Below are 54,115 nucleotides of genomic sequence, written 5' to 3'. Positions count from 1 at the left end.
TGTGTCGTGCACGGATACGGGCTCCGCGCCCAGGGCGGCGGCCAGCCCCTGCGGCGGGTTCTCGGGGGTCAGCGGCGCGGTGGGGAAGTCGAGTGAGATCGATCCGTCCGGGGCCGTGATCGAGGTCAGCACCCCGCACCGCGCGGCGAAGCGCACCGTTCCGCTCGCGATCGACGCGGAGTGCAGGACGTGGGCCGTGGCAAGCGTGGCGTGACCGCACATGTCGACCTCGGTGGCCGGGGTGAACCAGCGCAGCGCCCAGTCCGCGGCGCCGCCCGGTGGCAGCGGGTGGGCGAACGCGGTCTCGGAGAGGTTCAGCTCCGTGGCGATCTGCTGAAGTCGGCTGTCATCGGGGAACCCCTCCGTGCCCAGGAGGAGGACACCTGCGGGGTTGCCGGAGAAGGGGCGGTCGGTGAACGCGTCGACGATTCGAATCCTCATGGTCCGACAGTAGGGGCCCGGCAAAGCCGCAGGCCAAGGCCAATTCCGGGTCGGCGGCTCGGATGTCCTGTGCCGGCGAACCTGGACCGCGTGCCACGGAGTGTGGACCGAAGGCGCTTTGTGACAGTGAAGATGGACCGCCGCAGGTCAGTCATCCTGGCGTAGGAGCGAAAGCCGCTGCTGGGCCTCGTCGCGGACCCCTGTATCCGTATCCGCCGCCAGCACCCGAAGCTGCCGGATGAGTTCCGCCGCGCCGTCACCGGTCATCCAGCGAGGGTCACCGTTCAGCTCCGCGCCGAGCTCGTCGGCAGTCCACTGGTCGGTAGCGTCAGCTCGGGCCGCGAGCACGGCGCGCAGACCGGCCAGGTCCCCACGTGCCAACAGGGCCTCGGCTGTCCCCGAGGTCACGGCGGTGTCTTGGACATCGAGCAAGAGGCGGTGAAGGACATCGGCGACGGCCTCGATCCGAGGAGCCGCCGCCAGCCGACGTCCCGCAGCGGCCCTGACGCTCCACGAGGGAGAGTCCGCAGCAGCGAGCAGATCAACCAGCTCTTGATCTTGGAAGTCGTTCATGGCACCAGCGTGCCAGGAGAGGTCTCAGCTGCGGCCGTCCATCTTCACTGTCACAAAGCGCCTTCGGCCCACACTCCGTGGCACGTGGTCCAGGGTCGCTGACACAAGTCATCGGAAACTCGACGAAGGGGTTTGCTAAGCGACTGTTACCGATATATCGTTGAGCCATCGCGACAGTACAGCGATAGACCAACGATCATTACGAGAAGGAGTACGGTCATGCGTTCACATGGACATGAGCACGGACACGGTCACGGACGTGGGCGAGGCCCCTACGGGCCCGGTCAGCAGGAGCGGGGCGACTTCGAGGGGCGTCGGGAGGCCTTCGGCCAGTTCGGTCCGCCCTTCGGCGGCGGCCCATTCGGCGGCGGCCCCTTCGGTGGCGGACGAGGCCGGGGCGGCGGTCGGGGACGGGCGCGCCGCGGTGACGTGCGTGCGTCGATCCTCGCGCTGCTGAAGGACCGGCCGATGCACGGTTACGAGATGATTCAGGAGATCGGCGAGCGCAGCGGCGGGGCCTGGCGGCCCAGTCCGGGCTCGGTCTATCCGACCCTTCAGTTGCTGGAGGACGAGGGTCTGATCGTCAGTGAGAGCGAGGGCGGCAAGAAGCTCTTCACGCTCACCGACGCAGGCCGCACCGAGGCGGAGTCGGGGCCCGACGCGCCCTGGGAGGAAGCCGGCCGCGGCGTCGACTGGGAGAGCGTGAACGAGATCCGGCAGGCCGGCTTCGGCCTGATGGAGGCGTTCGGGCAGGTCTGGAAGACCGGGTCGGCCGATCAGCGCGAGAAGGCGCTGGCGGTTGTCAACGACGCCCGCAAGAAGCTCTACCTCATCCTCGCCGACGAGCACTGAGCCGACGGTGGGAGAAGTGGGCAGGTATGGCGAAGGGCCTCGCGGCGGTGCTGCGGGGTCCTTCGCCATGTCTCCGGCGCGCTGTCGCCGATCTCCGGGTGGTCAGGCGATGATCAGTCCGTCCAGTTTGCGCAGCGACTCGATGAGGGCCGCCGTGGCGGAGTCCTTCAGTTTGCCGGCCATCAGGGAGACCGCTGCGCCGGTGAACTCGCCGTCGATGCGGATCGTGGTGGCTTCACCGTCCGGCGTCAGTACGTAACTCATCTTCAGGTTGACGCCCATCGGCCCCTTACCCGTGGTCGTCAGCAGGCGTCCGCTCTCCAGCTCCGACACCGTCCAGGTCACCTCGGCGGGGAACCCCATGAGTTTCAGGTTCTCCTCATAGGTGCCCGCGAGTTCGAGCGTGGCCGGGCCCCCCTTGGGGAAGCTTGAGTGGGTGGCGTTCCACTCCCCGTACGTGCTGAAGTCGGTCAGCTGGGCCCAGACCTTGCCGGCCGGTGCTTCGATGCGCGCCTCTGCACTGACTTCGGCCATGCGACCACCCCTTCTCGACGGGTTACGGTGTCGCGGAACGTAGCCGCAGCGGCGAGAACATTCAATACTGATGAAGCGTCAGATCTCCTGGGCCGGTCCGGTCCGCCAGATCAGGGCCGCGTCGAACCGGTCGCAGGCGCGGGGGTGCGGTCCGTCGTCGTGGCAGTGGAACGCCGCCCAGAAGAGATCCGCGCGCAGGGCGTCGGACGGTGCGTGGACCCGGTAGACGTAGTCGTACCCGTCGAGCGCAGGCAGCGAGACGAGCCAGCTCACCTCCGGCACCCCCTCCCGCCGCCGTGACAGTGCTCCAGCCTGTGGGACGTGTGCGGGGAGGCTTTCGGTTGCTCAGGGGGCGCGAGGCAAGGCGGCGCGCGCCGATAGCGGGAAATAGTTCCTGGCGTGGCGCGATCTCATCCGTAAGGAGGAGGCCTCGCTTCTCGGTGCCCGACTCGGGTGGGATGCGGCAATGGCACTCTCCGGGGACGCCCGGGCCCGTCTCGGCTGATGGGGTGGAAGGGTGCAGAACCGGACGCCGCGGATCCCTCAGCAGCCCGCACCGAACCATCGTGCTGAGTTCGACGCCGGCCTCACCGCGGAGCTGGCCGCCGTGGTGACGGGCGCGCGCAGGCGCGCTCTGCGGGACGGTGACCGGCACATCGACACGGCCCATCTGCTGCACTCCCTCATCGAGTCGGACCCCGAGGTCCGCACCGCCTTCGACGGCGGCCCGCAGCTGGCCAGGGTGCTCGGCTACCTCGTCCAGCGAAGCATCGGATACGGGCTCCGCTGGCAGGGGACGGTTGAGAACTCGGGCGCCCTCCCGGTGGTGGCGGACGCGGGTGCCGAGGGCTGGTCGCCCTCCGCGGCGTCCGCGATGGTGGGTGCGTACCGTCGCGCGCGGTCGCTCGGGCGCGAAAGAGCCGGCGGCGTCGACCTGCTCGTGGCGCTGACCGGGGACCGGGAGTGCCGGGCCGTCGAGGTGCTGGAGCGGGCGGGCGTCGACGCGGCACTGGTCGAGGGCCGGATCGTGGAGGCGTTCCCCCAGGGGTGACTTCCGGATTCGGCCCGATCGCTGTGCGAGCGCGTCGAGAGCCGGGCGGAGCAGGGCGGCGACGCGGTCGGCGGGGGTGTCCCGGAGCGGGCGAGGCCGAGCAGCTGATGGTCGATGGTGACGCCCACCATCGTGGTGACGATCAGTGCTGCGCGCAGTTCCGCTTCCCCGTCGCCCCGTCTGCCGCCAGTGATCACACGCGTACGCGACTACATGGACGCCCTGGCCGTCGCCCGTGCGGCAGTGGCGGCGGCCGGGGAGCCCGGCGCGTAGAGGGCCACCCGGTCCCGGGCGGGCGGTGCGGGTCAGAGTCCAGCCGTCTATGTCAGGGGCGTCAATGACATCGGAGTGTTACCCGCGTCAGGCGTCACAGGGATGACGCTCCTGACGTCAGCTGTCATGATGTGCCGATGCACGCGTCTCAGGGGAGAAACGCCGGCCTGGGACTCGCCCTCGCCTCGGCCTTCGCATTCGGTGGTTCCGGAGTGGCGGCAAAGCCGCTCATCGAGGCGGGGCTCGACCCGCTCCATGTGGTGTGGCTCCGGGTGGCGGGCGCCGCGCTCGTCATGCTGCCGGTGGCCTGGCGCCACCGGGACCTGGTCCGCAGCCGCCCCGTGCTGCTGCTGGGATTCGGACTCCTTGCCGTCGCGGGCGTCCAGGCCTGCTACTTCGCCGCCATCTCCCGGATCCCGGTGGGCGTGGCGCTGCTCGTCGAGTACCTGGCGCCGGCACTCGTCCTCGGCTGGGTGCGCTTCGTCCAGCGCCGGCCGGTGACCAGGGCGGCCGCTGTCGGCGTCGTCCTCGCGGTGGGTGGTCTGGCCTGTGTCGTCGAGGTGTGGGCCGGGCTGAGTTTCGATGCTGTCGGGCTGCTGCTCGCCCTCGGTGCCGCCTGCTGCCAGGTCGGCTACTTCGTCCTCTCCGACCAGGGCAGCGTCGACTCGGCCGAGGGCGCCGAGCCCCCGCATCCGGTCGGTGTCATCGCCTACGGCCTGCTGATCGGGGCCGCCGTGCTCACCGTCGTGGCGCGGCCGTGGGGCATGGACTGGTCCGTGCTCGGCGGCGACACCGCCATGAACGGCTCGGATGTGCCCGCCTGGCTGCTCCTCGTCTGGATCGTGCTGCTCGCCACCGTCATCGCGTACGTGACAGGCGTCATCTCGGTGCGGCTGCTTTCGCCCGCGGTGGCGGGAGTCGTCGCCTGTCTGGAAGCCGTCATCGCCACCGTGCTGGCGTGGGTGCTGCTCGGGGAGCATCTGGCCGCCCCGCAACTCATCGGCGGTGCGCTCGTGCTGACCGGCGCCTTCATCGCGCAGTCGTCAACGCCCAAGGCGCCCTCCGGCCCCATTGCCTCAGGGGCGAACGAGAAGCGGACGGCGTCCGAGGCGGAGTTGCCTGCCGGTCGCGCCGCCTCCTAGGGTGGCGATCATGCATTTGACCGTACTTCCGCCGCCTGTCGCCTAGCGCGGGCAGCCACACCTGACGAAGACCGGGCTCGGGCAGTCCCCGAGCGGTTCGTCGCTGCCCGCGTGCGGAGCCGAGCGACCACCTTCCTGTCTTCCTCTGGAGAAGTCACGTGTCGAATCCTGCTTCCGGCCTGTCCGTCGGGCGGAGCCTGTGCTATCTGATCATCGCCGGAGTGGCCTGGGGCACGGCCGGCGCCGCCGCCTCGCTGCTCTTCGAGTCCAGCGATCTCGGCCCCCTCGGCCTGTCGTTCTGGCGCTGCGCGGGCGGCCTCGTGCTCCTGCTCGGCGCGCTCGTGCTGCGGCCCGGCCGCGCAGCCGCCGTCATCGAGTCCCGGCGCCGGCGCCTGCTGCGCATTCTCGGTACCGGCATCGGTCTCGCCGTGTTCCAGACCGCTTACTTCGCAGCCGTCCAGGCCACCGGCCTCGCGGTCGGCACCGTGGTGACACTCGGCGCGGGCCCGGTCCTCATCGCCGTCGGAGCCCGGCTGACGATGGGGGAGCGGCTCGGGCTCGGCGGACTCGCCGCGGTCGCCGGAGCACTGACCGGTCTCGCCGTACTGGTGCTCGGAGGCGACGCGGGGACGGTGCGGCCCGCCGGGATCGCGCTGGCCCTGCTCTCCGCGGCCGGATACGCCGCGATCACGCTGCTCACCCGTTGGCTCGGCCGTGACGGCGGTGGCGCGGACCCGCTCGCCACCAGCGCCTGGGCGTTCGGAATCGCGGGGGCCCTCCTGCTGCCGATGGCGGCCGGTGAGGGACTCGTCGCGCACACGGAGCACCCGGCGCAGGTGGTGACGCTGCTCGTGTACGTCGCGGCGATCCCGACCGCGCTCGCCTACGCGCTCTACTTCGCGGGCGCCGCGGTGGTGCGGGCCGCCACCGTGTCGGTGATCATGCTGCTCGAACCGGTCAGCGCGGCGGTCATCGCTGTCGTCGTGCTGCACGAGCGGCTCACACCGGCGACAGTCGCCGGGACGCTGCTGCTGCTCACGGCGGTGGTGGGGCTGGCCGCCGCGGAGACACGCGGCGCCGCGAACGCCCGCCGGGAGGCGGTCGTCCCCGTGTGACCGGCAGGGATGGCGGGGCAGTGGCCGTAGCGCTGCCCCGCCATACCGGGCCGTTTCAGAGCGCCTTCAGGTACTCCGGGACGGCGATCGAAGGATCGAGGTCATCCGCAGGAACCGGTGTGGCATAGCCGGGCGCGAGGGGGACGACGCCCGCCCAGTGGGGCAGTGCGAGGTCGCGTTCGTCGTCGTTCGGGCCACCGGTGCGGATCTTGGCGGAGACCTCCCGCAGGTCCAGCCGGATCACGGCGGTGGCGGCCAGCTCCTTCTCGTCGGCAGGCCGGGAGTCCTTGGAGCGCCCGGGCACGACCTGCTCCACGATCGCGTCGAGGGCGACGCGCCGCTCCTCGGGGTCGGTCACCGTCCGCGCCACGCCGTGAACGACCACGGAACGGTAGTTGAGGGAGTGGTGGAAGGCGGAACGCGCCAGCACCAGCCCGTCGACATGCGTCACTGTCAGACACACGGCCAGTCCCTCGTCGCTTCCGCCCGCCGCCCGCAGCGGCCGGGAGCCGGTCGAGCCGTGTACGTAGAGCCGCTCGCCGACCCGGCCGAAGAGCGTGGGAAGGACGACGGGCGCGCCGTCCCGGACGAAGCCGAGGTGGCAGACGTACGCCTCGTCGAGTATCGAGTGGACCTGTTCCCGGTCGTACGAGGCCCGTTCGCGGGAGCGGGTCGGAACCGTGCGCCCGGTCGGGTCGTAGGCGGTTGCGGCTTCGAGGTCCGGGGCCGTGGTCTGCTGGGGTTCGGTCTCCGGCATTGCCTACTCCATTGCACTAGTGCATACTGTTCTTTGTGCTAGGAGAGTATCGGATCAGTGGGCGGCGTGCATCGGAAATTGCCGCGAGTGTGGAGCGGGCAGTCGGTTCGGGTGAGCTGGCACCCGGACAAGCTCTGCCTCCCATGCGGGAGTTGGCGAGTCAGCTGAAGGTGAATCCCAATACGGTGGCGGCCGCCTATCGCACCCTGCGGGAGCGGGGCGTGATCGAGACGGCGGGGCGCAGGGGCAGCAGGGTCCGGCCGCGACCGGCGAGCACCGCGCGCGGGTCGGTGTGGGTGGAGGCGCCGCCAGGTGTGCGGGACCTGGGGGACGGCAACCCCGACCCGGCGCTGTTGCCCGCGCTGGGTGAAGCCTTCGCCGCCGTCACCGAGGCGTACGCACGGGCGCCGGGGATGTATGCGCAGGTGTCCGTGGACCCCGAGTTCGCCGCGCTGGCCCGCGCCGGGTTCGACGCGGACGGTGTTCCGGCCGGGCCGGTGATCGCCACCTCGGGCTCGCTGGACGCGATCGAAAGGGTGCTGGTCGCCCATCTCAGACCCGGTGACGCGGTCGCGGTGGAGGACCCCGGCTGGGGAGGTCTGCTGGATCTCGTCCCGGCACTGGGCATGCGCCCGGTCCCCGTCGCCGTCGACGACGACGGGCCGCTGCCGGACGCCCTCGACGCCGCGCTCGGGGCGGGTGCGCGGGCGGCCGTCATCACCGACCGGGCACAGAATCCGACCGGAGCCGCGATCGGGGCAGGGCGCGCGGCCGAACTGAGGGCGGTCCTCGCCGGATACCGGGGCGTACTGCTGATCGAGGACGACCACGGGCACGCCATCGTCGACCTGCCGCTGCACCCCCTGGCCGGCGCCACGGACCGCTGGGCGTTCGTGCGGTCCGTCGCCAAGGCGTACGGGCCGGATCTGCGGGTCGCCGTGCTGACCGGGGACGCCGTCACCGCCGACCGGGTCTCGGGCCGGCAGCGGCTTGGGCCCGGCTGGGTCAGCCGGCTGCTGCAACGGGCGGTGGTGCACCTGTGGACGACGGGCGCGGTCGACTCCCGCGAGGTGGCCCGGGCGTACGCGCGCCGCCGGGATGCACTTGTCCGGGCGCTGGAGGACCGGGGCGTCGAGGCGCACGGACGCAGCGGGATGAACGTGTGGGTTCCGGTGAGCGACGAGACAGGGGCCGTGGCGAGGCTGCTGCACGCTGGCTGGGCGGTGGCGCCCGGAGCCCGCTTCCGGATGACCGCTCCTCAGGGGATCCGGATCACGGTGTCGCCGCTCACCGACGCCGACATCGGGCCGCTCGCCGACGCGGTGGCGGCAGCGGCGGGACCCGCGAACCCGTTGAGCTACGGATGAGCTACGACGGCTTCCTGAGCCGCCGTCCAGGTGCGGGCTCCAGCGGGGCGGGCACTTCGGCGGCGCGGGGCCTGCTCTGGGTCAGCGCGGCACCCGCCAGGACGACGAGGGCGCCGACCGGGGTGTTCCAGCTCGGCTGCTCGCCGAGCACGGCGACTCCGGCGGCGGTGGCGATCACGGGGATGAAATAGGTGACCATCTGCGCGGTCGTCGGGCCGACCTCGGCGACCAGGCCGTACTGGAGCAGTACGGCGAGGCCCGTTCCCAGGGCCCCCAGAGCGACGACGGCCAGGGTGGGCCACAGCGGGAATCCGTCGGGTGCCGACGTGAACAGCGGCGTCACCAGGGCGATCTGCACCGTACCGAGGAAGAGCTGGCTGCCGGTGAGGGAGAGGACCGACGAACCGGTGCCCGCAAGGGTCCGGCGGACGTAGATCCAGCCGATCGGATAGCTGAGGGAGGCCAGGAGCGCCATCGCCGTACCGCTGAAGTCCAGGCCGGAGAAGCCCTGCCAGGCGCCCAGCACGGTGAGTACGCCGAGGAAGCCGAGCCCTAGTCCGGCGACGCGGCGGCGCGTCGGGCGGTCCTCGGAGAGCGCGACGAGGGACAGCGCCATGCCCCACAGGGGTGAGGTCGCGTTGCAGATGCCGGCCAGGGTCGACGGGATGGTCAGTTCCGCGTAGGCGAACAGGGAGAACGGCAGGGCGTTGAGGAAGAAGGCGGCCACGGCCAGATGGCCCCAGGTGCGGGCGGTTCGCGGCAGTCGTTCACGCTTGACCGCCATGGCCACGCCCAGGACCGCGGTCCCCGACAACAGCCGGCCGAGCGTGACCTGGAACGGTGCGTAACCATCCGTTCCGACCTTGATCAGCAGAAAGCTGAAGCCCCAGATGAGTGAGAGCGCCGCGAAGCGCAGCCGCCAGTCCAGCGCCGGGCGGCCGGCGCCGCCGGAGTCGCCGGAGCGGCCGGCGGGATCGGCGAGGGGAGACGTCGGGGCGGCGTGCTTGACTCCCGGGGACGCGGTGGCCATGGACGTCTGCTCGGCCCTCGGTGCGGGGGTGGTCTCGGCGGCCGGGCTTCTCGGTGCGGGTGGTGCGCTCATGAGGTCAACGATGACTAATACAATCTCGTAGCACAAGTGAGACTTTGTGCTGGAGTCCGCGTAGCATTGCTTACATGTTGAACCTGGAGCGCCTGCGAACCCTGGATGCCCTGGCCCGGCTCGGTTCGGTCAGTGGCGCCGCGGAGGGGCTGCACGTCACCACGTCCGCCGTCTCTCAGCAGATGGCGAAACTGGAGCGGGAGGTCGGCCAGCAGCTACTGGCCAGGAACGGCCGCGGGATCCGGCTCACCGACGCGGGGCAACTGCTCGCCGACCATGCGGCCCGGATCCTCTCGCAGGTCGAGCTGGCCCAGTCCGACATCGAGGCCCAACGGGGCGAGGTGGTGGGCGAGATCCGGCTGGGCGCGTTCCCCACCGCGGCGCGCGGGCTCTTCCCGGCCACGCTCCTCGCCCTGCGCGCCGACCATCCCGAACTCCGGGTGCGTACGCAGGAACTGGAGCCCGAGGACGGAATCCGGGCGGTACTCAGAGGCGACCTCGATCTCGCCGTGGTGCTGGACTGGAGCAACAAGCGGCTGCCGGTCCCGGGCGGTCTGGCCCGTGCGCAACTGCTCGACGACGCACCGGACATCGCCATGCCGGCCGGTCATCCGCTCGCGGAGCGGGACCAGGTCGACCTGGAGGACTTCGCCGACGACGAATGGGTGTCCTGGCCCGAGGGCGAATTCTGTTACGACTGGCTGATGTTCACCCTCCGCTCCAAGGGGATCGAACCGCGCATTGCCCACCTCGCCGGCGAGCACCACACCCAACTCGCTCTGATCGCTGCGGGGATGGGCGTCTGTGTGGCGCCCCGGCTGGGCCGCGGGCCGGTGCCCGACGGGGTGCGGCTGGTGCCGGTGCGGCAGAAGATGCGGCGGCACGTGCACGCGGTGTGGCGGGCGGACGCGGACCGGCGTCCGTCGATCAGGGCGGCGGTCGCGGCGCTCCGGGAGTCGGGGCGGGAGCTGGACGATCCGCTAGGGGATTCCTGAAGCGTGTTCTCAGTTCGCCTCTGTGCCGGCACTGGTGCATGCAGGGTTGACGGACGGCTTGGTCCGCGGCGATGCCGGGCACCAGGAGCAGATCCGGGCCTGGTTCGGCCGGCCGCTGTGGGGCTTGGAACCCGCCGATGCCGATGCCGATGCGTACTTCGACCGGTGCAGCTCGGCTCGCCCCGTGGCATTCGCCTGCCCGCTCGCAGACGTTGAGCAAGTGCTTCCTGTTCCTGGAGTTGCGCGACAGGGTCAACTCCAGCAGCTGACCGGCCGGATGGTCGAGTGCTCGATCTCTTGCACGCATGCCTCTGGGTGAGGCCGCAGAGCAGTCGTCGCAGTGAAACCCGCTCGCCCCGGCTATCTCCTTGAAGAGACACTATGGGCATGGAGTTCCTCTGCTACCACCGTGACCGGCCCGGATCCTTGCTGCTGCGCGACGAGCTGCTGGAAGAGCATTGGTCCTACATGGACCGGTACGCGAAGGAAATGATCGCCCGGGGCCCGACCCTCGTCGGCGACGTACCCACCGGCAGCGTGCACATCGTCGACCTCCCGGATCCCGCCGCCGCCCGCACGTTCGCCTTCGACGAGCCCGGCTACCAGGCCGGTGTGTACCGGGACGTGCTGCTGCGGCGGTGGCGCAACGTCCTGGGACGCACCATGTGGGACTTCCCCGGTGGCCCGACCGGTGGCAACCGGTACCTGGTGCTCGGCCTCGGTTCAGGGCAGGCCGCCGACCTCGCAGTGCCGCCCGGCCGGGACGAGCTGATCGCCTACGGACCGCTGTTGTCCGACGACGGCGCCACCTGGCTGGGCACGGCGGCGCTGGTCCGGGCGCCGGACTCGGAGACGGCACGCTCCGTCCTGACCTCGGACCGGTACGCCGGCATCGAGGTGCACAACTGGCAGTTCGGCGGGCGGTCGTAAGGACCCGAGGACATCCGACCGGCATGGCCGCCGAAGCTCTTCGAATGGCTCGGCATCCTGGTCTCTCACCCGAAACCATGGATGCGCCGGCCCGACGCAGACAGTGGGGCGGGAGCGCCTTGATCGAGAGGACCCCGCTCCCCGTCCGCGGAGCGAGGCCTCGGCTACAAAGTGACCCGAGTTGCTGCCGGACGGGCGTAGAGCCAGGAAGGTGCACCGAGAGGCCCGTCGGCGGGCAGCGGTAGTGGCAGCCGATGCCGTACGGCTGGACAGTCGAGGCGAGGGTGTGGATCAGCTCGGGGTCGTGGCGCCGGCGCCCAACTGCCGCTCGATCTCCGCAGCCGGGAACGGTGTCTGCTTGCTCTCGGTGAGCAGACGGCGGAAGAAGGAGTCCACGACGACGGCAGGGCGTGCGTGCCGGTCGATGATGGCCGTGATCTCGGGCGGAACGTTGCCAGGTCGCCGGCCCGCGATCCAGTCGTGCAGGAAGACTTCACGTTCCGTGTCACCGCGCACGCCGTCGAGCAAGTGGTAGCGGAGCAGGTGGCTCGCGGTGTAGCAGTGGTCGTACGCGAGGTGGTCCGAGAGGAAGCCGGACTCGTCCGCCGAAAGGTCGAAGCGGGAGCTCAGGGCCAGTCCGAAGTCAGTGAAGTAGAGCTGGCGGCCATCGGTCAGGATGTTGGCGAAGTGAGCATCGAAGTGGACAAGTCCGCGAGAACTCATGAAGGCAGCTCCGCTCATCAGAGCTTCCTCCACCCAGCGGAAGGGCGAGCCGCCCCCGCCTTCCGGCACGGCGGTCTCACGGTGGCGGGCCAGCCATCCGGCGAGTGTGTGCGGCACGTGCTCCAGGAACACCACCAGGCTGCACGAGGACTGACCGATGGCCTCCAGCCGGTCACGAACGGCGGGTGATCCCTCCCAGTGCGCGACGGCGCCCTCCAGGCCCCCGAACTCGTAGGTGAATCCTTCGGGAGGGGAGTCAGGCAGAACCCGCCAGTGGTACATCAGGGGGAACCCCGCATACTCGTCGCCCAGAACCCAGTTGGTGGTCATGGTGTGCACGGCAAGCTCCCGCCAGGCACCGAACCCGGCCGAGCCCACCCCGTACTGGTAGAACATCGGCAGTTCGAAGACGTTCGCCGTCGACCGCGCGTTCTCCGGGCTCAATTCGGTTTCCGTCAAAGGGATCCGCTTGACGAAGACGCGCGTTCCGTCGATGTCCAGCTCTGCCGACCTGCCGCCGATGCCCGACCCGAGCGGGGCAGCAGCTGCCACGACCTCCCCGAGCCGGTGGTCGCTCAGCAAGGAGAGCTGAGTACTCACGGTCCCGTAACCAGCCAGCCGCGCGGCGCGCACAGAATCCTGGTCCGGCATCGACGGCTCCTCGGTGCCCGAACCAGGGCTTCGGCAATCCCGCGTACGGCACCGACCTTACGCCGAGAGGGTCATTCACTCTCACGAACGATCCTTTCCCGGAGCGAGATCGGAAATGGTCGGCGGAAGAGGTCCGGATCGTGGATGCACTGTCCCGACTCGGTCTCACTCAAAAGCGAGACCGAGGACGTTCCGGGAAATGTCTGTGTCAGTGTCCGGGGTCATGACGGCCCACAGGCGGTGCTCGCGTCCGAAGCGGACGACGTCGAACGTCCCCCTTGACCCCGGCCGCTTCACCGAGGTGCCCCGGCTCGCGAAACTCCTGCTCGTGCCCACCCCCGCCGACCGCGGCCCCGGCCAGCCGTGGCGGCCTGGCCAAGTCGGCTCCGGGCCGCCTCTTGGGGACGCGTGGGAGCCGGGCTGCCCTTCGGCCCCCGGGGTTCAGGCGTCGGCCGGGCCGGTCGGCTGAGGGCTCAGGTGCCGGCCGGGCCGGTCAGTTTGCCGAAGTCCCAGGATGTGAAGGTGTCGGGGGTGAGTCGCATCCAGGCATGCCGGCCGTCGTGCGGCATCACCTCCATGCCGAAGTACTTCGCGGCGAACAGCCGCTCGGGAACGGTGAGTTCCGGGCAGGGCTCACCTGTGCGCGGGGCTTCGCCGACGAAGACGGCGTCGCCCGAGAGCTCGATGCCGCGCAACTCCCCGTACTCCACCCCGTCGTCGACGACCACGGAGATCCTCGGGTCGTGGTCCAGCTGTGACCACCGCAGGCTCCGGGTGATGGAGTAGAGCCACAGTGACGTTCCGTCCCAGCAGAACCAGAGCGCGCCGACATGCGGGCGGCCGTCCGTGCCGACAGTGGCGACCCGGCAGGTGCGCTGTCCGGCGAGGTAGGTGTCGCGTTCCTCGTCCGTCATCATGATCCGGCGGCCCCGCCGTTGACTGACGGCCATGGGAAGCCCCTTCCTGTTAGCTGACGATGTGTCAGGAATCATGAGGCCTCTTCCTTCATCGCGCAATGGACGTTAGCCTCGCGCGCCCGATCCGTCATCGAGAGGGGCAGCCGTGCCGTCCAGGGAACAGCTAGCCGAGCAGACCGATCCGGCCACCACCGTCCTGCTGACGGTGGAGTGCCAGCAGGGTGTGGTGGGACCCGGCAGCGCGCTGCCCGAACTTGCGAAGGAGGCCAGGTCGTCCGGGGCCCTGCACAACGTCGCGCGGTTGGTGTCCGCCGCTCACGAGGCAGGTGTGCAGGTACTGCACGCGGTGGCCGAACGCCGCCCGGACGGCCGCGGCGCCAACAGCAACGCCCGCCTCTTCCGGGCCGCGGGGCGGCTTCCCGTACAGCAGCATTCCGGCACCACGGCGGTACGGATCGCCGAGCCCATCGAGGTGGCGGACGAGGACCTCGTCGTCCGGCGGCTGCACGGGCTGTCGCCGATAGCGGGTACGGACGTGGACGCCCTGCTCCGCAACCTCGGCTGCCGCACCCTCGTCGTCACCGGCGTATCGGCGAACGTGGCCATCCCCAACGCGGTCTTCGACGCGGTGAACCTCGGGTACACCGCGGTGGTGCCGTCCGATGCCATCGCAGGGGTGCCGGCCGACTACACCCCCGCGATGATCCGCAACACTCTGGCCCTGGTCGCCACGGTGACCACGACAGACGAGCTGCTCGGCTGCTGGATGAACGGGCGGACCGGGCAGAGGGGGTGAAGTCGCGGCCCGGGGACGGCCGTGAGGCCTGCTACGACGCGAGGCCTGCTACGACGCGAGGCTGATCGCGTCGCCCTCGACCGTGATCGCGGCGGCCGGCAGCGGTGTGGTGGCCGGACCTGTGGTGACCGCGCCCGTCGCCACGTCGAACTTGCTTCCGTGACAAGGGCAGTTGATGGCGCCGTCCGAGACGCTGGACACCGCGCAACCCGCGTGGGTGCACTTCGACGAGAACGCCTTGAACTCACCGGCCGCGGGCTGCGTCACGACGACCCCCTGCTCCGCGAAGACCTTGCCGCCGCCCTCAGGAATGTCGGCGGTCCTCGCGAGGACCGGGCCTCCGCCGCCGTCCCCGCCGTCATCGGCCTGCTTGACGACACCGGAACCGGCCGACTCGTTCGAACTGCCGCACGCGGTCAGTACGGCCGCCACGGAGACGGCGCCGGCCGCTGTGACGACGGTCCGGCGTCCGATGCGGACCTCGTGGTCCTGCGATGCGCTCATGCTGGCATTTCCTTCCACGGTGTTCTCGGCTCCGACGCTTCGTCCAGAGGTACGCGCAGCCGGCGATCTGTGTTCAACGTCCCAGGGACTTCCGCAGGAAATCCCGTTCCAGCAGCAACAGATTGCTCGCGGTCTGCTCCTGGCCGACCAGATGTCCGGCCCCCGACAGCGGCAGCACCGTGTGCGGCCTGCCTGCCGCGAGCAGTGCTGCGGAGAGCCGCAGCGTGTGCGCCACGGCCACATTGTCATCGGCAAGACCGTGCACGAGCATGAGCGGCCGGGTCAGCGCCCCCGCCTCGTCCAGGAGCGAATTGCGGGTGTAGTTCTCGGGCTGCACGTCCGGGTGACCCAGGAAGCGTTCCTCCCAATGGGTGTCGTAGAGCCGTCGGTCGGCGGGGGCCGCGCCTGCCACCGCCGCGTGGAAGACCTCCGGGTGCCGCAGGACGGCTGCCGCCGCCAGATACCCGCTGAACGACCAGCCGCGCATCGCCACCCGGGTCGGGTCGAGCTCGGGGTGGCGGTCCGCTGCCGCGTGCAGCGCGTCGATCTGGTCCTCCAGGACGGCCGTGAGGCGGTCGCCGTGCACCGACTTCTCCCATGCCTCGCCACGCCCCGGAGTGCCCCGTCCGTCGGTGACCAGCACCGCGAACCCCTGCTCGGCGAACCACTGGGCGACCGCGACCCACCAGGTCCGCACCTCCAGGACGACCTGCATGCCGTGGCCGGCGTAGGGGCTGAGCAGCACCGGCAGCGGAGCGTCGCCCGGCCGGTGCCAGGAGGGCAGGTAGAGCCTGCTGCGCAGTTCCCGCTTGCCCAGGCTCAGGGACAGCGGCCGCGGGGTGACGAGCGGTTCCTCGGCCAGAACCGCGATGCTGCCCGTCGGGGCGCCGGTGCGCAGCACCGTCACCGTGTGGCCGCCCGGCGTCCTGCTGTCGAGGACCACCGTCGGGCCGCCGACCGCGGCGGTGTGCACGCCGGGTGCGCTGCTGACCCGTACGAGACCGCGTACGTGACCCCGTACGGAACCCCGGTTGGGATCATCGGAGGCGTATGACCAGACGTGGACCTCGGTCGGCTCCTCGCCCGCCGCGAAGTACACCCGCCCGTCCGCCGCGCCGATCACCTCGCGTACCTCCAGGCCGGGCGGTGTCGTGGCGCCGCCGATGTCCAGCCCCTGGGTGTCGCCGCCCGGCCGCGCGGGGACGACGAGCGCTCCGGAGTCGAGGCGCAGCGGTGTGCCCGGACGCAGGGCGACCCAGGCGGGGTCGTGGGTCCGGTGCAGGGTGCGGGTCGCACCCGAGGCATCGTCCACCTCCAGGACGTGGACCGACCGCTGGTCGCGTGTCTGTACGGAGACGAGCGGCCGTGTCCACCCGGGCGACCAGGAGCGCATCGCTCCGAGGGGACCACCAGTAGCCGCGCGAGCGCCCGATCGACTCCTGCGAGACGTAGTCGGAGAGCCCGTACGTGATGTGCTCGCCGTCCGGTTCGGCGACCGGCCGGTCATCCGTCCCGTCGGCGCGTACGGACCGCAGCGCGCCCCCGGACACGTACGCGATCACGGAGCCGTCGGGGGAGGGGCGCGGATCGACGACCGGTCCGGCCGTGGTGATCCGGCGCGGGGCGCCGCCGTCGGTGCGGAGCACCCAGAGGACGCCCTGGAGTGGGAAGGCGACCAGACGCGCAGCAGCGTCGGTGGCGTAGGACACCACGCCGGACGAGGTCTCGCGGGCCCGCTCGCGTCGGGCCAGTTCCTCGGGCGGCACCTCGCCGGCGGCGTCGTCCGCGAAGCCGGGACCGAGGGGATCGGCCAGCAGCCGCTCCGCACCGTCCTCGTACAGCCAGAGCCTGCTCACCGTGTCCGTGCCCGAGGTGCTCCGGACGAACAGCACCCGCTCGCCGTCGGGGGAGACGGTGAACTGCCGGGGCACGCCGAGCGAGAAGCGCCGGGTGCGGGCGAACTGGAGGGGGAAGCGCTCCACGGCGGCCGTGTGGGCGTCGGGGTGGGCGTCGGCGGGTGCGTTGAAGGGGGGAGTCATGGCGACACCATGACAGGTGGAAATCCGCTCGATCCATCCCGGTCCGCCCCCATATGCTGCCGGGCTCCGCTCCGGCGGGACGGTATCGGTGCAGCGAGTGTCGAGAATGTCTGTGCTATGAACTGGTGTGGCATTCAAGATTGAGCGAACTGACGCGCGCACGTGGCCGGATGAGCAGCTGAAGGAGCTTTTCAGCGAGGGCTTTCCGGAGTTCATCACCGCTGACCGGCTGGTGAAGGAGTACATAGGCAGGGTCGGTGAGTGGTTCGCCGCTCTGGACCTCACGCTGGTGGATGAGCGGGAGACGCCGGTCGCATCGGGCTGGGGTGTGCCGATCCACTGGGACGGCCTGACCGAGACGCTTCCCACCGGGTATACGCAGGCCCTTGTCCGTGCGGTCGAAGGTCGTGAGCAGGAGACCGAAGCCAACACCCTGGTCATCTGCGGAGCTGTCGTCACCCCGTCGCTCAAGGGACGCGGGCTTGCGGGAGAGACCCTCAAGGCTCTGCGGCGGACTGCTGAGGAAGCCGGCTTGGTCCACGTCATCGCGCCGGTCCGCCCGACGACGAAGGCCCGGTATCCGCTCACACCCATCGAGACCTTCATGCGGTGGACCCGAGAGGACGGGATGGCCCTCGACCCATGGATACGGACCCATCAGCGCCTCGGTGCCGAGATCCTTTCGGCGGCTCCCGCCTCGCAGACGATGACGGGCACGGTTGCCGAGTGGGAACACTGGACGGGAATGGCCTTCCCCGACTCGGGCGACTACGTGATCCCAGGAGGATTGAGCCTGCTTCGAGTGGACCGATCCGCCGGTCATGGCGTGTATCGAGAGCCCAACATCTGGATGCGGCACGGCTGAACAAGGGCAGCACGCGTGCCGGAGCATGGCCCGCCGCCGGTGAGGTGTCGGAAGGCCGGACGCTGTTCGTGTTCTCGTGTCCGGCGAGCAGTTCGGAGCCCCGCGCCCACACGCGACAGGCGTGTGCGATGCGGGGCTCCGTGACTCAGTGACCTAGGGATCGGTCGCCCAGCGATCAGTGACCCAGCGATCAGTGCGTAGCGGCGGCGGAGGACTTCGCCGCCGCGGCGCTCTCCTCCGCGAGTCGCTCCATGCCGCTCTGCGTCTTGAGCGGCTTCTCCTTGATGAACAGCACCGCGATCAGGGCGAGGAACGCGAAGGGGGCGCCGATCAGGAAGACATCCGCGGTCGCGACACCGTAGGCGTGCTCGACCACCTGCCGGGCCGGTTCGGGGAGGGTGCTGAGGTCGGGAACACCGTGCCCGGCACCCCCGTTGCCCGCCGCCCCGCCGAAGCCCTTCTCCATCTCCTGGGCCACCCGGTGACCGAGTACCGCGCCCAGGGCGCTCGTACCGATCGCACCACCGAGGCTGCGGAAGAACGAGAGCACCGAGGTCGCCGCACCGAGCTCCGACGCGGGCAGACGCCTTCGTACCCGACTACCGCGTCATCGAGTACAACAAGGTCGTGGACGGTTCCCTGGCCGCCGAGTCGGGGCTGGCCAACCCCGCCTACCGGCTGCCCTTCTCGGCCGCGTTCCCGCTCGGCATCACCGCCGCCGTCATCGGCATCTGCGAGGGCGCGCTCGCCCACCACCTCGACTACCAGCGCTCCCGGGTGCAGATCACCGGCCAGGCCGTGAAGGACGACCCGTACGTCCTGTACGCCATCAGCGACGCGGCGGCCGAGATCGCGGCCTCCCGCGCGGCGCTGCTGGACAACATCTGCCGGATCTACGACGCCGTCGCCGCCGGCCAGGAGGTCGGCTTCGAGCGGCGGGCCGTCGGCCGGCGCGCCCAGGCAGCGGCCGCCTGGCGGGCCGTCCGCGCGGTCGACGAGATCGTCGCCCGCTCCGGCGGCAACGCGATGCGGCTCGACAATCCGATCCAGCGCTTCTGGCGTGATGCGCACGTGGGCCTCACGCACGCCATCCATGTGCCGGGATCCGTCTTCCACGCCTCGGCCCTCACCGAGATCGGTGTCGAGCCGCCGCACGGCCCGATGCGCTCGATGATCTGAGGCCTTCGTCCGCAGCAGGTTGGTTTCAGAGAGGACCCTCCATGACACAGACGCAGATCCGCGGACTCGGATATCTCCGGGTCCAGTCCCGTGACGTCGCCCGCTGGCGCGAACTCACCGTGGAAGCCCTCGGTTTCGCCGAGGGCTCCGGGCCCGACCCGGAAGGCCTGTACCTGCGTATGGACGAGCGCCGCGCCCGGCTCGTCGTCCTGCCCGGCGACAGCGACCGGGTGCTGTCGGTCGGCTGGGAGGTACGGGACCAGTTCGCGCTCGCCGCGGTCGGCCGGGCCGTCGAGGCGTCCGGCACGGCGGTGAAACCGCTCGGCCGCGAGGAGGCCGACGACCGGGGCGTCGAGGAGGGCATCACCTTCGACGACCCGGCCGGAGTGCCCGTCGAGGTGTTCTTCGCCCCGATCCTCGATCACAGTCCCGTGCGGACCGCTCTCGCCCAGCGATTCGTCACCGGCGGTCAGGGAATGGGACACGTAGTGCTGCCCACCACCTGCCCGGACGAGACGGTGGCCTTCTACACCGAGGTGCTCGGCTTCCTGCCGCGCGGCGCCATGCGGGTCGGCGACCGGTCGTCCGAAGCCCCGCCCCGCCGCGTGCGCTTCATGGGTGTCAACGAACGCCACCACAGCCTCGCCGTCTGCGGCGCACCGCACGGCGAGGCGCCCGGCCTCGTCCACCTGATGGTCGAGGTGGACAGCCTGGACGCGGTCGGCCGCGCCCTCGACGACGTGACCAGGCAGGGCTTCTCGCTCTCCTCCACCCTGGGGCGGCACACCAACGACAAGATGGTGTCGTTCTACGTGCGCGCACCCGGCGGCTGGGACCTCGAGTACGGCTACGACGGGATGCGCGTCGACGAAGCGCACTACACAGCCGAGGAGATCACCGCCGACAGCTACTGGGGTCACGACTGGTCCGGATCCGAACCTCTCGCAGCCTTCACCCCGCCCGGGACAGCCACATGAGAACCACCCGGCCGGTGACGCCGGTCCCGGCCGGGACCGGCGGCCACTACGACGGGGAGACCGACGTACTGGTCGTCGGCTACGGATGCGCCGGAGCCGCCGCCGCGTACGAGGCCGCCGCGGCGGGCGCCGACGTCCTCGTCCTGGAGCGGGCCGGCGGACCCGGCGGGTCATCCGCCCTGTCCGGCGGCGAACTGTATCTCGGCGGCGGCACCCCGGTGCAGCGCGCCTGCGGCTTCGAGGACAGCGCGGACGACATGTTCGCCTACCTCGATGCCGCGCTCGGGCCGCACACCGACCAGGAGAAGCTGCGCCTGTACTGCGACGGCAGCACCGAGCACTTCCAGTGGTTCGTGGACCGCGGGCTGACCTTCGAGCCGAGCCTGTGGGACGCACCGACCTGGATGCCGACCACCAAGGACGGGCTGATGTGGCTGGGCGAGAACGCCTGGCCGTACAACGAGATCGCCCGTCCCGCGCCGCGTGGCCACCGCTGCGCCACCGACGCGTTCGGCGGCTGGCTGGTCATGGAGAACTGGTCGCCGCCGCCGAGGAGGCCGGGGCCGCCGTACACGCCGACACCCTGGCCACCGCTCTCATCGTCGACGACAGCGGCCGGGTCGTCGGGGTCACCGCACGCCGGCACGGCCAGGATCTCGCCTTCCGGGCCCGCAAGGGCGTGGTGCTGACCACCGGCGGGTTCGCCGACAACGAGGAGATGCTGGCCGACCATGCCCCGCACCTCATCGGCCACGGCAAGGTCAGCGACGGACTGGACGACGGCAGCGGCATCAGGATGGCCGCCGCGATGGGCGCCGCCACCCGGCGGATGAGCGTGGTGGAACTGGCGCTGACCGCGCTGCCCGCGATGGTCACCCGGGGCATGCTGGTCAACGCCCACGGCCGGCGCTTCATCAACGAGGACGTCTATCCCGGCCTCTTCAGCGTGGCCGCCGTGCTGACCCAGCCCGCCCCCTACTGGGTGATCATCGACGAGGAGGGATACGAGTCGATACCCGAGCAGGAACGCTGGGGTGTGGTTCCCCGGTTCGTCACGGAGACCCTGGCGGAGCTGGAGGCCGAACTCGGGATGCCGCAGGGCGCCCTGGAGTCCACGGTCGGCACGTACAACACGCACGCGGCGAACGGTCAGGACCCGTACTTCCACAAGGACCCCCGCTGGCTCAGGCCGTTGACGGGGCCGTTCGCGGCCGTCGACCCGCGGGCCGGCTTCCACCGGGGCGCGCGGCCCGGTGCGGGCGGGACGGGGGCCGCGGGGTTCACGCTGGGCGGGCTGCACACGACGGTCGACGGTGCGGTCCTGGACGTGTCCGGGGATCCCGTCCCCGGGCTGTTCGCCGCGGGGCGGGCCGCCTCCGGCATCCACGGGGAGGGGTACGTCAGCGGCACCTCCCTCGGTGACGGAACGTTCTTCGGACGGCGGGCCGGCAGCGCGGCGGCGGTCGGGGGCTGAGCACGGACCGGGGTTCCGCACGGTTGGCTCAGCGCCGTGCGGCTGCCCGAGGCCTGCCCAGGGCCCGCCGCGGCGGAAGGACCGAGGCGGGCCCTGGGCAGCGCGGGCGATCAGTCGGCGACGGCGGCCAGCGCGCCCGGTGTGTAGGCGCCGCCCTGGTTATTGAGGATCACGCCGAGCCGGTTGGTCGCGTTGATCATGGCGATCAGTGAGACCAGCGCGATGGTCTGGTCGTCGTCGTAGTGCTTGCGGACCCGGGCCCAGGTCTCGTCCGAGACCCCCTCGTAGCCGTCGATGATGCGGGTGCCCTCCTCGGTGAGCGCCAGCGCGGCCTGCTCGGCCTCGCTGAACACCGTGGAGTGGCGCCAGGCGGCGACGAGGTTCAGCCGGGCCGCGCTCTCGCCTGCGGCCGCCGCGTCCTTGCCGTGGATGTCGATGCAGAAGCCGCAGCCGTTGATCTGGCTGGCGCGCAACTGCACCAGCTCCTGGGTGGACCCCGCCAGCGTCGACGCCTGGATCACCTGGCTGACGGCGAAGATCCGCTTGCCGATCCTGGCGCCGGTCTCGTTCTCGAACAGGTTCATACGGGGTTCCATCTCAACGTCCTCACTCGTGGGATCGTGTGCCGCGCGGATCGTCCGTGCGGCGTCCTGATGCCCATGAGTCGCCGCCCGCCCCGGCCCCGTGACAGGACGGCGATGTGACGTAGGCCACCAGGACTTCCTGTCACAGGAGCGGGTGGAGCGGCGACTTGTGCGTGACACGGACGAGGACGCGACAGACAGGAGACGACGATGGACGAGGGCACCGAGCGGGCGGCCGACGCGAGCGGGAGCGGGAGCGGCCCACGAGCGGCGAGTACGGACGCGGCCACCGAGGCGTTCGTCGCCCACCGCAACCTGCTTTTCACCGTCGCCTACGAGATGCTCGGCTCGGCCGCCGACGCCGAGGACGTCCTGCAGGAGACCTGGCTGCGCTGGGCGGGCGTCGACCAGACAACGGTGCGGGACCCGCGCGCCTTTCTGGTCCGCGTCACCACGCGCCAGGCGTTGACCCGGTTGCGTACGCTGCGCCGGCGCAAGGAGTCCTACGTCGGCCCCTGGCTGCCCGAACCCCTGCTCACCGCGCCCGATGTCGCCGAGGACATCGAGCTGGCGGACAGCGTGTCCATGGCGATGCTGCTGGTACTGGAGACGCTCGCGCCGACCGAACGGGCGGTGTTCGTCCTGCGAGAGGTCTTCGATCTCGGCTACGACGAGATCGCGCAGGCCGTCGACAAGTCGGCTGCCGCGGTCCGGCAGATCGCCCACCGCTCACGGGCCCATGTCGCGGCACGCCGGCCGCGCGAGGTCGTCTCGCCGGCCCAGACACGCGGTGTGCTCGCGGCCTTCCAGCAGGCGGTCGCCACGGGCGACCTGCAGCGTCTGCTCGACATGATCGCCCCCGACGTCGTGCTGCTGACCGACGGCGGTGGAGTCGTCCGGGCCGCCCTGGAGCCCGTCGTGGGTGCACACCTGGTGGCCGACGTACTCCGCAGGATCGGCACGGCGACCTTGCGGCCGGCCCAGGTCAACGGCCACCCGGCGTTGATCGTGCTGACGGGCGGTGCGATCGACACCGTCCTGGCGGTACGCCTGGAAGGCGGCCTCATCGCCGGGCTCTACGCCGTACGCAACCCCGAGAAGCTGTCCCGCATCGACAGGGAGACCGCTGTGGCCCGCTGAGCACGCACCGGGTCCGCGACCCGGTGCGGGGAGGGCAGCGCCGGCCACCGGTGCTCATGTGCGCTGCCGGCCGGCTCCGCCCTCGTCCACGAGGGCGATCGTTCCCCGCAGCGTGGCCTCGCGGATCGTGTCACGCAGGGATCCGCAGCCCTCGAAGGCCGCACCGGCCCCCTCGTGCTCCGCGCAGAGGGCCACCGCCCTGCCGTTCCACTGCACACTCGTCTGTTGGCAGCTGCTCTTGCGCACCAGCACCTGCGCGGTGCAGCGTTCGCACGCCAGCGGCCGCATCGGCGCTCCGTCGGTGAGCCGGTTGTCGGCCCGCATCAGACCGGCCTGCCCTCGGCGGCGGCGGCCTTGCGGGCGAGGTTCACCTCGACCTCCTTCTGCCACGCCTCGACGGGACGTGTGGTGTCCAGCTCGAATTCGAAGCGGTCCGTCATCTCCGGCTTCACATCGGCCACGTCGACGTAGAACTGCTCGTACCATCGCGACCTGGTGCGGGCGACCGTGAAGTCGCTCATCGCGCTCGGTACACGGCCCGGTGACCGTATCGCCGTCTGGGCGCCCAACAGCCACCGCTGGGTCGTCGCCGCACTCGCCACCACGTCGGCGGGCGCGGTCCTGGTCCCCGTCAACACCCGCTACAAGGGCGCCGAGGCGCGCCTGCTCCTGCAACGCAGCGGCGCACGGCTGCTGTTCGTCGAGAACGGCTTCCTCGGCAAGGACTATCTGTCCATGCTGACCACCGGGGACGACGGAGCGGCGGAGTCCCGACCGGCCGCGCTGGAACAGGTGGTGACACTTGATGCCACCACCCCGTCCGGCTCCCTGCCCTGGGAGGAGTTCCTCCGCCGCGGAGCGCACCTGCCCGACGCCGAGACGGCCGCACGCACCGCCGCCGTACACCCCGACGACCCCTCCGACCTGCTCTTCACTTCGGGTACGACGGGCCGCCCCAAGGGCGCCATGGCCACGCACCGGCAGAACCTCGCCACCTACTGGGCCTGGAGCGGCCGGACCGGAGTCACCGGCGGCGACCGCTACCTCGTCATCAACCCGATGTTCCACTGCTTCGGCTACAAGGCCGGCATACTCGCCTGCCTGTTGCGCGGCGCCACGATGGTGCTGCAGCCGGTGTTCGACGTGGACCGGGCCCTGCGCACCGTCGAGGCCGAACGGATCACCGTACTGCCCGGCCCGCCCACGATCTACACGGAACTGCTGGACGCGCCGGGCCGGGGCCTCTTCGACCTCTCGTCGCTGCGGCTGGCGGTGACCGGCGCGGCCGTCGTGCCGGTCACCCTCGTCCGGGGATGCGCGCCGAGCTCTTCCCCGAGGTGCTCACCGCCTACGGACTGACCGAGACCTGCGGCACGGTCACCGTCTGCTCGGCGGACGACGACGCCGAGACCGTGGCCCTGACCGCGGGACGTCCCATCGACGGCACCGAGGTACGTGTCGCCGACGACGGCCGGCGCCCGCTGTCGGCCGGGCAGGACGGCCGGATCCTGGTACGCGGCTACCACGTGATGCACGGCTACCTCGACGATCCGGAGGCCACCGCGGCAGCCGTCGACGCCGACGGCTGGCTCGACACCGGAGACATCGGCCACCTCGACCCGCGCGGCAACCTCGTCCTCACAGGACGCTCCAAGGAGATGTTCGTGGTCGGCGGATTCAACGTCTACCCGGCGGAGGTCGAGCAGGTGCTCGCCGGCCACGACGCCGTCGCCGAGGCCGCCGTGGTCGGGATGCCGGACGCGCGCCTCGGCGAGGTCGGACGCGCGTACGTGACGCTCCGCCCCGGCGCGGGGGCGCAGCCGGACGAGCTCGTCGGCCACTGCCGCGACCGGCTCGCCAATTTCAAGGTCCCCCGCGAGGTCGTGGTCCTCGGGACCCTTCCGCGCAATGCCACCGGAAAGGTGGACAAGACCGCCCTGCGGACGGTCTGACCGACACGCCTCACCGGGCAACAAGGCTATGGAGGACGCACTGTGGGCAACGAGGTTCTGGAATCGGTACGCGCCCTGCTGCCGGCCATCGAGAAGCGGGCAGCCGCCACCGACGAGGCGCGGCGCATCCCGGACGCCACGATCCGTGAACTGTCCGGGGCCGGTGTGTTCCGGATGCTCCAGCCGGCCCGGTTCGGCGGCCTGGAGGGCGATCCGGTCGCCTTCTACCAGGTCGTGCGCGAGATCTCCGCAGCCTGCTGCTCCACGGGCTGGGTGGCGTCCGTTCTGGGCGTCCACCCCTGGCAGTTGGGCCTGTTCCCCCGGCAGGCGCAGGAGGACGTGTGGGGCGAGGACCGGGACACACGTATCTCCTCGTCGTACGCCCCTGTGGGGCGGCTCACCCCCGTCGAAGGCGGCTACGAGCTGGCCGGCCGGTGGAGCTTCTCCTCGGGCTGCGAGCACGCCTCGTGGGCGCTGCTCGGAGCCCTCGTCGTCGGGGTGCAGGGGCGGCCGGTGGACTTCCTCACCGTCCTGGTGCCCCGGTCCGACTACCGCATCGAAGACATGTGGGACGTGGTCGGCCTCCGCGGCACCGCCAGCAACGACGTCCTCGTCGACTCGGCCTTCGTGCCCGCCCACCGCGTGCTCCGCAACTACGAGCAGGCGCAGCTGAAGGTACCGGGACAGCAGGTCAACCCGGGGCCGCTGTACCGGCTGCCGTTCGGCGCGCTCTTCACCAGCGCCGTCACCGCACCGGTGATCGGGGCCGTCTCCGGCGGCTACGCGTCGTATGTGTCGCGGATGAAGGAGCGGGTGCGGCTCAGCCTGGGCGGCGGCAGCTTCGCCGAGGACCCGTTCGCCCAGGTCGCCATCGCGCGCGCCGCCTCCGACATCGACGCGACCGTGCTGCAGATGGACCGGAACCTGCGCGAGCTGTCCGAACTCGCCGCCGCCGGGCGGGAGATACCCATGGAGCTGCGGCTGCGCACCCGGCGCGACCAGGTCCGGGGCACCGAACGGGCCGTCGCCGCGATCGACCTGCTCTTCAAGACCGCAGGCGGCAACGCGCTGCGGCGCGGCAACCCCGTCGAACGTGCCTGGCGCGACGCCCACGCGGGCAGCGTCCACGTCGCCAACGACGTGGAGCGCGCCCTCGCCATGTACGGCCGCGGAGCCTTCGGCCTGACGGTCGAGGACAACCTGGTCTGACCTCGCGACCGCAGACCCGCGTCAGCCCTGCCGTTCCCGGAGCGCCGCTCGCGCAGGAAGGGTGACGGCAAGCAGGGCGAGGCCCACCGCGGCCGCGGCGAAGGACCCGTACACGAGCGGGGGCACGTACGGGGCCTCGCCCGTCAGGCCGCGCATCATCGGGATCAGGGTGGCCGCGGCGATGGCCGTGCCCAGGACGATGCCGGCCACCGCCACCAGCAGGCCCTCCCAGCGCAGCATGCCCATCACCTGGCGCCGGGTGGCGCCGACGAGGCGGAGCATGCCGAGCTCGCGGCGGCGGTCGAGAACGGTCATCACGAGGGTGTTGGCGGCGGCGAGGGCGGCGAAACCGCCCAGGACACCGGCCATCATGTAGTTCGCCCAGGCGTTGAGTTCACGGTCGGTGGTCTGCTCGACCGCGTAGCCGGACGCGTCGGTGACCGTGCCCAGCGGGGCGAGTGCCTTCGCGTCGCCGCCCCGTACCAGCAACGTGGTGTCGAAGCCCGAGGTGACATGGGCGGCCAGCGACGCGCGGTCCATGGTCACGGCCGCCAGGCCGAGCCCACGGCCGTACACGGCGACGACCTCGGGGCTGGTCCTGGTGCCGTCCGGAAGGTACATCGGCAGCTTGTCGCCGACCTCGGCCCCCGCCGACGTGGCGAGCGTCCTGTCGATGGCGATCCGGCCCCTGCCGACCCGGTCCAGGCTGCCGCTGCGCACATCGAGGTCCTGCACCTGTCCGAGCTGCGCGCCGGAGCCGGAGACGCCCTGGGCCGACGAGCCCTGGAGCCACCGGTCGCCGCCCGACCCGACGGGCACGAGCACCTGCGTGTCGAGGAGGCCCACGGCCGCGTCGACGCCGGGCGCGCGGGCGGCCCGGCCGACGGCGTCGGCGGGCAGCCCGGCGTGATGCGTGACGACGTGGTCCGCGGTGACGCCGGCGCGTAGCTGCTTCGCGGCGACGTGGCTCTCGCTCGTGTGCATGAAGGCGAGCGTCGAGACGAAGGCCATGGCCAGCACGATCGGGGTGATCGCGGACGCCAGCCGGCGGGCGTTCGTACGGGAGTTGGCGGCAGCGAGCGTGGCCGGGGCGGCGCCGCTGCCGTCCAGTGCGAGCCCGAACAGTGCCGCGCACAGCCGCGCCACCAGCGGGCCGAGCAGGGCGACGGCGAGCATGAACAGCATGACGACACCGAGGGCGGCGTTGGCCGCGTCGTCCCCGGCCGAGCGGGCGGCGAAGACGGTGAAGAATCCGCCGCCGGCCAGGGCGCCCAGACCCAGCACGGTACGGATCACGCCGGGCCGCAGCCGCTCCACCGACGCCTCCGACAGTGCCTGACCCGGCTTGATCTTCGCCGGCCGGCGTCCGGCAGCCCAGCCGGCGGTGAGCGCGGTCAGCAGCACCGTGCCGACGGCGACGACGAGCGGAATCCAGGAGACGTGCAGCTCCACGGCGCCCGGGACGGCCCCGCGGTCCTTCAGCTGGGCGAACCACCAGCGCGCGAGCCCGATCCCCGGCAGGCAGCCGATCATTCCGGCCAGTGGCGCCACGAGCAGCGCCTCGGAAGCGACCGCGCGGCGGATCTGCCGCGGGGTGGCGCCGACGGCCCGCAGCAGCGCGAACTCCCGGGCGCGCTGGGCGACGGACAGCGCGACCGTGCCGGATGCAGTGAAGACGGCGACCAGGGCGGCGATGCCGCCGAAAGAGCCGCCGAGCCCGGTGAGCGTTTCCCTGGCGTACGCGAGTCCATGATCTTCGACGGCGCCGCGGCCGTCGCCGGTGTGCACCTCGGCGCCGGAGCCGGCGAGCGCCTTCTTCACGCCGGCGGAGAGGGCCGCGGTGTCCGCGGGGGACGCCCCGTCCCTCGCCAGTACGGCGATGGCGTCGGCCTTGCCGGGATGCCCGGCGAGCACGGGGGACTGGTCGTCGGTGAACCAGCCCGTGGCCCTCTCGGCCGTGTCGCCGGAGCCGGCCTTCGCCAGTCCCGAGACTCGGAAGCCGGCCCGTCCGGTGGCGGTGTCGAGTGCGACGGTGTCGCCGACGCGGGCCTTCGCGGCCCGTGCGGTGGCGTCGTCGAGCACGACCTCGCCGGTACGGGGCGCGGCCCCGGAGGTGAGCGCGGCGCCGGTGAAGGCGTGCGATCCCCAGCCGTGGCCCGTCAGCGCGTCCTCGCCCATACGCACCGGGAACGTGAAGTCGGGCACCGCCGTCTCCGCGCCGGGTACGCGGGCAGCCTTGCCTGCCAGCGCGGTGTCCACGCGTGCGGTGTCCGGCAGCGGGCTCGCCGACTCGGATCGGCTGTCGCCGCTGCCCGTGACGAGGCGGGCGTACTGGTCCGCCGCCGCGACGACCGGGGCCTTCGCGTACCGGTCGGCCGGCACCGACGCGCGGGCGCCGGTCTCCAGGAGGATGCCGCAGGCCGAGACGATCAGCGCCGCCATCATCAGCGCGACGAACGTGCCGGCGAACGACGCGGGCTTGAAGCGGACGGCCGCGCGGGCGAGGCCGTTGGGGGCGAAGCGCATCACGCAGCGACCCCCGCCATCGCGCCCGTCCGGGAGCTGAGCGCGGCCATGTGCGCCGTGATCTGCTCCGTCGAGCCGCGCTCCAGGCTGCCGGCGAAGGTCCCGTTCGCGAGGAAGAGCACGCGGTCCGCCCAGGCGGCCGCCGCAGGGTCGTGGGTGACCATGACAACGGTGGAGCCCAGGGCGTCCACCGCGTGACGGAGCAGGCCGAGGACTTCGGCGGCCGTGACGGTGTCGAGGGCGCCGGTGGGCTCGTCGGCGAAGATCACGTCCGGGGCGGTGACCAGGGCGCGGGCGATGGCCACGCGCTGCTGCTGGCCGCCGGAGAGCTCGCCGGGCCGCCGTTTCGCCTTGTCGGCGAGGCCGACCTGCGCGAGAACGGCGTGGGCCAGGCGGCGGTCCTGGCGCTGCCCGGCGAGGCGCATCGGGAGCAGCACGTTCTGCTCCACGGTGAGGGAGGGCAGCAGGTTGAAGGCCTGGAAGACGAAGCCGAGGCGGCTGCGGCGCAGCTCGGTGAGCTCGTTCTCGCGCATGCCGGTGATCTCCGTACCGCCCAGGCGCACCGAGCCCGCCGATGGCCGGTCGAGGCCGGCGGCGCACTGGAGGAACGTGGACTTGCCGGAGCCGGACGGGCCCATGACAGCGGTGAACGTGCCGCGCGGCAGGGCGAGATCGATGCCTGCGAGGGCGTGCACGGCGCCGGTGCCACGGCCGTACTGCCGCCGGACACCGCGCAGTTCGACGGCGGGACCGGGTGCGCCCTGGACCTCCGGCCGGTCGTCCGTCTGCTGTCGTTTGCCGCCGCGCTGCCTCATGTCCATCCTTTTCACGATCCTTCGAGCCGATGATTCGACGCTACGGATCACGGTGACGGCGGGCCATGGCGTCTGCTGGCGGATCCGGGGTGGGGATAACCCGAGGCCGGGGCCCTCGCCGACAGCGGCGAGGACCCCGGCCCCACCCACGGTCATGAGCGCGCCGGGTGCTCGTCCCGGTGTTCCTCAGCCGCCGGGAACCCCGCGGCTCACCCGCCCGTCAGCGCCCGCTCTGTCAGCCGGCGCCCGGCGGCGTCCTGGGCGTCCTGCGCCGGGTCGTCCATCCGCAGGCTGAAGGTCGCACTGGTCGCTGCCCGTGCGCCGTCCGGCGTCACCCCGCTCTCGGAGACGGTCCCCAGATGGGTACCGCCGTGGAACCAGATCCCGTCGCGGCTCCCGGCCACCGGCCGCCAGGCGATGCCCAGGCCGTAGCGGACTCCGGGGGCCGTGATCCAGTCGTCGGCCGCCACGGTCTCCTTCATCGCGGCGAGCTGGGCCGGGCGCAGCAGCCGTCCGCTCATCAGGGCACGAAGGAAGACACCGTGGTCGTGGGTGGTGCTGATGAGCGAGCCGTCCGCCCCGCCGCCGGCCGCCAGCGTCGTGTCGACCGGCCGGCCGGCGTCGGGGAACCAGGTGTACGCGGAGGCGGTGGGTGCCGGTACGTACGGCGAGGTGCCCGGTGTGAGGGTGTGACGCAGGCCCAGTGGTCCGATGATCCGGTCGTGGATCTCCTGCGCCCAGGAATGGCCCGTCACCTGTTCGGCGATCAGGCCGGCCACCACGTAGTTGGTGTTCGAGTAGCCGAAGTGCCGTTCCCTTTCAGGGTGTTCGGCGCGCGGCAGCCAGAGCGGCGGGTATGCCAGGGCGGCCTTCAGCTGGTCCTCGGGGGCCATGCACCGGAAGCGTGAGCGGAGGTACCCGGCCGGGGTGAACGCGTCGGCTGCGTCGGGGGAGACGGCGAGATAGTCGTTCAGTCCGCTGGTCTGCCGCAGCAGGTTGGCGACCGTGATCCTGCGGCCGTCGTTGCCTTCGCCCCGCACCGCGCCGGGCAGCCAGCGTTCGACGGTGTCGGTGAGCGCGAGCCGCCCCTCTCCGGCCAGTTGCAGGAGGAGCACGGCCGTGAAGGTCTTGGTGTCACTGCCTATCCGGTAGTACGCGTCCCAGGGGACCGGACGCGACGGGGCGGACCGGTCGGTGCGGCCTGCCCGGGCCGTTGTCCGGCCGGCGGCGGTCTGCACCTCGGCCAGTACACCGGTGGCGCCGGTGGCCAGGATCGCGTCCACATCGCGCTGGAGGCGTGCGTGTGATCCAACGTCCGTGTGCGGCCCGGTGGTTCCGGACGGGGCCGCGGCCGCGGTGGTGGCGGACGCCCCGGTGAGCAGGGTCGCGGCCGCGGTCGCCAGGCCTCTGCGTCGGCTGATCACCGGACCACCTCGCTACGGCGACAGGTCACGTCGGCGGCGGGGAGCCTGCCGCCCCGCAGGTAGTCGACGACGGCCCGGTCGGCGCAGGGGACGGGTGTGAGGCCGTCCAGCCCGCGCCCGAACACCCCATGGGAACGGATGTCCGCCGTCACCAGCCGTGAACCGGTCAGGCGGCGGTGCAGGGCCAGGGCCCCGTCGTACGGGACGTTGTTGTCGAGCCGGGCCTGAAGCATCAGCGCGGGCACGTGGTTGTCGATCACCGTGGCGGGCTCGCGGGAAGTGCTGGTCCAGAACGCGCACGGCGCGGTCATGCCGTTCACGAGCGGCCCGAACACCGGCTGGCTCGCGCGGCTGCCTTCCATGTTGCGCCAGTACGTCTCCGGGTCCTTCGGCCAGCCCCCGGCGGGCCAGCCGCTGTCCCCGCACATGAAGAGCGCCCCGCCCAGCATGCTGTCGGCCAGTTCGGGGGAGGAGAGCATGTCCAGCATGGAGGCGAGCTCCGGACCGGGCTCGACCGGCCGGCCCGCGGCGGCGTCGACCAGGTCGTGCACCGTGGAGGCGAGCGCCGGGTCGTGCTCCTCGTGCTGGATGAACTGCCTCAGTACGAGCCGCAGCAACGGTGCCGTGAGGCGGACACCGGAGACCACGACAGGCCGCAGTTCCGCCCCGTCGAGCAACTCCTGGACCCGTGCGCGGACGCCGGCGGGCGTGCTGCCGAGCCGGTACGTTCCGTCGTGCAGCGCGGTCCATCCGGCCCAGGCGTCCAGTGCCTCTTCGAGCGGCAGGCCGGCCCGCTGGAACAGCTGGTACTGGGTGGCGGCGGGATCCGTCGACGAGTCGAGGACGATCCGGTCGGCGCGGCGGGGGAACATCTGGGTGTAGACGGCGCCCAGATCGGCGCCGTACGAGACGCCGTAGTACGAGAGCCTGCGCTCGCCCAGCGCGGCGCGGATCGCGTCCATGTCACGGGCCACGTCCCGGGACGTGGCGTGCGACAGGAGCCGGGCGTTGGCGCCGTGCTCCTGGCAGCGGCGCGCGGTCTCCCGGGCGTCACGGACGGTCCGGTCGAACTCCGCGCGGCGGCTCGTGGTGGGGCCGGGAGCGGGCGCCGGGGCGGCGGGGTCGCAGGCAACGGGCGTGGACTCGCCCAGGAAGCGCGGGTCGAAACCGATCAGGTCGTAGCGGTCGGCCGCGTCCTTCAACGCGGGCCGCAGGTAGAGCGTGTTGGCCAGGCCCGTGCCGCCGGGGCCGCCCGGATTGGACAACAGGATGCCTCGGCGCTTCCCGTGTCCTCCCCTCGCCGCGATCCGCGAGACGGCGATCTCGATCGTCGGGCCGTCGGGGTCGGCGTGGTCGAGGGGCACGCTCACCTTCGTGCACTGTGCGCCCGCGGCGCGCAGCTCCTCCTGCTGAGCTGAACAGGACCCCCAGACGAGGGGGCTGCGGGCCGGCTCGGCGGAGGCACGGGGCGGGGCGGACGAGGCGGACGCGGGCATGCCGCCCGCGAGTAAACAGGTCAGGCCGAGCCCCGCGGTGGCCAGACGGATGATGCGCATCGTGCTCCTCGGATCGGGTGTGAGGTACCCGCACGACGCTAGGGGCCCGCCCGGCCTGGGAACATCTGGCCACCCGGCCGACGGAACGGGGGGACAGCCCCCGTCACGCCCCGCAGCGGTCACCGTGGCCCGCCGGCCGCCTTCGCCGCCAGATAGCGCGCGGGGTACTCCCCGCCCCCGTGCACCGCCAGATCCGCCCCGTTGACGTATCCGGCCAGATCGCCCGCGAGGAACAGACAGGCGCGGGCGACATCGTCGGGGACCGCCATCCGTCCCATCGGGATGACGCCCGCCACCGCCGCGCCGCCGTCCGGGCCGTACACGGACGCCGCGCTCTCGGTGCGGATCAGCCCCGTGGTGATGTGGTTGACCCGGACCGCCGGCGCCCACTCCAGGGCCAGCGCCTCGGTGAGGGCCAGCAGCCCGGCCTTGGCCGCCGTGTAGGCCGCGGTGCCCGGCTGCGGGTCCCGGCCGGAGACGCTGCCGATGTTGATGACCGAACCGCCACTGTCCTGGGCCCGCATGACGCGGTGGGCGGCCTGCGCCACATAGAACGGCGCGAGCAGATTGAGCGCGACGATCTTCTCCACGAACCGCGGCGAGACGGTGGCGGCGTCGGCGTCCGGGGAGCCGCCCGCGTTGTTGACGAGGACGTCGAGCCGGCCGAAGCGTTCCACCGCGGCATCCACCAGCGAGGACGCCGCCGCCGGATCGCGCACATCGGCCGGTACGAACAGCGCTTCCCGGCCCCCGGCCGCGGGCAGGGTCTCCGGGGTGTTGCGGCCGCAGACGACGACGTCCGCCCCGGCGCCGAGGAAGGCCCCGGCAATGGCGGCACCGATTCCCTTGGTACCGCCGGTGACCAGGACCACGCGTCCCGTGAAGTTCAACGGGCTGCCGATGTCCATGTGTTGCTCCCCTCTCTCCGTCTACTGGAACCTGTTCAGTGGGTGGTCAGGCCAAGCCCGGCGGCGAGCCGCGCCCGATGGCGGGCGGGCGGCCCGAACAGTTCGCCCGCCCCGTGCGCCCGTTTGAAGTAGCGGTGCGCGTCGTGCTCCCAGGTGATCCCGATCCCGCCGTGCAGCTGGATCATCTCGCCGGCGACCGCCGAGAACGCCTCGGAGCAGACGGACTTGGCGACGGCGGCGGCCCGGGGCAGCGCCCCCGGGTCCTCGTCGGCGGCGAACGCGGCACCGAGCGCCGCCGAACGCGCCGACTCCACCAGGACGTAGGCGTCGGCCAGCCGGTGCTTGACCGCCTGGAAGGAGCCGATGGGCCGTCCGAACTGGACCCGGTTCCTGGCGTATTCGACGGTGAGCTCCAGGCAGCGCTCGGCCGCGCCCACCTGCTCCGCGGCCAGTGCCGTGCAGGCCAGGTCCCGGACGTGCTCCAGATACCGCCCGCCGTCGCCGTCGACGCCCAGCAGGCGTCCCCCGGCCTCGTCCAGCACCCACCGGGCCTGGGCCCGGGTCCCGTCCATGGTCACGACGGGCTCCCGCCGGACCCCGGCGGCGCCGGGCGCCACCTCGAAGAGCGACACCCCGTGGGCGGTACGGGCCGCGACGAGCAGGACGTCCACGCCGGGCCAGTCCAGCACGTACTCCTTGGTCCCGGTGATCAGCCAGGCGCCACCGGAGGACCGGACCGCCTCGGCGCGTATCGCCCCGTGGTCCCAGGAGCCCTGTTCGGCCCAGGCCAGCGTGCCCACCGAGGTGCCCTCGGCGAGACCCGGCAGCAGCCGCCCGCACGCCTCCTTGTCGGCGGAGGCCAGCAGCGCTCCCACCGTGAGCACCGTGGAGCCCAGGCACGGCAGCGGGCTCAGGGTCCGGCCCAGCTCCTCCATCAGCACATGGACATCGCGGGCGCCGCCGCCCGCCCCTCCGTACTCCTCCGGCACGGGCAGACCGGCCGCGCCGATCTGCTCGGTCAACGGCGTCCAGGCAGCCTCGGCTTGATACCGCGTCAGCAGCGACCGTACGGCCGAACGCAGCTCTTCCTGTTCCTGCGCGAGTCTCATCGGTCCGCTCCCATGACGCGGGCCCGGCAGGCGGCCGGGGTGCCCCACGCGTCGCGCAGGGGGCGTGCCTTGCGGATCCACAGGGACAGGTCGAGTTCGTCGGTGTAGCCCACGGCGCCGTGCAGTTGCAGGGCCGTGCGCGCCGCCGCGTACGCGGCCTCGCCCGCCGTGACCTTGGCCGCGGCGATGTCGCTTCCCGCCCCGTCGTCGCCCGCGGCGAGCGCGAGCGCGGCGCCGTGCACCAGCGGCCCGGCGAACTCCAGGGCCAGCAGGGTGTCGGCCAGCCGGTGCTTGACCGCCTGGAAGGAGCCGATCGCCACCCCGAACTGGGTGCGCCGGGTGACGTATTCGACGGTGCGGGCCAGCAGGGTCCGGCCGACCCCGAGGGCCTGGGCGGCCGTGACGAGCGCGGCCACATCGGCGGCGTACCCGGCGGCGGCGGCCACCGCGGGACCCTGGGCGAGGACCGTTCCGTCCGACGGCCGGGACAGCCGCCGCGCGGGGTCCGCCGAGGGCTGAACGGTCCCCGTTCCCGTGGCGAGGCGCAGGGTGTCACCGTCGACCACGAACACCGCGTCGGCCGCGTCGGCGTCCAGGGCGTACGGGCCGAGCGAGGGTAGACAGAGGGAGACGGCCGACTTCCCGGAGACGATGCCGGGCAGCCGGTCGGCGGCGATGCGGTCGTCGCCGAGCCGGTCCAGCAGGGCTGCCGCGGCAACCGTCTCGACCAGCGGTCCGGGTACGGCGTGCCGCCCCAGCACCTCGAAGGCGAGGGTGAGTTCGAGCGGCAGAGGCCCGAACCCCTCGTGCTTCTCCGAAACCGCGAGCGCGAATACCCCGGCCTCGGCCAGCCGGGCCTGGACGGCGCGCCCCGGGCCGTGGTCGCCGGCCGCCCAGGACCGTACGACGGCCGGGGTGTCGCAGGAGGTGAGCAGAGCGTCGAGGGAGCGGGCGAAGTCCCGCTGCTCGGCGTCCAGGAGGAAACGCATCAGCGGCGCCCCTTCGGCAGGCCGAGCAGCCGCTCGGCGATGATGTCGCGCTGGATCTCGTTGGTGCCCGCGTAGACGGGACCGGCCAGCGAGAAGGTGTATCCCTCGGACCAGCTGCCGTGGTCCGGCGCTTCCGCCGCGTGGTCGGCGAGTTCGCCGTGGGGGCCGAGCAGGTCGAGCGCCGTCTCGTGCAGGGCGATGTCCAGCTCGGACCAGTAGATCTTGTTGAGGCTGGAGGTGGGCCCGGCGGGCCCACCGTCGCCGTGCAGGACCTGGGAGGCGCCCGCGTAGGAGAACAGCCGGTAGGCGCGGGCCCCGATCACCGCGTCGGCGACCCGGTCGCGCAGCGCCGTGTCCGCAGGGTCGCCGTACGCGTGCCACAGGGCGGTCAGGCGGTCCGCGGCGGCTGTGAAGCGGCCCGGGCTGCGCAGGGTGAGCCCGCGCTCGTTGCCGGTGGTGCTCATCGCGACCCGCCAGCCCTGGCCAGGCTCGCCGATGACGTCCTCGTCCGGTACGAACACCTCGTCCAGGAAGAGTTCGGCGAAGGCGGGCTTCCCGTCGAGCCGCCCGATGGGCCGCACGGTGACGCCCTCGGCGTCGAGCGGGAACATCAGATACGTGAGCCCCCGGTGCGGCCGGTCCGCGTCCGGGTCGCTGCGGAACAGGCCGAAGGCCCGGTCGGCGAAGGCGGCCCGGGAGGACCAGGTCTTCTGGCCGCTGATCAGCCAGCCGCCCTCGGTCCGTACGGCCGTCGACTTGAGGGAGGCCAGGTCGGAGCCGGACTCCGGCTCGGACCAGGCCTGCGCCCAGATGACCTCACCGCGTGCCATCGCGGGCAGGACACGGGCCCGTTGCTCGGGGGTGCCGTGCTCGAAGAGGGTCGGGGCCAGCAGGCTGATGCCGTTCTGGCTGACCCGGCCGGGGGCCCCGGCGGCGTAGTACTCCTCCTCGAAGACCATCCAGCGCAGCAGGGAGCCTCCGCGCCCGCCGAATTCCTCGGGCCAGGAGACCACCGACCAGCGGTCGGCGGCCAGGGCCGCCTCCCACTCCCGGTGGGCGGCGAAGCCCTCGGCCGTCTCCAGGGACGGCAGGGGAGTGGCCGGGACGTGAGCGGCCAGCCAGTCGCGTACCTCGGTACGGAACGCCTCGTCGGCCGCGTCGAAATCGAGGTCCATCAGGCGCCCGCCTTCTTCATCGCCCGGATGTCCATGCCGCCGAGTGAGTCCGGTGCGGTCTCGGCGTTGTGCGCGTGCGCCAGATGGTGCAGGCCGAACACCGAATCCATGCCGGTGTGCATGCCCTGGAGGTCCTCGGCCTGGTTGACCGCGCGCTTGGTCAGCGCCAGGCCCATGCGCGGCATCTCCGCGATGCGCAGCGCCAACTCCTCTGTACGTGCGGCCAGTTCGTCCCGGGAGACGACCCGGTTGACCATGCCGACCTCGTACGCGCGCCGCGCGCTCATCCGGTCACCGGTGAAGAGGAACTCCTTGGCGATCCGCGGCGGCATCACCCATGGGTGGGCGAAGTACTCGACGCCGGGGATGCCCATCCGGACCACGGGGTCGGCGAAGAAGGCGTCCTCCGAGGCCACGATCAGGTCGCACACCCAGGCCAGCATCAGACCGCCCGCGACACACGCGCCCTGCACGGACGCGATGACCGGCTTGGGCAGCTCCCGCCAGCGGCGGCACATCCCCAGATACACCTCGGACTCGCGGGCGAAGCGGCTCTCCGCGCCCTCCTTGTCCGAGTGGTCCCACCAGAGTCCCGCCCGGCGCTCGAACGGCAGATGCGCGTCCCGCTCCGGGGTTCCGATGTCATGGCCGGCGGAGAAGTGCTTGCCCGCCCCGGCCAGGACGACGGTCTTCACCTCGCTGTCGTCGGCAGCGCGGTAGAACGCCCGGTCCAGGGCGTAGGTCATCGCGGAGTTCTGCGCGTTGCGGTAGTCGGGCCGGTTCATGGTCACCGTCGCGACAGGGCCCCGCTTCTCGTAGCGCACCGGTTCGTCGTGGGCAGCGGACATCGGCCCCTCCTTCCCTAACAAGTGTTTGGTAGATTAACGTACCCCCATGAGCAGCGTCGAGGAGTTCCGCACCGAGATCCGCGGCTGGCTGGCCGCCAACCTCACCGGCGCCTTCGCGGGCCTTCGCGGCCGCGGCGGACCCGGTCGTGAGCACGAGGCCTTCGCCGAACGGCTCGCCTGGGAACGGCACATGGCCGCCGAGGGCTGGACGTGCGTGGGGTGGCCCGAGGAGCACGGAGGCCGGGGCGCGACCATCGAGCAGCAGGTCGCCTTCCACGAGGAGTACGCGCTGGCCGACGCTCCCGCACGGGTCAACCACATCGGGGAGCAACTGCTCGGCCCGACCCTGGTGGCCTTCGGCACGCCCGAGCAGCGGGCCCGCTTCCTGCCGCCGATCGTCGCCGTCGAGGAGCTGTGGTGCCAGGGCTACAGCGAGCCGGACGCCGGCTCCGACCTGGCCAACGTGCGGACGCGCGCCGAGCGGGACGGTGAGGACTGGGTCGTCACCGGACAGAAGATCTGGACGTCACTCGCCCACGACGCCCAGTGGTGCTTCGTCGTCGCCCGCACCGAGTCGGGCTCCACCCGCCACGCGGGCCTGTCCTATCTCCTGGTCCCGCTGGACCAGCCCGGTGTGGAGATACGGCCCATCCAGCAGCTGACCGGCACCTCCGAATTCAACGAGGTCTTCTTCGACGGCGCCCGCACCCGCGCCGCGCACATCGTCGGCGAACCCGGCGACGGCTGGCGGGTCGCCATGGCCACCCTCGGCTTCGAACGCGGCGTCTCCACCCTCGGCCAGCAGGTCGGCTTCCGGCGCGAGCTGGAAACCCTGATCGAGCTCGCCCGGCGCAACGGCGCCGCCGACGACCCGCTGATCCGTGACCGGCTCGCCCGCGCCTGGACGGGTCTTGAGACCATCCGGTGCAACGCCCTGCGCATGCTCGACGGCGTCGCGGCCGGCGCACCCGGCCCCGAGGCGTCCATCGGGAAGATCTTCTGGGCCACCTGGCACCGGGAACTCGGCGAACTCGCCATGAGCGTCCTGGGTGCCGGCGGCATGACCGCCCCCGAGGGCCCTTACGAACTCGACGACTGGCAGCGGCTGTTCCTGTTCTCCCGCTCCGACACCATCTACGCCGGATCCAACGAGATCCAGCGCAACATCATCGCCGAGCGTGTCCTCGGCCTGCCCAAGGAGATCCGTCCGTGACCCCGCAGCCGCCCTATGTACCGGGCCACTCCCTCCTGGCCGGACGCACCGCGGTGATCACCGCCGCCGCGGGCGCCGGGATCGGCGGAGCGACCGCCCGCAAGTTCCTGGAGGAGGGCGCCCGGATCGTCATCGGCGACGCCCACGAACGCCGCCTGAAGGAGAGCGCCACCGCCCTCGCGGAGGAGTTCGGCGCGGACAACGTCGCCGCACTGCCCTGTGACGTCACCGACCAGCAGCAGGTCGACGCCCTCTTCGCGCGTGCCGCCGAACGCCACGGCGGCCTCGACATCGTCGTCAACAACGCCGGGCTCGGCGGAACGGCCGACCTCGTCGACATGACCGACGACCAGTGGTCCAAGGTCCTCGACGTCACGCTGAACGGCACCTTCCGCTGCACCCGCACGGCTCTGCGCCACTTCAAGGAGCAGGACACCGGCGGCATCGTCGTCAACAACGCCTCCGTCATCGGCTGGCGCGCCCAACGCGGCCAGGCCCACTACGCCGCCGCGAAGGCCGGTGTCATGGCCCTCACCCGGTGCGCCGCACTGGAGGCCGCCGACTTCGGTGTACGCGTGAACGCCGTCGCCCCGAGCCTGGCCATGCACCCGCACCTGGTGAAGGTCACCACACCGGAACTCCTCGCCGAACTCACCGAGCGCGAGGCCTTCGGCCGGTACGCCGCGCCCTGGGAGATCGCCAACGTCATCGTCTTCCTGGCCAGCGGCTACTCCTCGTACATGACCGGGGAGACCGTCTCCGTCAGCAGTCAGAGGGCGTGAACGCGATCACCCCGAACCCCAACGCCGAGCGGCGTGCCGAACTCCTCGCGACCGCTGCCGGGGTGTTCGCGGCCCAGGGCTACAACGCCACGACCGTCCGCCGCATCGCGGACGCCGCCGGGATGCTCGCGGGCAGCCTGTACTACCACTTCGACTCCAAGGAGGCGATGCTGGACGAGATCCTCACCGCCTTCCTGGACGAGCTGTGGGCCTGCTACGACACCGTGCTCGCCGCGGGACTCGGACCCCGGGAGACCATCGGGGCACTCGTCACCCAGTCCTTCCGGCAGATCGACCGGCACGGGCCCGCGGTCGCCATCTACCAGAAGGAATCCAAGCACCTCTCCGCGCAGCCGCGTTTCGCCCATCTCGCCGACTCCCAGCTGAAGTTCGAGAGCGCCTGGCTCCGCACGCTGGAACGCGGTGTCGCCGAGCAGGACTTCCGTGGCGATCTCGACGTCCGGCTCGTCTACCGGTTCGTCCGCGACACCGTCTGGGTGGCCGCCTCCTGGTACCGCCCCGGCGGAACCCACAGCCCGGAGGAGATCGCCCGCCAGTACCTGTCCATGGTCCTCGCGGGCATCACCACGCGCACCTGACGACTCATCACCACCCCATATCCAAGGAGCAGTCATGGCCGAGGCCTACATCGTCGAAGCGGTACGCACCCCGGTCGGCCGGCGCAAGGGCGGCCTGTCCGCCGTCCACCCCGCCGACCTCGGGGCCCACGTCATCAAGGCGCTGGTGGAGCGCTCGGGGGTCGACCCGGCCGCAGTGGAAGACGTCGTCTTCGGCTGCCTGGACACCGTCGGCCCGCAGGCCGGGGACATCGCCCGCACCGCGTGGCTCGCCGCGGGACTTCCCGAAGAGGTGCCCGGCACCACCGTCGACCGCCAGTGCGGCTCCTCCCAGCAGGCCGTCCACTTCGCCGCCCAGGGCGTCCTGTCCGGCACCCAGGACCTGGTCGTCGCGGGCGGCACCCAGAACATGTCGATGATCCCCATCGCCTTCGCCAGCCGCCAGGCCGCCGAACCCCTGGGACTGACCGACGGCCCGTACGCGGGCTCCGTCGGCTGGCGAGCCCGCTACGGTGACGCGCCCGTCAACCAGTTCCACGGCGCCGAGCTCATCGCCGAGAAGTGGGGCATCACCCGTGAGGACATGGAGCACTTCGCGCTCCGCTCGCACCAGCGTGCTCTGCGCGCCATCGACGAGGGCCGGTTCGCCCGCGAGACCGTCGCGTACGGCGAGGTGACGGTGGACGAGGGACCGCGCCGCGACACCTCGCTTGAGAAGATGGCCGGCCTCAGGACCGTCGTCGAGGGCGGCCGGCTGACCGCCGGGGTCTCCTCACAGGTCTCCGACGGAGCCTCCGCGATGCTCATCGCCTCCGAGCGGGCCGTCGCCGAGCACGGCCTCACCCCCCGGGCCCGCATCCACCACCTCTCCGTGCGCGGCGAGGACCCGATCCGCATGCTGTCGGCCCCGATCCCGGCGACGGCGTACGCGCTCAAGAAGGCCGGGATGTCCATCGACGACATCGACCTGGTGGAGATCAACGAGGCCTTCGCCCCGGTCGTCCTGGCCTGGCTGAAGGAGACCGGCGCCGACCCGGACAAGGTCAACGTCAACGGCGGCGCCATCGCGCTCGGCCACCCGCTCGGCGCCACCGGCACCAAGCTGATGACGACCCTGCTGCACGAACTGGAGCGCACCGGCGGCCGATACGGCCTCCAGACCATGTGCGAGGGCGGCGGCCAGGCCAACGTCACCATCATCGAACGCCTCTGACGGAACCGGCACCATCCGGACCGCCTCCGCTCCGCGGGGCCGGTCCGGCGCGCTGTCAGCCTCGCGCGAGCGACACGAACGCCGCCCACTCGCCCCGGCCGACCCGCAGCGCGGGGCCATGACCTGCGGCTTTGGAGTCCCGTACGTAGACTGAGCTCTGGGCTACGGCCACCTCTACGCAGTCGCCGCCGTCCGAACCGCTGTAGCTGCTCTTGAACCAGATCAACGCGTCGGCGTTTCCCGTTGCCTGCTCCGTGCTCATGTCTCTCCTGCCAGCCGTGCGACGAGCCGCGCAGACTCCTCGACGTTCAGCGCCTGCGATCGCAGCTTGCCATATCGCAACCCGAACGCGCTTACGTGTGCCGGATCGCTCACGGTGCATCCGGCACCCTGCGACTCGAAGTACCCGAGATGCTCGTGCTCCTTCGTCTGCACAGTGACGAATGCACCGTTCTTCCCAGGGTGAAACCCTCGCCCCGCAGGCATCACCTGCACCTCAACGTTACGCAGTTCACCTACCACCAGCAGGCGTTGCCACTGTCCGCGCATGACGTCCGCACCCCCCACAGGATCGCGCAACGCCTCCTCCCCGATGATGAACGACAGCTCTGCCATCGGATCCCGCGTCAGCAGCTTCTGGCGCCCCAGCCGCGCTTCCGTGTGCTGATCCACGATCTCCTCGCTGAACGGCGGACAGTGTCCGGCGAACACCGCGCGTGCGTACGTCTCCGTCTGCAACAGCCCCGGTACCAGGAGCGGATCGTACGAGAAGCGGCTCAGCACGTCCGCCTCGATGGCGGCGAAGTTGCGGAAGAACCGGGGGAGCTTCGCGCGGTCCACCTCGGCCTGGAGCACCTCCAGCACGCCTCCCGCGTCCAAGGCCCGCTCGGCGGCCTTGGTGAACGCCGCCTTCGCAGGTCGGCGTCCCTGCTCGACGGAGGCGACCTGTTCCCCCGAGTAGCCGATGGCGGCACCCAGCGCCGGCTGGGTCAGCCCGGCACGTTTGCGCAGATGGGCAAGGAGGGTGCCGTAGGCCACCCACACTCCCGGCAGGTCATGGTCCTCCCTCACCTTCGCCTGTGCCGCGCCGTCGTTCTTCGTCCCCGGCACCGTCCTCACGCCCCTCTCCGTCACCGCTTCTCCCTCCGCCCACCCGCCACCACGGTCATCGACTCGGCTCCGGCGGGGACACGTTCAACGCGAGGGTCTTCCTCCGGACACGGCCGCGACCCGTACAGCACCCGTACAAAGCCCGTACAACTAACCAGCGATGCCGCACGAGACGTGCGTACTACCTTTCCTGGTACGGCAGTTGTTCCTGGTCGCGCATGGTGCCGGCGCCTCAGCATGGCCCTCGTGAAGCAACAGGAAGACTCCCTTGAAGCAGGAACGCCGCTCGGCACATTGCGCCTTCAGCTCAGCAGCACACCCCGTGGTGCACGGCTGGCGCGCACGCTCGCTGTGCAGCAGGTCATGGAGTGGTGCGGCGATCCGTACGACTCCGACACCGTCGGCGCGGTCGCCCTCGTCACGGCCGAGCTCGCGTCCAACGCGATCACGCACGGCCGCCTGCCCGGTCGGGACTTCCGGCTGACCGTGCTGCTTCTGACTGGAGCCATCCGTATCGAGGTCACCGACGCCCGCCCCGAACGCCTCCTCTCCGCCACCGCACCGAGGCCCGCTGATTCCGAGGAGACGGCTGGGAGGGGCCTGGCCCTCGTCGACGCGTACGCGGCGCGCTGGGGGTGCGTCGTCTGTGACGCGTACACGAAATGTGTCTGGGTGGAGGTTTCCTGCGGGACGTGATCCGGGCCCGCAATCTCCCGCGGTGCTGCGAAACTTGGGTACGGATCACGTCCGCCGTGGACGACCGGCATGTGCGGTCGGCCCGGCACACGGACCGTCAGTTCCTACCTGGTGCCCGGAAAGGAAACGATGCACGCGAACGAGACAGCCAAGGCCCCCGAGGACAACAAGCGCTCCTCCGGCACCGCGAGAACCACGACGCCGCGTAGGGGAATACCCGCCGGGCTGTCCGTGCTCCAGAGCACGGTGGGCAACGCCGCCGTCATTCAGAGGCTGCGACAGGCGGGCCACCCCTGGGCGCAGGAGCAGCACCAGCACGGTGCGGGCTGTGGTCACCAGGAGGCCGAACAGCCCGCGGTGCAGCGGTCGGCCGTCCACAACGTCCTGCGCGCCCCCGGCCGTCCTCTCGACGACGCCACCCGCACCGAAATGGAAGCGCGGCTCGGGGCCGACTTCTCCGATGTGCGCGTTCACACCGACAGCGCCGCCAAGGCCTCGGCCGCCGAGGTCGGCGCCCGTGCCTACACCTCGGGCAACCATGTCGTCATCGGCGACGGTGGTGCTGACAAGCACACCCTGGCCCATGAGCTCACGCACGTGATCCAACAGAGCAGGGGCGCGGTCGCAGGCTCCGACAACGGCGCGGGGCTGAAGGTCTCCGACCCCTCCGACCGCTACGAACGCGAAGCTGTGACCAACGCCCGACGGGTGATGAGCGGGCCCAGCCCCCTCCAGCGGACGGCATCTGCTCGCCAGGACAGAACGGCCCGGCGTGCGGACGTGACCACCGCCGCTGTGCAGCGCGTCCACTACGGGCAGGGAGAAGACGTCACGGCCCATCCAGGCTTTACGGTGACCTTGCGGGCGACACTCAACGGGACGCCTATCGGAACGTTCAGCAGCGAGACCACCGCGTACTCGCCCATGGACCATGCGGAAGATCAACTGCTCGACGAGATCGACACGGCCGTTGGCGGCCTCTATGGAAATCCTCAGGTCACGGCAGCGTTGGCGACGGGCGGCCAGGCGCACACGCTCTTGATCGATCTCACGGCGAGTCCATGCTCCAGCACCCATGCAACCACGACCAAGACAGACGCAGAAGGCTGCGCCGAGAGGCTCAGCGAGTTCGCCAGAAACGGCTACATGGGCCACACCTTTGACATCACGGTGATCGCCCACCACCTCTACGGCAGGAACAACGCGTCCCGAGAAGGTTCCAGCCGGGCCATCAATGACATGAGGGCGGCAGGGATCACCGTGCAGTGTCCGGGCGCCTGAACGTGAAACCGGAGTGATCGTTTCGGAGTCGCCCTGGCGCCCGACGAGATGATCCCGCGTGTCCGGGCGGGGCATCCCTGCTGATCCGTCCGCGCTTCCCAGTGCTCAGCGGCCCTGGGTCCTTGTGTACGGGGTGGCCAAGGCCGCGACAAGGGGACGCTCCGCCCCCCGGGGCGTCCCCTTCGTAGGCGTGCGAACCCCCTGGTCAGCGACCTGTGGACCGGTGGTTCTTACACACGTACAACCACGCTCGGAGTGTTGAGCCCGCACCCAGCTCTAGACATCTGACGTCTGACCTTAGGTAGAATGCAACGCCATGGACATCCAACCGCCCGCCGCTCTCGTGGGTGCCTATGCGGCCCTGCCCTCTCTGCGCGCCGACCAGGAACACTTCTACGAGGGGCTCGCCGACGGGGGTATCGCCGACGGGCTGGAGATTCCGTTCCGCGACGGCCTCGGTGAGGACGCCCGTTGGCTGGCCGCACAGATGCGCGGCCGTTTCACCCGGTCCGTGATCACGTTGATTCCCGGCACGATGGCGCGCGTGGGCGCCTCGGGCACCTTCGGGCTCGCCTCCGGGGACGAGGACGGCCGGCAGGAGGCGCTCGCGTTCCTCGGCGATGCCCGCGTCGCGGCCGAGGAGTTGAACCAGCTCACCGGCGAGCAGTCGGTCTCCGTCATCCACGTGCACACCGCGCCCTCGGTGACGGCCGTCGCGGAGATGTTCGCTCGTTCGCTCGACGAGATCGCGGCGAGCGAACCCGCCACGGGCGCCTGGTCAACCCGGCTCGTCCTGGAGCACTGCGACGCGTACGCACCGGGCGTCCCGGGCGAGAAGCGGTTCCTGTCGCTGGAGGATGAGATCCCCCTCGCGCGCGAAGGGGGGATCGGCGTCGCCGTCAACTGGGGCCGTTCGGCGATCGAGGCGCAGGACGCCGGCCGGCCGCTCGCTCACATCACCCGGCTCGCCTCCGAGGGCCTGTTGGCGGGCGTCATGTTCTCCGGCGCTGGCCCGACCGCCAACGGGTACGGGGGGCCGTGGGCGGATGCGCACCTGCCCCTCACCGAGGACGAGCCCGCATCCCTCATGGACGCCGACGAGGTACGCCGTTGCCTCCGCGCGGCAGAAGGTGCGTTCTCCTACGCGGGCGCGAAGATCCAGGTACCCGGCGACGCCACGGTCGACGAGAGGCTCGCGATGGTGGGCCGCGTCATGCGGCTCCTGTCCGAGAGTGGGGCCGCCTCGGCGCCGCATCCGCCCGGGCTGTGAGGGCGAGCGGGTGCGGCGCCGTACGGCCGACCGTCAGTGCCGCTTCGGGCCCTTGTGTCCGGAGGCCTTGACCGTCCAGGTCAGGCGTTCGGTGGCTTCGGCGCGGACCTTGGGGTCGCGGATCGACGTGGTCCGGTCCGCGGACTCGACCGTGACGGTGTGCGTCCTGCCGTCCGCGGGAACGCCCAGTGCGGCGGGGGCGACGGCGGTCAGACCCTGCGCTCGCTTCACCCGGACGCCGTCCACGTACCAACGCAGTTCCGGTGCGGCGAGGCCCGTGACCTCGGCCTGGGAGACCTTGATGCGGTTGGTCCTGAGGATCGCGCTGCTCGTGCCGACCTCGCTGCTCAGCGCGTTGGCCTCGCGGTAGAAGCCGGCGATCATGGCCTCGCGTCCGGGGAGGTTGAAGTCGCTGATGTTCAGGGCCCGCATGAGGGAGTTGGAGGTCGGGCGGTAGATCCCGAAGGGGTAGTAGCTGCTGCCCTCGTACGTACCGACGGTGCCGCCCGTGGGGTCGGTCTCGCCGAGCCAGCGGTACCACTTGGTCTGGTTCGCGGCCATCTGTTCCGTGGTGAAGATGCTGGAGTTGATGTCGGGGAGCTCGCCGCCCGACCAGGTGCCGTAACTGTCGTACGTGTACTCGTCCGCCAGGAGGCCGACCGAGTGGGCGATCTCGTGAGCGGCGATCATGCTCGACTGCGCGTTGTCCGAGGAGAGGGTGGAGACACCGTCGAACGGGTAGCCCTCCGCCTCCAGGCCCGAGTAGCCGGCGCCGCCGTACTTGGTGGAGTTGGAGATGACGATGACCAGGTCGGCCTCGGGGGCCTTGGCCGCGTAGGAGGCGACCTTGTCGATGTCGGCGCAGATGAGACGCTCCGTCTCCGAGCACCAGAAGTAGCTGCCGAGCGCGGTGTCCTTGGCGACGTCGGCGGTGGGGTCACCGGTGATTCCGGATTCGGCGGACACCGCGTCGACGGTCCACACGTTCATCAGGCCCTGGTAGCTCGAGTACGGCTCGATGCCGGTGATGTCCGCCCACTTCGTGGCCGCCGCGGTATGGAAGGCGCCCTGCTGGTCGGCGGTGTAGCCGTCACCAACGATCACCACGTCGAGCCGGTCGGCCGAGGAGCCCGTCACGGAGAGCTTCCCGACCTCCCCGTCCGTGGTTGCCGCGGTGGGTGCCACGCTCCGTGCGGCGGAACGACGGGTCACCGTGTCCGTGTTGACCGGCACCTCGGTCCGCCGGCCCTCGCCGCCGGGCTGGGGGAAGTACTCGACGGTGACACGCGGCGCCGGGGCAGGCTCCGGGTCCACGGCGGACGCGGGAGTGGCGAGGGCCGCCCCCATGATCGCCGTGAGCGCGACGCCCACGGATATGACGGCCGATCTGGGGGTGTGCATGCCAATCCTCATTCTGTCGTCCAGCTCCGAAATGAAGTAAAGCGATAATGTAAATACGGTTAACGTGTCGCATAACCTAGGCTGGGTGGCGATCTGTTGGCAACAGTCCCGCAGGCCTCGGCGGCGATGGGGAGTGCGGCCTGCGGCGCCCGGAAAGTCGGGCGGGCGGCAGTATGAGACGGCGACGGCCGGCGGTCTCCTCGGTTCAGTAGTCGCAGAGGCATGAAGCAGCCGGTGACCATCGGCGGACGCGGGACGAGGGGCAGCCATGGCGGGAACCAGCAGGGCGACCGGCGTACCGGAGCGCACGAGCGGGGATGACGCCTCCGGCCGGCCGCACCGGGAGCGGGCGGAGGAGCAGGACGCACCGGCCGCGATCGGCCGCCGGGTCAAGCGGCTCCGCAAGGAACGTGAACTGACGCAGCGGCAGCTTGCCGAGCCCGCGTACACGGCCGCGTACGTCTCCACCCTGGAAGCCGGCAAGGTGCGGCCCTCGGAAGCCGCCCTCCGGCACATCGCCGAACGGCTCGGCGTCGACCACGAGGAGCTCGCCACGGGCAAGCCCACCCACATCGCCACAGCCCTGCGGATGGAACTGGCGGACGCCCACCGGGTGCTGGCCGTCGAGGACGCAGCCGACGCTCGGGCAGCCTATGAGCAGATCCTCGGCCGGGCGGAGGAGTACGGACTTGCGCAGGAACGGGCGGCAGCGCTCGTGGGCCTCGGGGAATGCGCGTTGGAGACCGGCGAACTGAGCGATGCCCTGGCCCGGTTCGAGGCGGCGGAACAGGCGCTGGCCGACGAGCCGCTCCCTGCCCGTGCGCGGGCGGTCCGGGGCCGATCGGTCGCCCACTACCTGGCCGGTGAACTGCGCTACTCGTGCTACCTGCTGGAAAGCGCGATCGATGAACTGAACACGTCCGGGCTGCACGACCCGGGAGCGTTGCTTCAGCTCTACACGGCCTCGATCGCCCCGTACATGGACATGGGTGCTCACGCCCGCGCCGCGCAGGCCGCTGAGCTCGCACTCGCCCTGGTGTCCCAGGTCTCGGACCCCGCCCTGGTCGCCGGCATGCACCGAACGGTGGCCCGCACACTGCTCGCCGAAGGCAGGGTCGACGCCGCCCAGGCGTCGTTGGAGCGGGCCACCGAGCTCTACCAGCAGCTGCAGATCCGTACCGATCTCGCTCACTGCCACTGGATGCGGGGCTATGTCTGTGCCCAGCACGACGACCTCGCGCGAGCGGAGTCGGAACTGCGCACCGCGCACTCGATGCTGGTGTCCAAGCGGGCAGCTCTGTACGTCTCACAAGTGGAGGTGGAGCTCGCCGACGTCTTGCGGAGGAGCGGGAAGTCGGCGGAGGCCGCGGAGCTCCTGGAAAGCCTGCTGGCCGGACTCAAGCCCGGCCGAGGCGCGCTGCACGCCGGCGGCGCCCACCGGCTCCTCGGGCTGATCGCAGAGGAGTCCGGAGACGCCGAGTCCGCAGAGCTGCACTACGCCACCGCGCTCTCCCTGCTCGAACAGACAGGCGCTGCCGGAGATCTCGCCGACATCTGCCGACTGCTGGGGGACCTGCTGCGCAGCGAGGGCCGCACGGAAGCGGCGCTGAACGCCTACCGGACCGGCCTCGGGCACCGCGCCGAACCGGGCACCACCACACTCGGCCCCGCCCCCGCCCGCCCGCCGTTCGCCCCCTGGTCCTGACGTCGCGGGTGCGATGACGGACGGGGACGCCCTTCGCGCTCCCGGCGATCCGGTGGGGCCCGCCGCGGAGCCTTCGCCGGGGCGGGCCCCTTGAGCGGCGTCATGGTTGCTGCCGCCCCCCCACGACGACATTTGTACAAGACCGACGGCTGACAGCCCCGGCATCATCCCGGCATGACTGAATCCGACGTTGAGCTCTCGCACGGGATGCACGTGGTCCACGACGGCCCGAGGGAGGGGCCGCCGATGTTGCTCATCCACGGGTCGGGGGCCTCGGGCAGTACCTGGAACCCGATGATTCCGGCACTGGCCGCCCACCACCATGTCATCCGGGTCGACCTCCCCGGCTGCGGCCAGTCCCCGCCCGTCGTGTCGTACGACGTGCCCGGGCAGGCGGGCCGGGTGGCGGCGTTGCTCGACGATCTCGGCCTTGGGCAGGTCGCCACGGTCGGGCACTCCAGCGGCGGCTACGTCGCCACCGCCCTTGCGGAGGGTCGCCCGGACCTGGTGAGGTCGATCGCGCTGGTCAGCACCGGACCGAGTCTCGACGCGCTCCTTCCGCAGCCGGCCATCCTTCGGCTCCTGTTGGGCCCGCCCTTCGGTCCGCTCCTCTGGTCGATTCGTTCGGACGCGATGATCCGCAGCGGGATCAGGGCGACGACGGCCCGGCCGGTGGACGTCCCGGACGACCTCGTCGCCGGGGTACGGGACACCACGTACCGCGCGTTCCGGGCGGTGTCTCGTCGGAACATCGCCTACGTCAACGAGCGGAGCGTGCCCGAGCGTCTTGCCGCCCTCAACGTTCCGGTGCTGGTGGTCTTCGGCGATGCGGACCCCCGCTGGGAGCCGTCGTCGGCGCACCGGTACGAGGCGGTGCCCAACAGTCAGGTCGAGGTGCTGCCCGGCGTCGGACACGTACCCCTGCTCGAAGCACCGGAGGCGACCAGCAGTCTGCTCCTGGCGTTCACGGCCACGGACGCCGACATCCCGCCCGCCACCTCAGGTCTCTAGAGTGGCCGGATGCTGTCGCCCGCGGCACCACCCGACTGGGAGTTGATCGACGTCGCAGTCCCGCGCCCTTCGAACCGGCTGCCGGGGATCAGCATGGCCGGGTTCTGTCAGCGTGTCCCCGAACCCGTGGACATCGCCATGGTCGCGCACCCGTCCGTCACCCTTCTCGTGGACCTGAGCGACGGCGGAGGCCTCGTCTATGACACCCGCGGCCGACGCGGGTGCGGCAGTGCCGTCGTAGGGCTCCTCCCCGGCGAACTCCGGGCAGGTGGCTTGGTGGGCGAGTGCCTCCAGATCCGGCTGGAGCCGGTCGTGGCGGCTGCGGTACTCGGCGCATCGAACGAGCTCAGCGGAACGGTGGTGGCACTGGAAGACGTCTGGGGCCGCGACGCCGGGCGAGCCGAGGAGGCGCTGCGCGCCGCCGCATCGTGGGACGAACGGTTCACGATCGCGGGGGAGTTCCTCGGCCGACGGCTGGGTACTCACCCACCGGTCGATCCGGAAGTGGCCCACGCCTGGCGGCGCACCCGCACCAGCCGGGGGCGGGTGCGGGTCGAGGGCCTGGCGGACGAGGTCGGCTGGAGCCGCAAGCGCCTGTCGGCCCGCTTCCGGTCCCAGCTCGGCATCGCGCCCAAGCGCGCCGCCCGGCTGGTGCGGTTCGACCACGCCGCCCACCTTCTCGCGGCGGGTCGTAGCGCGGCCGGCGCTGCCATCGAGAGCGGCTACGCCGACCAGTCCCACCTCCACCGCGAGGTCAGGGAGTTCGCCGGGCTGACGCCCACGGCTGTGGCCGTCGCTCCGTGGCTCACGATCGACGACGTCGCGTGGCCGGCTTCATCGCCGGGCCGGACTCCTGGGCGGCACGGAGGGCCCGGCGCCGGCCCTCGTTGAACGGCATGAGCACCCTCGTTCAACGGCATGGAGCGCTGTGCACTTCGGTCACGCGTCACCCATGCACTCGGTGTGTTCCGCCCCGGAGCCGGCGTCGGCGGGCATGGGGCACCGGGGTGGGGAGGCCCGAGCATCCGGACCGTCCCTCGCCCGCCCGCCGCCACAGCGTCAGCCCGCGCCCGGCAGGGACTTCAGTGCCGTCCGTGCCTCGTCCATGATCCGCTCGACCAGCTCCGAACAGGACGGCAGGTCCTCGATCAGGCCCGCCACCTGCCCCGAGGCCATCACCCCGATGTCGGTACGCCCCTCGACCAGCGAGGCCTTCAGCAGCATCGGCGTGTTGGCGGCCAGCAGCACCTGGCTCCAGGTCAGTTCCCTGCCGTGTTTCATCGCCAGTCCGTCGCGGACCAACTGGGGCCAGCTCGCACCCGACTCCTTCCGGAAGGCCGAGGCGTGCCGCAGAGCCCGCAGCAGCGAGGTGGCGCGGCCGGAGCGCTCCAGCGAGTCGACCATGGCGGTACGCAACATACGGTGCGGCAGGCCGTCCACCTGGGTGGTGACCGTGACGTCCTTGACGGTGGCGGCCAGGTACTTCGCCTTCACCGCGTCGGGGACGGTGCTGTCGGAGGTGAGCAGGAAGCGGGTGCCCATCCCGATGCCGGCCGCCCCGTACGCGAGCGCGGCGACCAGTCCGCGGCCGTCGTGGAAGCCGCCCGCCGCGATCACCGGGATGCCGACGGCGTCCACCACCTGGGGGAGCAGCACGGTGGTGGCCACGTCGCCCGTGTGGCCGCCGCCCTCACCGCCCTGCACCATCACCGCGTCCGCTCCCCACGCGGCGACCTTCTCCGCGTGCCGGCGGGCGCCGATGGACGGGATGACGACGACGCCGGCGTCCTTGAGCCGGGCGATCAGGTCCTTGGAGGGGGCGAGGGCGAAGGACGCCACCCGCACCCCTTCGTCGATGATGATCCGGACCCGCTCGCCCGCGTCGCCCGCATCCGCCCGCAGATTGACGCCGAACGGTGCGTCCGTACGGGACTTCACCTCGCGGACCGCCGCGCGGAGCTGCTCGACCGTCATCGTCGCGGAGGCCAGGATGCCGAGCGCCCCCGCGTTGGCGGAGGCCGACACGAGCCGGGGGCCGGCCACCCATCCCATCCCGGTCTGCACGATCGGGTACCGCACCCCGGTCAGCTCGGTGAGCGCGGTCGGGAACGGTACCGGCCCGGTCATGCCGGGACCTCGCGCTCGCGCAGCCCCTTGGGGTCGATGACCTCACGGATCAGCCGGAGTTCGGCCTCCGTGGGCTCCCGGGTGAACGGCACCTCGTCGGGAACGGTGAGGGTGAACCCGGTGGCCGCGGTGACCTGTTCGAGGCTCACGCCGGGGTGCAGGGAGCGCAGCCGCATCGTGCGGTCGGGGGTCTCGAAGTCGAAGACACCGAGATTGCTGACGACTTCGGGGATGCGGTGGTAGCGGGTCGCGGAAGGGCCGGCCGCCGCCGCGCGGTCGTAGCCGACTCCGCTGACCATGTCGACATGCTCGACGAACACGCGCGCCGAGTGCTTGGGGACCCAGTAACTGGTGGGGTTGTTCAGGGTGTTGACCGGGGCGCCGCGCACCCCGAGCAGCTGGCGCGTGGGCCGGGCCCAGTCGCCGATGCAGGAGATGTTCTGGTTGCCGTGCCGGTCGATCTGGCTGGCGCCCATCATCACGTGCCGGCGGCCGGTGGCCGTGAGCGTCAGGTGCTGGCGGAACGGCAGCCATCCCTCGATGCTCCCCGGCTTCACCCCCACTGCCGGGGTGTCGGCCATCATCAGCGCCTCCCCGTCGGTCAGCAGCAGTTCGGGGGAGAAGGTCAGCCTCGCCAGGCGCGCGCCGATGGCGGGAACGGTGCCCATGGGGCTGGCGAGGATCTCGCCCGCGTCCCGCCAGGCCTCGGCGCAGGCCACCACGCAGTATTCGGCGCGGCTCGCCGCCTGGATGCCGGTGGTCTCGGTGCCGCTCATGCTTCCTCCTGGTGGAACGCGGTGATGGCGGCCTGGTAGGCGGCCTCGTCACCGGACAGGAACCGTTCGACGAAGGCGGGCCAGGCCTCGGGGTCGCGGGCGGCCCGGACATAGGCACGCTGGAAGGCCTCGTCCCGGTCGTGGTCGGGCACACAGGAGGTGAAGTGCGCGCCGTTCGGTGTCTCGACGACCCCGTCCACGAACATCCGCTTGATCAGCAGCGTCTGCGGCCCGTGCTCCTTCAGCAGGTCCGCTGTCTCCACGATCCGCTCGCAGGAGACGAATCCCTGGTCTGCCGCCTCGCAGAAGAGGTCGTCGAAGTACGGGTCGGGGCCCAGGTACTGGCCGTTGCCCTGCGCGTCGGAACGGTTGAGGTGGACCAGGGCCGCGTCCAGTCGCAGCGCCGGGGCCGCGACCAGTTTCTCCCCGTCCTCGTACGGCGAAGTGACCGTACGCAGTGCGGGGTTGACCTCCATCAGGTCCGAGCCCAGACCTGCGCGCACCGGCATGAACGGCAGCCGCTGTGCGCCGGCCGTCAGGCCCCACATCATCATCGCCTCGTCCATCTCGACCATCTCGAAGGCGCCGCGCTGGCGGGCCGCCGTGAAGTGCGGCTCCAGCGGTATCGAGTCGAGCGTTCCGAAGGCCGCGACCAGCTTGCGGATCTTTCCCGCCGCCGCGAGCAGGCCCACGTCGGGGCCGCCGTACGACACCACGGTCAGGTCGGTGATGTCCGAGCGCAGCAGCGCCCGCACGAGGGCCATCGGCTTGCGGCGCGACCCCCATCCGCCGATGCCGACCGTCATGCCGCTCTCCAGCCGGCCGACGACGTCGTCGGCCGTCATCGTCTTGTCCTGTGTCACGTCTGCTGCTCCTTGTCCGTGCCGAAGGTGTCGCGCACACGGTCGGCGACGCCACTGAGGTTGGCCTCGAAGGTGAAGCCCTGCTCGAAGCGGTAACTGCGGCGTACGTCGACGGGGTCGATGCCGTTGATGGCGGCCTTGGCCAGCCGGATCAGATAGCCGTCCTTCGCGGCGATCTCCCCGGCCAGTTCCAGGGCGGCCCCGGTGAGTCGCTCGCGCGGCACGACGCTGAACACCGAGCCGTGCCGGTGCAGTTCCCCGGCCGAGACGGTGCGTGAGGTGTAGTACAGGGTCCGCATCAGGTGCTGCGGGACCAGCCGGGCCAGGTGGGTGGCCGCGCCGAGCGCGCCGCGGTCGAGCTCCGGCAGGCCGAAGGAGGCGTCGTCGGCGGCCACGATCACGTCCGCGTTGCCCACCAGGCCGATGCCGCCGCCCAGGCAGAAGCCGTGCACGGCGGCGACGACCGGGACCTCGCACTCGTAGACCGCGGCGAACGCCTCGAAGCAGCCCCGGTTGGCACCGATCAGCGCCTCGGGTCCGTCGGCGCGCTGCATCTCCTTGATGTCCACGCCCGCGTTGAAGCCGCGCCCCTCGGCC

At 71.4% G+C, this 54,115-nt stretch carries 54 protein-coding genes and 3 pseudogenes (2 of these 57 only partly in view); 27 read left to right on the top strand and 30 right to left on the bottom strand.

Annotated features, from left to right (window positions below; all coding sequences use genetic code 11):
* Both ACIOEW_RS28555 and ACIOEW_RS28550 read right to left on the bottom strand, forming a co-directional pair.
* Positions 1 to 441, bottom strand: the 5' portion of a protein-coding gene (locus ACIOEW_RS28555) for a PhzF family phenazine biosynthesis protein (RefSeq protein ID WP_401967051.1). The gene continues 381 nt to the left of window position 1, outside the view; 441 of the gene's 822 nt are visible here — the first part of the coding sequence; it begins with the start codon at positions 439 to 441; its stop codon lies beyond the left edge, outside the window.
* A 147-nt stretch (positions 442 to 588) separates the two neighbouring features.
* Entirely contained in the window at positions 589 to 1,014 is a 426-nt protein-coding gene (locus ACIOEW_RS28550; protein ID WP_401967048.1) for a hypothetical protein, read from the bottom strand.
* A 219-nt stretch (positions 1,015 to 1,233) separates the two neighbouring features.
* On the opposite strand from ACIOEW_RS28550, the gene ACIOEW_RS28545 reads away from it, so the two are divergent.
* Positions 1,234 to 1,866 (top strand): PadR family transcriptional regulator, encoded by a 633-nt coding sequence (locus ACIOEW_RS28545; RefSeq protein WP_362547558.1) that lies wholly within the window; start codon positions 1,234 to 1,236, stop codon positions 1,864 to 1,866.
* A 102-nt stretch (positions 1,867 to 1,968) separates the two neighbouring features.
* On the opposite strand, the gene ACIOEW_RS28540 is transcribed toward ACIOEW_RS28545, so the two are convergent.
* Both ACIOEW_RS28540 and ACIOEW_RS28535 read right to left on the bottom strand, forming a co-directional pair.
* Entirely contained in the window at positions 1,969 to 2,400 is a 432-nt protein-coding gene (locus ACIOEW_RS28540; protein WP_362547561.1) for an SRPBCC family protein, read from the bottom strand.
* 78 nt (positions 2,401 to 2,478) lie between these two features.
* Positions 2,479 to 2,673, bottom strand: a complete 195-nt coding sequence (locus ACIOEW_RS28535; protein WP_362547564.1) for a hypothetical protein — start codon at positions 2,671 to 2,673, stop codon at positions 2,479 to 2,481.
* A gap of 244 nt (positions 2,674 to 2,917) precedes the next feature.
* Here ACIOEW_RS28535 and ACIOEW_RS28530 point away from each other — a divergent pair, with 244 nt between their 5' ends.
* The 4 genes from ACIOEW_RS28530 (at position 2,918) to ACIOEW_RS28515 (ending at position 5,981) form a co-directional block, all read left to right on the top strand.
* Complete coding sequence (locus ACIOEW_RS28530; RefSeq protein WP_362547567.1) at positions 2,918 to 3,451, top strand: Clp protease N-terminal domain-containing protein; 534 nt, start codon at positions 2,918 to 2,920, stop codon at positions 3,449 to 3,451.
* Between the two features lie 114 nt (positions 3,452 to 3,565).
* On the top strand, positions 3,566 to 3,724 hold the full coding sequence (locus ACIOEW_RS28525) for a hypothetical protein (protein ID WP_362547570.1): 159 nt from the start codon (positions 3,566 to 3,568) through the stop codon (positions 3,722 to 3,724).
* A gap of 137 nt (positions 3,725 to 3,861) precedes the next feature.
* Complete coding sequence (locus ACIOEW_RS28520; RefSeq protein ID WP_401967043.1) at positions 3,862 to 4,866, top strand: EamA family transporter; 1,005 nt, start codon at positions 3,862 to 3,864, stop codon at positions 4,864 to 4,866.
* 158 nt (positions 4,867 to 5,024) lie between these two features.
* Positions 5,025 to 5,981, top strand: a complete 957-nt coding sequence (locus ACIOEW_RS28515; protein WP_401967041.1) for a DMT family transporter — start codon at positions 5,025 to 5,027, stop codon at positions 5,979 to 5,981.
* A 55-nt stretch (positions 5,982 to 6,036) separates the two neighbouring features.
* Here ACIOEW_RS28515 and ACIOEW_RS28510 read toward each other — a convergent pair whose 3' ends face one another.
* Complete coding sequence (locus ACIOEW_RS28510) at positions 6,037 to 6,738, bottom strand: pyridoxamine 5'-phosphate oxidase family protein (protein WP_401967038.1); 702 nt, start codon at positions 6,736 to 6,738, stop codon at positions 6,037 to 6,039.
* A gap of 35 nt (positions 6,739 to 6,773) precedes the next feature.
* Here ACIOEW_RS28510 and ACIOEW_RS28505 point away from each other — a divergent pair, with 35 nt between their 5' ends.
* Positions 6,774 to 8,105, top strand: coding sequence for an aminotransferase class I/II-fold pyridoxal phosphate-dependent enzyme (locus ACIOEW_RS28505; protein ID WP_401967035.1), 1,332 nt, complete (start codon positions 6,774 to 6,776; stop codon positions 8,103 to 8,105).
* 1 nt (position 8,106) lies between these two features.
* Here ACIOEW_RS28505 and ACIOEW_RS28500 read toward each other — a convergent pair whose 3' ends face one another.
* A complete protein-coding gene (locus ACIOEW_RS28500) occupies positions 8,107 to 9,243 on the bottom strand; it encodes a DMT family transporter (protein ID WP_401967032.1) in 1,137 nt (378 codons plus the stop codon).
* Positions 9,244 to 9,281: 38 nt separating this feature from the next.
* Between ACIOEW_RS28500 and ACIOEW_RS28495 the strand changes: the two genes are divergently transcribed.
* Together ACIOEW_RS28495 and ACIOEW_RS28490 are read left to right on the top strand one after the other, a co-directional pair.
* Positions 9,282 to 10,202, top strand: coding sequence for a LysR family transcriptional regulator (locus ACIOEW_RS28495; RefSeq protein ID WP_401967029.1), 921 nt, complete (start codon positions 9,282 to 9,284; stop codon positions 10,200 to 10,202).
* 387 nt (positions 10,203 to 10,589) lie between these two features.
* Positions 10,590 to 11,132, top strand: coding sequence for a YciI family protein (locus tag ACIOEW_RS28490; RefSeq protein WP_362547592.1), 543 nt, complete (start codon positions 10,590 to 10,592; stop codon positions 11,130 to 11,132).
* A 291-nt stretch (positions 11,133 to 11,423) separates the two neighbouring features.
* Here the strand turns inward: ACIOEW_RS28490 and ACIOEW_RS28485 are convergent, their stop codons facing one another.
* Both ACIOEW_RS28485 and ACIOEW_RS28480 read right to left on the bottom strand, forming a co-directional pair.
* Positions 11,424 to 12,506 carry a protein kinase family protein gene (locus ACIOEW_RS28485; RefSeq protein WP_401967026.1) on the bottom strand — a complete coding sequence of 361 codons (1,083 nt, stop codon included), beginning with the start codon at positions 12,504 to 12,506 and terminating at the stop codon, positions 11,424 to 11,426.
* A gap of 473 nt (positions 12,507 to 12,979) precedes the next feature.
* A complete protein-coding gene (locus ACIOEW_RS28480; protein WP_362547598.1) occupies positions 12,980 to 13,456 on the bottom strand; it encodes a pyridoxamine 5'-phosphate oxidase family protein in 477 nt (158 codons plus the stop codon).
* 112 nt (positions 13,457 to 13,568) lie between these two features.
* Here ACIOEW_RS28480 and ACIOEW_RS28475 point away from each other — a divergent pair, with 112 nt between their 5' ends.
* Positions 13,569 to 14,219: a cysteine hydrolase gene (locus tag ACIOEW_RS28475; protein WP_362547601.1), complete on the top strand. Its 651-nt coding sequence runs from the start codon at positions 13,569 to 13,571 to the stop codon at positions 14,217 to 14,219.
* Positions 14,220 to 14,267: 48 nt separating this feature from the next.
* On the opposite strand, the gene ACIOEW_RS28470 is transcribed toward ACIOEW_RS28475, so the two are convergent.
* Both ACIOEW_RS28470 and ACIOEW_RS28465 read right to left on the bottom strand, forming a co-directional pair.
* Positions 14,268 to 14,723 (bottom strand): Rieske (2Fe-2S) protein, encoded by a 456-nt coding sequence (locus ACIOEW_RS28470; RefSeq protein WP_401967021.1) that lies wholly within the window; start codon positions 14,721 to 14,723, stop codon positions 14,268 to 14,270.
* Positions 14,724 to 14,796: 73 nt separating this feature from the next.
* Positions 14,797 to 16,762 (bottom strand): annotated as a pseudogene (locus ACIOEW_RS28465) (prolyl oligopeptidase family serine peptidase).
* A 127-nt stretch (positions 16,763 to 16,889) separates the two neighbouring features.
* Between ACIOEW_RS28465 and ACIOEW_RS28460 the strand changes: the two are divergent.
* Positions 16,890 to 17,627, top strand: a complete 738-nt coding sequence (locus tag ACIOEW_RS28460) for a hypothetical protein (RefSeq protein WP_401967018.1) — start codon at positions 16,890 to 16,892, stop codon at positions 17,625 to 17,627.
* A gap of 190 nt (positions 17,628 to 17,817) precedes the next feature.
* On the opposite strand, the pseudogene ACIOEW_RS28455 reads toward ACIOEW_RS28460, so the two are convergent.
* Positions 17,818 to 18,210 (bottom strand): annotated as a pseudogene (locus ACIOEW_RS28455) (MFS transporter); the annotation flags it as partial.
* Positions 18,211 to 18,254: 44 nt separating this feature from the next.
* Between ACIOEW_RS28455 and ACIOEW_RS28450 the strand changes: the two are divergent.
* The 3 genes and pseudogenes from ACIOEW_RS28450 to ACIOEW_RS28440 all read left to right on the top strand — a co-directional run bounded on the left by ACIOEW_RS28450 (position 18,255) and on the right by ACIOEW_RS28440 (position 21,257).
* Positions 18,255 to 18,806 carry an acyl-CoA dehydrogenase family protein gene (locus ACIOEW_RS28450; protein ID WP_401967016.1) on the top strand — a complete coding sequence of 184 codons (552 nt, stop codon included), beginning with the start codon at positions 18,255 to 18,257 and terminating at the stop codon, positions 18,804 to 18,806.
* Positions 18,807 to 18,847: 41 nt separating this feature from the next.
* Positions 18,848 to 19,783, top strand: a complete 936-nt coding sequence (locus tag ACIOEW_RS28445; RefSeq protein ID WP_401967013.1) for a VOC family protein — start codon at positions 18,848 to 18,850, stop codon at positions 19,781 to 19,783.
* Positions 19,780 to 21,257, top strand: a pseudogene (locus ACIOEW_RS28440) (FAD-dependent oxidoreductase). Before ACIOEW_RS28445 ends, ACIOEW_RS28440 begins: the two are co-directional and overlap by 4 nt.
* A 110-nt stretch (positions 21,258 to 21,367) precedes the next feature.
* Here ACIOEW_RS28440 and ACIOEW_RS28435 read toward each other — a convergent pair.
* The gene (locus ACIOEW_RS28435; protein WP_401967009.1) at positions 21,368 to 21,853 is read right to left on the bottom strand and encodes a carboxymuconolactone decarboxylase family protein; all 486 of its coding nucleotides are present in this window, start codon (positions 21,851 to 21,853) and stop codon (positions 21,368 to 21,370) included.
* Positions 21,854 to 22,051: 198 nt separating this feature from the next.
* On the opposite strand from ACIOEW_RS28435, the gene ACIOEW_RS28430 reads away from it, so the two are divergent.
* Entirely contained in the window at positions 22,052 to 22,981 is a 930-nt protein-coding gene (locus ACIOEW_RS28430) for an RNA polymerase sigma-70 factor (protein WP_401967007.1), read from the top strand.
* Positions 22,982 to 23,035: 54 nt separating this feature from the next.
* Here ACIOEW_RS28430 and ACIOEW_RS28425 read toward each other — a convergent pair whose 3' ends face one another.
* Together ACIOEW_RS28425 and ACIOEW_RS28420 are read right to left on the bottom strand one after the other, a co-directional pair.
* On the bottom strand, positions 23,036 to 23,305 hold the full coding sequence (locus ACIOEW_RS28425; protein WP_401967004.1) for a ferredoxin: 270 nt from the start codon (positions 23,303 to 23,305) through the stop codon (positions 23,036 to 23,038).
* Entirely contained in the window at positions 23,305 to 23,502 is a 198-nt protein-coding gene (locus ACIOEW_RS28420; RefSeq protein ID WP_401967002.1) for a hypothetical protein, read from the bottom strand. Before ACIOEW_RS28420 ends, ACIOEW_RS28425 begins: the two co-directional genes overlap by 1 nt.
* On the opposite strand from ACIOEW_RS28420, the gene ACIOEW_RS28415 reads away from it, so the two are divergent.
* Genes ACIOEW_RS28415 through hsaA form a run of 3 tightly spaced genes read left to right on the top strand, consistent with a single transcriptional unit; the run spans position 23,489 to position 26,142 of the window.
* Positions 23,489 to 24,340 carry an AMP-binding protein gene (locus ACIOEW_RS28415; protein WP_401966999.1) on the top strand — a complete coding sequence of 284 codons (852 nt, stop codon included), beginning with the start codon at positions 23,489 to 23,491 and terminating at the stop codon, positions 24,338 to 24,340. The two genes, ACIOEW_RS28420 and ACIOEW_RS28415, sit on opposite strands and share 14 nt — an antisense overlap.
* Positions 24,295 to 24,933: an AMP-binding protein gene (locus tag ACIOEW_RS28410; RefSeq protein ID WP_401966997.1), complete on the top strand. Its 639-nt coding sequence runs from the start codon at positions 24,295 to 24,297 to the stop codon at positions 24,931 to 24,933. Before ACIOEW_RS28415 ends, ACIOEW_RS28410 begins: the two co-directional genes overlap by 46 nt.
* A gap of 42 nt (positions 24,934 to 24,975) precedes the next feature.
* Complete coding sequence (gene hsaA, locus ACIOEW_RS28405) at positions 24,976 to 26,142, top strand: 3-hydroxy-9,10-secoandrosta-1,3,5(10)-triene-9,17-dione monooxygenase oxygenase subunit (protein ID WP_401966994.1); 1,167 nt, start codon at positions 24,976 to 24,978, stop codon at positions 26,140 to 26,142.
* A gap of 21 nt (positions 26,143 to 26,163) precedes the next feature.
* Here the strand turns inward: hsaA and ACIOEW_RS28400 are convergent, their stop codons facing one another.
* From ACIOEW_RS28400 to ACIOEW_RS28360, 9 genes are all read right to left on the bottom strand, one after another.
* The gene (locus tag ACIOEW_RS28400; protein ID WP_401966991.1) at positions 26,164 to 28,668 is read right to left on the bottom strand and encodes an ABC transporter permease; all 2,505 of its coding nucleotides are present in this window, start codon (positions 28,666 to 28,668) and stop codon (positions 26,164 to 26,166) included.
* Positions 28,668 to 29,483 (bottom strand): ABC transporter ATP-binding protein, encoded by an 816-nt coding sequence (locus ACIOEW_RS28395; protein ID WP_362547991.1) that lies wholly within the window; start codon positions 29,481 to 29,483, stop codon positions 28,668 to 28,670. Before ACIOEW_RS28395 ends, ACIOEW_RS28400 begins: the two co-directional genes overlap by 1 nt.
* A gap of 209 nt (positions 29,484 to 29,692) precedes the next feature.
* The gene (locus ACIOEW_RS28390) at positions 29,693 to 30,907 is read right to left on the bottom strand and encodes a serine hydrolase domain-containing protein (RefSeq protein WP_362547634.1); all 1,215 of its coding nucleotides are present in this window, start codon (positions 30,905 to 30,907) and stop codon (positions 29,693 to 29,695) included.
* A complete protein-coding gene (locus ACIOEW_RS28385; RefSeq protein WP_401966987.1) occupies positions 30,904 to 32,463 on the bottom strand; it encodes an alpha/beta hydrolase in 1,560 nt (519 codons plus the stop codon). The genes ACIOEW_RS28390 and ACIOEW_RS28385 overlap by 4 nt, the downstream gene beginning before the upstream one ends.
* A gap of 119 nt (positions 32,464 to 32,582) precedes the next feature.
* Entirely contained in the window at positions 32,583 to 33,371 is a 789-nt protein-coding gene (locus ACIOEW_RS28380; protein ID WP_362547640.1) for an SDR family oxidoreductase, read from the bottom strand.
* 35 nt (positions 33,372 to 33,406) lie between these two features.
* Complete coding sequence (locus tag ACIOEW_RS28375) at positions 33,407 to 34,480, bottom strand: acyl-CoA dehydrogenase family protein (protein WP_401966983.1); 1,074 nt, start codon at positions 34,478 to 34,480, stop codon at positions 33,407 to 33,409.
* Positions 34,477 to 35,469 carry an acyl-CoA dehydrogenase family protein gene (locus ACIOEW_RS28370; RefSeq protein ID WP_401966980.1) on the bottom strand — a complete coding sequence of 331 codons (993 nt, stop codon included), beginning with the start codon at positions 35,467 to 35,469 and terminating at the stop codon, positions 34,477 to 34,479. The genes ACIOEW_RS28375 and ACIOEW_RS28370 overlap by 4 nt, the downstream gene beginning before the upstream one ends.
* On the bottom strand, positions 35,469 to 36,644 hold the full coding sequence (locus tag ACIOEW_RS28365) for an acyl-CoA dehydrogenase family protein (protein ID WP_401966977.1): 1,176 nt from the start codon (positions 36,642 to 36,644) through the stop codon (positions 35,469 to 35,471). Before ACIOEW_RS28365 ends, ACIOEW_RS28370 begins: the two co-directional genes overlap by 1 nt.
* On the bottom strand, positions 36,644 to 37,492 hold the full coding sequence (locus tag ACIOEW_RS28360; protein ID WP_362547652.1) for an enoyl-CoA hydratase: 849 nt from the start codon (positions 37,490 to 37,492) through the stop codon (positions 36,644 to 36,646). The genes ACIOEW_RS28365 and ACIOEW_RS28360 overlap by 1 nt, the downstream gene beginning before the upstream one ends.
* Before the next feature lie 46 nt (positions 37,493 to 37,538).
* Between ACIOEW_RS28360 and ACIOEW_RS28355 the strand changes: the two genes are divergently transcribed.
* The 4 genes from ACIOEW_RS28355 to ACIOEW_RS28340 are packed head-to-tail and all read left to right on the top strand — an operon-like array spanning position 37,539 to position 41,278.
* Positions 37,539 to 38,705: an acyl-CoA dehydrogenase family protein gene (locus ACIOEW_RS28355; protein WP_401966974.1), complete on the top strand. Its 1,167-nt coding sequence runs from the start codon at positions 37,539 to 37,541 to the stop codon at positions 38,703 to 38,705.
* Entirely contained in the window at positions 38,702 to 39,487 is a 786-nt protein-coding gene (locus ACIOEW_RS28350; RefSeq protein WP_401966972.1) for an SDR family oxidoreductase, read from the top strand. Before ACIOEW_RS28355 ends, ACIOEW_RS28350 begins: the two co-directional genes overlap by 4 nt.
* A gap of 5 nt (positions 39,488 to 39,492) precedes the next feature.
* Positions 39,493 to 40,086 (top strand): TetR/AcrR family transcriptional regulator, encoded by a 594-nt coding sequence (locus ACIOEW_RS28345; protein WP_401967083.1) that lies wholly within the window; start codon positions 39,493 to 39,495, stop codon positions 40,084 to 40,086.
* Between the two features lie 34 nt (positions 40,087 to 40,120).
* Entirely contained in the window at positions 40,121 to 41,278 is a 1,158-nt protein-coding gene (locus tag ACIOEW_RS28340) for an acetyl-CoA C-acetyltransferase (RefSeq protein WP_401966969.1), read from the top strand.
* Positions 41,279 to 41,333: 55 nt separating this feature from the next.
* Here the strand turns inward: ACIOEW_RS28340 and ACIOEW_RS28335 are convergent, their stop codons facing one another.
* A complete protein-coding gene (locus ACIOEW_RS28335; protein WP_401966967.1) occupies positions 41,334 to 41,540 on the bottom strand; it encodes a DUF397 domain-containing protein in 207 nt (68 codons plus the stop codon).
* Complete coding sequence (locus ACIOEW_RS28330) at positions 41,537 to 42,316, bottom strand: helix-turn-helix domain-containing protein (protein WP_401966964.1); 780 nt, start codon at positions 42,314 to 42,316, stop codon at positions 41,537 to 41,539. Before ACIOEW_RS28330 ends, ACIOEW_RS28335 begins: the two co-directional genes overlap by 4 nt.
* A gap of 318 nt (positions 42,317 to 42,634) precedes the next feature.
* Between ACIOEW_RS28330 and ACIOEW_RS28325 the strand changes: the two genes are divergently transcribed.
* The 3 genes from ACIOEW_RS28325 to ACIOEW_RS28315 all read left to right on the top strand — a co-directional run bounded on the left by ACIOEW_RS28325 (position 42,635) and on the right by ACIOEW_RS28315 (position 45,635).
* The gene (locus tag ACIOEW_RS28325; protein WP_401966961.1) at positions 42,635 to 43,084 is read left to right on the top strand and encodes an ATP-binding protein; all 450 of its coding nucleotides are present in this window, start codon (positions 42,635 to 42,637) and stop codon (positions 43,082 to 43,084) included.
* Positions 43,085 to 43,213: 129 nt separating this feature from the next.
* Positions 43,214 to 44,365: a DUF4157 domain-containing protein gene (locus tag ACIOEW_RS28320; RefSeq protein WP_401966959.1), complete on the top strand. Its 1,152-nt coding sequence runs from the start codon at positions 43,214 to 43,216 to the stop codon at positions 44,363 to 44,365.
* Positions 44,366 to 44,681: 316 nt separating this feature from the next.
* Positions 44,682 to 45,635 (top strand): DUF4862 family protein, encoded by a 954-nt coding sequence (locus ACIOEW_RS28315; RefSeq protein ID WP_401966956.1) that lies wholly within the window; start codon positions 44,682 to 44,684, stop codon positions 45,633 to 45,635.
* Positions 45,636 to 45,668: 33 nt separating this feature from the next.
* Here the strand turns inward: ACIOEW_RS28315 and ACIOEW_RS28310 are convergent, their stop codons facing one another.
* Positions 45,669 to 47,036: a M64 family metallopeptidase gene (locus ACIOEW_RS28310; RefSeq protein ID WP_401966953.1), complete on the bottom strand. Its 1,368-nt coding sequence runs from the start codon at positions 47,034 to 47,036 to the stop codon at positions 45,669 to 45,671.
* Positions 47,037 to 47,304: 268 nt separating this feature from the next.
* Between ACIOEW_RS28310 and ACIOEW_RS28305 the strand changes: the two genes are divergently transcribed.
* From ACIOEW_RS28305 to ACIOEW_RS28295, 3 genes are all read left to right on the top strand, one after another.
* Positions 47,305 to 48,741, top strand: a complete 1,437-nt coding sequence (locus ACIOEW_RS28305) for a helix-turn-helix domain-containing protein (protein WP_401966951.1) — start codon at positions 47,305 to 47,307, stop codon at positions 48,739 to 48,741.
* Between the two features lie 174 nt (positions 48,742 to 48,915).
* A complete protein-coding gene (locus ACIOEW_RS28300; protein ID WP_401966949.1) occupies positions 48,916 to 49,752 on the top strand; it encodes an alpha/beta fold hydrolase in 837 nt (278 codons plus the stop codon).
* Positions 49,753 to 49,761: 9 nt separating this feature from the next.
* Complete coding sequence (locus tag ACIOEW_RS28295; RefSeq protein ID WP_401966946.1) at positions 49,762 to 50,643, top strand: helix-turn-helix domain-containing protein; 882 nt, start codon at positions 49,762 to 49,764, stop codon at positions 50,641 to 50,643.
* Between the two features lie 168 nt (positions 50,644 to 50,811).
* Here ACIOEW_RS28295 and ACIOEW_RS28290 read toward each other — a convergent pair whose 3' ends face one another.
* The 4 genes in view from ACIOEW_RS28290 to ACIOEW_RS28275 are tightly spaced (at most 14 nt apart) and all read right to left on the bottom strand, a layout consistent with a single transcriptional unit that may run on beyond the window.
* The gene (locus tag ACIOEW_RS28290) at positions 50,812 to 51,879 is read right to left on the bottom strand and encodes an NAD(P)H-dependent flavin oxidoreductase (protein WP_401966944.1); all 1,068 of its coding nucleotides are present in this window, start codon (positions 51,877 to 51,879) and stop codon (positions 50,812 to 50,814) included.
* Positions 51,876 to 52,655, bottom strand: a complete 780-nt coding sequence (locus ACIOEW_RS28285; RefSeq protein WP_401966942.1) for a CoA-transferase subunit beta — start codon at positions 52,653 to 52,655, stop codon at positions 51,876 to 51,878. Before ACIOEW_RS28285 ends, ACIOEW_RS28290 begins: the two co-directional genes overlap by 4 nt.
* A complete protein-coding gene (locus ACIOEW_RS28280) occupies positions 52,652 to 53,500 on the bottom strand; it encodes a CoA transferase subunit A (protein WP_401967080.1) in 849 nt (282 codons plus the stop codon). The genes ACIOEW_RS28285 and ACIOEW_RS28280 overlap by 4 nt, the downstream gene beginning before the upstream one ends.
* A 14-nt stretch (positions 53,501 to 53,514) precedes the next feature.
* Positions 53,515 to 54,115 carry the 3' portion of an enoyl-CoA hydratase family protein gene (locus ACIOEW_RS28275; protein WP_362547685.1) on the bottom strand. Its footprint extends 155 nt past the window's final position, so only the last 601 of its 756 coding nucleotides appear in the window; the start codon falls outside the window, past its right edge; it ends in the stop codon at positions 53,515 to 53,517.

The organism is Streptomyces sp. NPDC087901, assembly GCF_044742205.1.
Classification (GTDB): domain Bacteria; phylum Actinomycetota; class Actinomycetes; order Streptomycetales; family Streptomycetaceae; genus Streptomyces.
The sequence above is the reverse complement of the archived record's forward strand: the minus strand, read 5'-3'. Positions and strand labels throughout refer to the sequence as shown.

What these genes read in the sequence shown, in the direction of transcription:
- ACIOEW_RS28300 (WP_401966949.1), top strand. Translation starts at nt 48,916, where the DNA reads ATGACTGAATCCGACGTTGAGCTCTCGCACGGGATGCACGTGGTCCAC.
- ACIOEW_RS28295 (WP_401966946.1), top strand. Translation starts at nt 49,762, where the DNA reads ATGCTGTCGCCCGCGGCACCACCCGACTGGGAGTTGATCGACGTCGCA.
- ACIOEW_RS28310 (WP_401966953.1), bottom strand. Translation starts at nt 47,036, where the DNA reads ATGCACACCCCCAGATCGGCCGTCATATCCGTGGGCGTCGCGCTCACG.
- ACIOEW_RS28400 (WP_401966991.1), bottom strand. Translation starts at nt 28,668, where the DNA reads ATGCGCTTCGCCCCCAACGGCCTCGCCCGCGCGGCCGTCCGCTTCAAG.
- ACIOEW_RS28320 (WP_401966959.1), top strand. Translation starts at nt 43,214, where the DNA reads ATGCACGCGAACGAGACAGCCAAGGCCCCCGAGGACAACAAGCGCTCC.
- ACIOEW_RS28470 (WP_401967021.1), bottom strand. Translation starts at nt 14,723, where the DNA reads ATGAGCGCATCGCAGGACCACGAGGTCCGCATCGGACGCCGGACCGTC.
- ACIOEW_RS28395 (WP_362547991.1), bottom strand. Translation starts at nt 29,483, where the DNA reads ATGAGGCAGCGCGGCGGCAAACGACAGCAGACGGACGACCGGCCGGAG.
- ACIOEW_RS28540 (WP_362547561.1), bottom strand. Translation starts at nt 2,400, where the DNA reads ATGGCCGAAGTCAGTGCAGAGGCGCGCATCGAAGCACCGGCCGGCAAG.
- ACIOEW_RS28355 (WP_401966974.1), top strand. Translation starts at nt 37,539, where the DNA reads ATGAGCAGCGTCGAGGAGTTCCGCACCGAGATCCGCGGCTGGCTGGCC.
- ACIOEW_RS28335 (WP_401966967.1), bottom strand. Translation starts at nt 41,540, where the DNA reads ATGAGCACGGAGCAGGCAACGGGAAACGCCGACGCGTTGATCTGGTTC.
- ACIOEW_RS28290 (WP_401966944.1), bottom strand. Translation starts at nt 51,879, where the DNA reads ATGACCGGGCCGGTACCGTTCCCGACCGCGCTCACCGAGCTGACCGGG.
- ACIOEW_RS28420 (WP_401967002.1), bottom strand. Translation starts at nt 23,502, where the DNA reads ATGAGCGACTTCACGGTCGCCCGCACCAGGTCGCGATGGTACGAGCAG.
- ACIOEW_RS28490 (WP_362547592.1), top strand. Translation starts at nt 10,590, where the DNA reads ATGGAGTTCCTCTGCTACCACCGTGACCGGCCCGGATCCTTGCTGCTG.
- ACIOEW_RS28375 (WP_401966983.1), bottom strand. Translation starts at nt 34,480, where the DNA reads ATGAGACTCGCGCAGGAACAGGAAGAGCTGCGTTCGGCCGTACGGTCG.
- ACIOEW_RS28385 (WP_401966987.1), bottom strand. Translation starts at nt 32,463, where the DNA reads ATGCGCATCATCCGTCTGGCCACCGCGGGGCTCGGCCTGACCTGTTTA.
- ACIOEW_RS28370 (WP_401966980.1), bottom strand. Translation starts at nt 35,469, where the DNA reads ATGCGTTTCCTCCTGGACGCCGAGCAGCGGGACTTCGCCCGCTCCCTC.
- ACIOEW_RS28360 (WP_362547652.1), bottom strand. Translation starts at nt 37,492, where the DNA reads ATGTCCGCTGCCCACGACGAACCGGTGCGCTACGAGAAGCGGGGCCCT.
- ACIOEW_RS28410 (WP_401966997.1), top strand. Translation starts at nt 24,295, where the DNA reads ATGCGCGCCGAGCTCTTCCCCGAGGTGCTCACCGCCTACGGACTGACC.
- ACIOEW_RS28480 (WP_362547598.1), bottom strand. Translation starts at nt 13,456, where the DNA reads ATGGCCGTCAGTCAACGGCGGGGCCGCCGGATCATGATGACGGACGAG.
- ACIOEW_RS28305 (WP_401966951.1), top strand. Translation starts at nt 47,305, where the DNA reads ATGGCGGGAACCAGCAGGGCGACCGGCGTACCGGAGCGCACGAGCGGG.
- ACIOEW_RS28550 (WP_401967048.1), bottom strand. Translation starts at nt 1,014, where the DNA reads ATGAACGACTTCCAAGATCAAGAGCTGGTTGATCTGCTCGCTGCTGCG.
- ACIOEW_RS28340 (WP_401966969.1), top strand. Translation starts at nt 40,121, where the DNA reads ATGGCCGAGGCCTACATCGTCGAAGCGGTACGCACCCCGGTCGGCCGG.
- ACIOEW_RS28285 (WP_401966942.1), bottom strand. Translation starts at nt 52,655, where the DNA reads ATGAGCGGCACCGAGACCACCGGCATCCAGGCGGCGAGCCGCGCCGAA.
- ACIOEW_RS28520 (WP_401967043.1), top strand. Translation starts at nt 3,862, where the DNA reads ATGCACGCGTCTCAGGGGAGAAACGCCGGCCTGGGACTCGCCCTCGCC.
- ACIOEW_RS28280 (WP_401967080.1), bottom strand. Translation starts at nt 53,500, where the DNA reads ATGACGGCCGACGACGTCGTCGGCCGGCTGGAGAGCGGCATGACGGTC.
- ACIOEW_RS28430 (WP_401967007.1), top strand. Translation starts at nt 22,052, where the DNA reads ATGGACGAGGGCACCGAGCGGGCGGCCGACGCGAGCGGGAGCGGGAGC.
- ACIOEW_RS28495 (WP_401967029.1), top strand. Translation starts at nt 9,282, where the DNA reads ATGTTGAACCTGGAGCGCCTGCGAACCCTGGATGCCCTGGCCCGGCTC.
- ACIOEW_RS28545 (WP_362547558.1), top strand. Translation starts at nt 1,234, where the DNA reads ATGCGTTCACATGGACATGAGCACGGACACGGTCACGGACGTGGGCGA.
- ACIOEW_RS28510 (WP_401967038.1), bottom strand. Translation starts at nt 6,738, where the DNA reads ATGCCGGAGACCGAACCCCAGCAGACCACGGCCCCGGACCTCGAAGCC.
- ACIOEW_RS28380 (WP_362547640.1), bottom strand. Translation starts at nt 33,371, where the DNA reads ATGGACATCGGCAGCCCGTTGAACTTCACGGGACGCGTGGTCCTGGTC.
- ACIOEW_RS28525 (WP_362547570.1), top strand. Translation starts at nt 3,566, where the DNA reads ATGGTGACGCCCACCATCGTGGTGACGATCAGTGCTGCGCGCAGTTCC.
- ACIOEW_RS28445 (WP_401967013.1), top strand. Translation starts at nt 18,848, where the DNA reads ATGACACAGACGCAGATCCGCGGACTCGGATATCTCCGGGTCCAGTCC.
- ACIOEW_RS28435 (WP_401967009.1), bottom strand. Translation starts at nt 21,853, where the DNA reads ATGGAACCCCGTATGAACCTGTTCGAGAACGAGACCGGCGCCAGGATC.
- ACIOEW_RS28315 (WP_401966956.1), top strand. Translation starts at nt 44,682, where the DNA reads ATGGACATCCAACCGCCCGCCGCTCTCGTGGGTGCCTATGCGGCCCTG.
- ACIOEW_RS28485 (WP_401967026.1), bottom strand. Translation starts at nt 12,506, where the DNA reads ATGCCGGACCAGGATTCTGTGCGCGCCGCGCGGCTGGCTGGTTACGGG.
- ACIOEW_RS28425 (WP_401967004.1), bottom strand. Translation starts at nt 23,305, where the DNA reads ATGCGGGCCGACAACCGGCTCACCGACGGAGCGCCGATGCGGCCGCTG.
- ACIOEW_RS28365 (WP_401966977.1), bottom strand. Translation starts at nt 36,644, where the DNA reads ATGGACCTCGATTTCGACGCGGCCGACGAGGCGTTCCGTACCGAGGTA.